General features: G+C 62.3%; 42 protein-coding genes, 1 tRNA gene and 1 pseudogene (1 of these 44 only partly in view). 10 read left to right on the forward strand and 34 right to left on the reverse strand.

The annotated features are described in order from the left end of the window. Both trbL and AC0Z2B_RS12205 read left to right on the forward strand, forming a co-directional pair. On the forward strand, nucleotides 1-900 hold the 3' portion of the coding sequence (gene trbL, locus AC0Z2B_RS12200) for a P-type conjugative transfer protein TrbL (RefSeq protein ID WP_476296912.1). Its footprint begins 645 nt before the window's first position; the window shows 900 of its 1,545 coding nt (coding positions 646-1,545); its start codon lies beyond the left edge, outside the window; its stop codon occupies nucleotides 898-900. 2 nt (nucleotides 901-902) lie between these two features. Then, the gene (locus tag AC0Z2B_RS12205) at nucleotides 903-1,223 is read left to right on the forward strand and encodes a hypothetical protein (RefSeq protein ID WP_476296914.1); all 321 of its coding nucleotides are present in this window, start codon (nucleotides 903-905) and stop codon (nucleotides 1,221-1,223) included. Nucleotides 1,224-1,446: 223 nt separating this feature from the next. Here the strand turns inward: AC0Z2B_RS12205 and AC0Z2B_RS12210 are convergent, their stop codons facing one another. Together AC0Z2B_RS12210 and AC0Z2B_RS12215 are read right to left on the reverse strand one after the other, a co-directional pair. Beyond that, entirely contained in the window at nucleotides 1,447-2,802 is a 1,356-nt protein-coding gene (locus tag AC0Z2B_RS12210; RefSeq protein WP_476296916.1) for a replication protein, read from the reverse strand. A 126-nt stretch (nucleotides 2,803-2,928) separates the two neighbouring features. Further along, nucleotides 2,929-3,147, reverse strand: a complete 219-nt coding sequence (locus AC0Z2B_RS12215; RefSeq protein WP_476296918.1) for a helix-turn-helix transcriptional regulator — start codon at nucleotides 3,145-3,147, stop codon at nucleotides 2,929-2,931. 91 nt (nucleotides 3,148-3,238) lie between these two features. Here AC0Z2B_RS12215 and AC0Z2B_RS12220 point away from each other — a divergent pair, with 91 nt between their 5' ends. Beyond that, nucleotides 3,239-4,180 (forward strand): LuxR family transcriptional regulator, encoded by a 942-nt coding sequence (locus AC0Z2B_RS12220; protein WP_476296920.1) that lies wholly within the window; start codon nucleotides 3,239-3,241, stop codon nucleotides 4,178-4,180. A gap of 266 nt (nucleotides 4,181-4,446) precedes the next feature. Further along, a complete protein-coding gene (locus tag AC0Z2B_RS12225; RefSeq protein WP_476296922.1) occupies nucleotides 4,447-4,935 on the forward strand; it encodes a hypothetical protein in 489 nt (162 codons plus the stop codon). Between the two features lie 289 nt (nucleotides 4,936-5,224). Here the strand turns inward: AC0Z2B_RS12225 and AC0Z2B_RS12230 are convergent. The 5 genes and pseudogenes from AC0Z2B_RS12230 to AC0Z2B_RS12250 form a co-directional block, all read right to left on the reverse strand. Continuing rightward, nucleotides 5,225-6,322, reverse strand: a pseudogene (locus AC0Z2B_RS12230) (tyrosine-type recombinase/integrase); the annotation flags it as partial. A gap of 160 nt (nucleotides 6,323-6,482) precedes the next feature. Next, nucleotides 6,483-8,060: a glutamine-hydrolyzing GMP synthase gene (gene guaA, locus AC0Z2B_RS12235; RefSeq protein WP_416422743.1), complete on the reverse strand. Its 1,578-nt coding sequence runs from the start codon at nucleotides 8,058-8,060 to the stop codon at nucleotides 6,483-6,485. A 105-nt stretch (nucleotides 8,061-8,165) separates the two neighbouring features. Continuing rightward, the gene (gene guaB, locus AC0Z2B_RS12240) at nucleotides 8,166-9,635 is read right to left on the reverse strand and encodes an IMP dehydrogenase (RefSeq protein WP_027978918.1); all 1,470 of its coding nucleotides are present in this window, start codon (nucleotides 9,633-9,635) and stop codon (nucleotides 8,166-8,168) included. 95 nt (nucleotides 9,636-9,730) lie between these two features. After that, entirely contained in the window at nucleotides 9,731-10,279 is a 549-nt protein-coding gene (locus AC0Z2B_RS12245) for a sugar ABC transporter ATPase (RefSeq protein WP_476296924.1), read from the reverse strand. A 57-nt stretch (nucleotides 10,280-10,336) separates the two neighbouring features. Next, nucleotides 10,337-11,095: a TSUP family transporter gene (locus tag AC0Z2B_RS12250; protein ID WP_476296926.1), complete on the reverse strand. Its 759-nt coding sequence runs from the start codon at nucleotides 11,093-11,095 to the stop codon at nucleotides 10,337-10,339. 200 nt (nucleotides 11,096-11,295) lie between these two features. On the opposite strand from AC0Z2B_RS12250, the gene xseA reads away from it, so the two are divergent. The 3 genes from xseA (at nucleotide 11,296) to leuA (ending at nucleotide 15,501) form a co-directional block, all read left to right on the forward strand. Then, on the forward strand, nucleotides 11,296-12,675 hold the full coding sequence (xseA, locus tag AC0Z2B_RS12255; protein WP_473005534.1) for an exodeoxyribonuclease VII large subunit: 1,380 nt from the start codon (nucleotides 11,296-11,298) through the stop codon (nucleotides 12,673-12,675). 3 nt (nucleotides 12,676-12,678) lie between these two features. Further along, the gene (locus tag AC0Z2B_RS12260) at nucleotides 12,679-13,503 is read left to right on the forward strand and encodes a peptidoglycan DD-metalloendopeptidase family protein (RefSeq protein ID WP_476296928.1); all 825 of its coding nucleotides are present in this window, start codon (nucleotides 12,679-12,681) and stop codon (nucleotides 13,501-13,503) included. A 327-nt stretch (nucleotides 13,504-13,830) separates the two neighbouring features. Then, on the forward strand, nucleotides 13,831-15,501 hold the full coding sequence (leuA, locus tag AC0Z2B_RS12265) for a 2-isopropylmalate synthase (protein ID WP_473005532.1): 1,671 nt from the start codon (nucleotides 13,831-13,833) through the stop codon (nucleotides 15,499-15,501). Between the two features lie 53 nt (nucleotides 15,502-15,554). Here leuA and AC0Z2B_RS12270 read toward each other — a convergent pair whose 3' ends face one another. From AC0Z2B_RS12270 to trmJ, 21 genes are all read right to left on the reverse strand, one after another. After that, nucleotides 15,555-16,346: an amidohydrolase gene (locus tag AC0Z2B_RS12270; protein WP_476296930.1), complete on the reverse strand. Its 792-nt coding sequence runs from the start codon at nucleotides 16,344-16,346 to the stop codon at nucleotides 15,555-15,557. After that, the gene (locus tag AC0Z2B_RS12275; RefSeq protein WP_476296932.1) at nucleotides 16,334-17,482 is read right to left on the reverse strand and encodes a pyridoxal phosphate-dependent aminotransferase; all 1,149 of its coding nucleotides are present in this window, start codon (nucleotides 17,480-17,482) and stop codon (nucleotides 16,334-16,336) included. The genes AC0Z2B_RS12270 and AC0Z2B_RS12275 overlap by 13 nt, the downstream gene beginning before the upstream one ends. 175 nt (nucleotides 17,483-17,657) lie before the next feature. After that, nucleotides 17,658-19,121 carry a ribosome biogenesis GTPase Der gene (gene der, locus AC0Z2B_RS12280; RefSeq protein ID WP_476296934.1) on the reverse strand — a complete coding sequence of 488 codons (1,464 nt, stop codon included), beginning with the start codon at nucleotides 19,119-19,121 and terminating at the stop codon, nucleotides 17,658-17,660. A 145-nt stretch (nucleotides 19,122-19,266) separates the two neighbouring features. Then, complete coding sequence (gene bamB / locus AC0Z2B_RS12285; protein ID WP_473005529.1) at nucleotides 19,267-20,418, reverse strand: outer membrane protein assembly factor BamB; 1,152 nt, start codon at nucleotides 20,416-20,418, stop codon at nucleotides 19,267-19,269. Then, on the reverse strand, nucleotides 20,411-21,052 hold the full coding sequence (locus AC0Z2B_RS12290; RefSeq protein ID WP_473005528.1) for a tetratricopeptide repeat protein: 642 nt from the start codon (nucleotides 21,050-21,052) through the stop codon (nucleotides 20,411-20,413). Before AC0Z2B_RS12290 ends, bamB begins: the two co-directional genes overlap by 8 nt. Before the next feature lie 40 nt (nucleotides 21,053-21,092). Beyond that, nucleotides 21,093-22,382 (reverse strand): histidine--tRNA ligase, encoded by a 1,290-nt coding sequence (hisS, locus tag AC0Z2B_RS12295; protein ID WP_416422731.1) that lies wholly within the window; start codon nucleotides 22,380-22,382, stop codon nucleotides 21,093-21,095. Between the two features lie 20 nt (nucleotides 22,383-22,402). Beyond that, the gene (ispG, locus tag AC0Z2B_RS12300; RefSeq protein ID WP_473005527.1) at nucleotides 22,403-23,512 is read right to left on the reverse strand and encodes a flavodoxin-dependent (E)-4-hydroxy-3-methylbut-2-enyl-diphosphate synthase; all 1,110 of its coding nucleotides are present in this window, start codon (nucleotides 23,510-23,512) and stop codon (nucleotides 22,403-22,405) included. A gap of 3 nt (nucleotides 23,513-23,515) precedes the next feature. Further along, the gene (locus AC0Z2B_RS12305; protein ID WP_416422729.1) at nucleotides 23,516-24,523 is read right to left on the reverse strand and encodes a helix-turn-helix domain-containing protein; all 1,008 of its coding nucleotides are present in this window, start codon (nucleotides 24,521-24,523) and stop codon (nucleotides 23,516-23,518) included. After that, nucleotides 24,523-25,281, reverse strand: coding sequence for a type IV pilus biogenesis/stability protein PilW (gene pilW, locus AC0Z2B_RS12310; RefSeq protein ID WP_416422728.1), 759 nt, complete (start codon nucleotides 25,279-25,281; stop codon nucleotides 24,523-24,525). The genes AC0Z2B_RS12305 and pilW overlap by 1 nt, the downstream gene beginning before the upstream one ends. A 12-nt stretch (nucleotides 25,282-25,293) precedes the next feature. Continuing rightward, complete coding sequence (gene rlmN / locus AC0Z2B_RS12315) at nucleotides 25,294-26,442, reverse strand: dual-specificity RNA methyltransferase RlmN (RefSeq protein ID WP_476296936.1); 1,149 nt, start codon at nucleotides 26,440-26,442, stop codon at nucleotides 25,294-25,296. 28 nt (nucleotides 26,443-26,470) lie between these two features. Beyond that, the gene (gene ndk, locus AC0Z2B_RS12320) at nucleotides 26,471-26,896 is read right to left on the reverse strand and encodes a nucleoside-diphosphate kinase (protein ID WP_043186559.1); all 426 of its coding nucleotides are present in this window, start codon (nucleotides 26,894-26,896) and stop codon (nucleotides 26,471-26,473) included. A gap of 90 nt (nucleotides 26,897-26,986) precedes the next feature. After that, entirely contained in the window at nucleotides 26,987-27,187 is a 201-nt protein-coding gene (gene iscX / locus AC0Z2B_RS12325; RefSeq protein ID WP_416422726.1) for a Fe-S cluster assembly protein IscX, read from the reverse strand. Between the two features lie 13 nt (nucleotides 27,188-27,200). Further along, nucleotides 27,201-27,542: an ISC system 2Fe-2S type ferredoxin gene (fdx, locus tag AC0Z2B_RS12330; RefSeq protein ID WP_416422725.1), complete on the reverse strand. Its 342-nt coding sequence runs from the start codon at nucleotides 27,540-27,542 to the stop codon at nucleotides 27,201-27,203. Between the two features lie 2 nt (nucleotides 27,543-27,544). After that, nucleotides 27,545-29,407: a Fe-S protein assembly chaperone HscA gene (gene hscA / locus AC0Z2B_RS12335; RefSeq protein WP_476296938.1), complete on the reverse strand. Its 1,863-nt coding sequence runs from the start codon at nucleotides 29,405-29,407 to the stop codon at nucleotides 27,545-27,547. Between the two features lie 41 nt (nucleotides 29,408-29,448). Then, a complete protein-coding gene (gene hscB, locus AC0Z2B_RS12340; RefSeq protein WP_476296940.1) occupies nucleotides 29,449-29,970 on the reverse strand; it encodes a co-chaperone HscB in 522 nt (173 codons plus the stop codon). Nucleotides 29,971-29,978: 8 nt separating this feature from the next. Further along, entirely contained in the window at nucleotides 29,979-30,302 is a 324-nt protein-coding gene (iscA, locus tag AC0Z2B_RS12345) for an iron-sulfur cluster assembly protein IscA (RefSeq protein ID WP_416422722.1), read from the reverse strand. 31 nt (nucleotides 30,303-30,333) lie between these two features. Then, nucleotides 30,334-30,720, reverse strand: a complete 387-nt coding sequence (gene iscU / locus AC0Z2B_RS12350) for a Fe-S cluster assembly scaffold IscU (RefSeq protein WP_093463004.1) — start codon at nucleotides 30,718-30,720, stop codon at nucleotides 30,334-30,336. Between the two features lie 103 nt (nucleotides 30,721-30,823). Further along, a complete protein-coding gene (locus AC0Z2B_RS12355) occupies nucleotides 30,824-32,038 on the reverse strand; it encodes an IscS subfamily cysteine desulfurase (RefSeq protein ID WP_476296942.1) in 1,215 nt (404 codons plus the stop codon). Nucleotides 32,039-32,078: 40 nt separating this feature from the next. Further along, complete coding sequence (gene iscR / locus AC0Z2B_RS12360; RefSeq protein ID WP_416422720.1) at nucleotides 32,079-32,573, reverse strand: Fe-S cluster assembly transcriptional regulator IscR; 495 nt, start codon at nucleotides 32,571-32,573, stop codon at nucleotides 32,079-32,081. Nucleotides 32,574-32,848: 275 nt separating this feature from the next. Continuing rightward, nucleotides 32,849-33,634 (reverse strand): serine O-acetyltransferase, encoded by a 786-nt coding sequence (cysE, locus tag AC0Z2B_RS12365; protein WP_416422719.1) that lies wholly within the window; start codon nucleotides 33,632-33,634, stop codon nucleotides 32,849-32,851. A gap of 2 nt (nucleotides 33,635-33,636) precedes the next feature. Continuing rightward, a complete protein-coding gene (gene trmJ, locus AC0Z2B_RS12370) occupies nucleotides 33,637-34,410 on the reverse strand; it encodes a tRNA (cytosine(32)/uridine(32)-2'-O)-methyltransferase TrmJ (RefSeq protein WP_476296945.1) in 774 nt (257 codons plus the stop codon). Nucleotides 34,411-34,554: 144 nt separating this feature from the next. On the opposite strand from trmJ, the gene suhB reads away from it, so the two are divergent. After that, nucleotides 34,555-35,370: a type III secretion system regulator SuhB gene (suhB, locus tag AC0Z2B_RS12375; RefSeq protein ID WP_476296947.1), complete on the forward strand. Its 816-nt coding sequence runs from the start codon at nucleotides 34,555-34,557 to the stop codon at nucleotides 35,368-35,370. 179 nt (nucleotides 35,371-35,549) lie between these two features. Here the strand turns inward: suhB and AC0Z2B_RS12380 are convergent, their stop codons facing one another. The 6 genes from AC0Z2B_RS12380 to queA form a co-directional block, all read right to left on the reverse strand. Further along, complete coding sequence (locus AC0Z2B_RS12380) at nucleotides 35,550-36,086, reverse strand: glycine zipper 2TM domain-containing protein (RefSeq protein ID WP_416422716.1); 537 nt, start codon at nucleotides 36,084-36,086, stop codon at nucleotides 35,550-35,552. Nucleotides 36,087-36,206: 120 nt separating this feature from the next. Beyond that, entirely contained in the window at nucleotides 36,207-37,118 is a 912-nt protein-coding gene (gene secF / locus AC0Z2B_RS12385; protein ID WP_416422715.1) for a protein translocase subunit SecF, read from the reverse strand. Nucleotides 37,119-37,127: 9 nt separating this feature from the next. Then, complete coding sequence (gene secD / locus AC0Z2B_RS12390; RefSeq protein ID WP_476296949.1) at nucleotides 37,128-38,996, reverse strand: protein translocase subunit SecD; 1,869 nt, start codon at nucleotides 38,994-38,996, stop codon at nucleotides 37,128-37,130. Between the two features lie 63 nt (nucleotides 38,997-39,059). Next, complete coding sequence (gene yajC, locus AC0Z2B_RS12395) at nucleotides 39,060-39,398, reverse strand: preprotein translocase subunit YajC (RefSeq protein WP_008366112.1); 339 nt, start codon at nucleotides 39,396-39,398, stop codon at nucleotides 39,060-39,062. A gap of 44 nt (nucleotides 39,399-39,442) precedes the next feature. Further along, complete coding sequence (gene tgt / locus AC0Z2B_RS12400; protein ID WP_416427543.1) at nucleotides 39,443-40,558, reverse strand: tRNA guanosine(34) transglycosylase Tgt; 1,116 nt, start codon at nucleotides 40,556-40,558, stop codon at nucleotides 39,443-39,445. Between the two features lie 14 nt (nucleotides 40,559-40,572). Beyond that, nucleotides 40,573-41,637, reverse strand: a complete 1,065-nt coding sequence (gene queA, locus AC0Z2B_RS12405) for a tRNA preQ1(34) S-adenosylmethionine ribosyltransferase-isomerase QueA (protein ID WP_476296951.1) — start codon at nucleotides 41,635-41,637, stop codon at nucleotides 40,573-40,575. A 109-nt stretch (nucleotides 41,638-41,746) separates the two neighbouring features. Here queA and AC0Z2B_RS12410 point away from each other — a divergent pair. Beyond that, a tRNA-Leu gene (locus tag AC0Z2B_RS12410) sits at nucleotides 41,747-41,831 on the forward strand. Nucleotides 41,832-42,542: 711 nt separating this feature from the next. Further along, entirely contained in the window at nucleotides 42,543-42,761 is a 219-nt protein-coding gene (locus AC0Z2B_RS12415; protein ID WP_476296953.1) for a DUF3077 domain-containing protein, read from the forward strand. Nucleotides 42,762-43,185 lie beyond the last annotated feature (424 nt).

Below are 43,185 nucleotides of genomic sequence, written 5' to 3' on the forward strand. Positions count from 1 at the left end.
ACCGTCGCAATCGGAGCCAAGCTGTTCGTCTTAACGCTGATCGTCGGCCTGATCGTTCAGTCGGCCAAGCAGTGGTTGGCCGCCTACACCAATGACGAAGCGTCGTTGATGACGATGGTTGGTCTGGCCTTGGTGTGCTGCTATTTGACAAAGACCATTCCTGACCTCATCGGCGGAATGATAAGTGGCACCTCGATGGGTGGTGGATCAGCCATCGGTGGTATGGCGGCGGCCGGTGCTGCCGGTGCAGCGGCGGCAATCGCAACCATCGCCACAGCCGGGGCTGCCGCTCCTGCTGCTGCCGGTGCCGGTGCAGCGGGTGCCGGGGGCATCACCGGCGGCGGTCTCGCAGGGGCGATCAACTCTAGTTTTGCCGGTGCAAGCTCCGTTGGTGGTGCCGCTCCGTCTGTAGGTGGCGCTACGTCCTCCGGCGTAGGGGCCAGCACTGGCGGAGGCGCACTGACCAAGGGGGCAAGCTCCGCAGGCGCGAAGACTGGCGGTACTGCAGCTACCCCATCGGCGACGCCCAGCAACGGCGTCCAGCAGGCCTGGAAGGCCGCACAGAGCGGCGATGACAATGATCAGAAAGCAACACCGAAAGGGGGAACTGTTAGTTCCGGCAACGCACTGTCCCATGCGGCCAATGGTGGTGCAAAAGCGCTTGGCGTAATCGCCTCGATGACAGTTCCGGGCATGGAGAATGCACACTCAGCGTCGCTTGGCGCTGGTCTTCCACAGACAGCTCACGGTGACTCCAGTTCGCTCAAATCCGCAGCGCCGGCCGCGGAAGCCCCAGGTATGGAATCCAATGTCATTCGACCAGATACGAACACCAGCTCGAATTCCGGTCGCACCGACGTTTCGAGCATAACCTCAAGCAATGACCAGCCGGAGAAATAACCATGAATAGCATTCTGATGTTCGCTGGATTCGTCGTACTCGCCTCCACCTTGGCCATTGCCATGTGGGCGTTCGGCCGCTGGCTACGAAGCAAAGGCTACGGGCCATTGCTCGATAGACTGGATCGACAATTTACCGCATTGCAGCTTCGAGTTAGCCCGCTGGCCCTTTCGGCTTCCTTTCATATGTTTTCCGGAGTGCAACACCTGAATCGCCTCCCGCTGCTAGGTAGCAAGAGCAATGCTGCTCAAGCCCAGCAAATTCTGATGGCGATCCGAGCGGCGCAGGAAGCCCAAAGGCTCGACTCTCCCGGCAACCGCTAACCCTAAAATCCCCCGCCAAAGTGCGGGGGTTTGTTTTCCGGAGACACCAAATCTAAGTAGTACGCACGGACTTGTCTCAGTTCAGCCTTTCAGAAAGCCCCCTACCGGTACTCCATCAGAACGACGCCCCCAGACAGCCATGATCAAAAGCGCGGAAGACTCTGCCATTAGTAATACGCACGGACTTTGAACACCTTGTCCATCAGCTCGGACAGGACACCGTCTAATGCACGGGGGCTTCGCCATTAGTAATACGCACGGACTTGGTACACTGACTCGCCGGTGCGTTTATGTATCTAGAAACCGCCATGACTGATACAGCCATTTGCTTAGCGATGGCCCGCACGCTCAAGCCCTCGCGCCTGAGGGACTGTGCCTTCGCCTGCTTGGAGTTCGCAGCTTCAAGGTAGGCTTCCCGGTCTACCGCACCGGAAGCGCGTCTGCGGCATTCCTCGCGCTTCCTGTGCCGTTCCGCGGCCTCGGCCTGGCTGACGATGGTTTTGAGCTGACGCTGTTCGTCGGTGGTGATCCCGAACAGGTTGATAAGCGTGCCGTTTCGCGGCGTGTAGAGCGGCGCGTAGTCCTTACCACCAAAGCTGATCTTTTCCCCGGCCTCATAGGCTTTAGCCTTGCTGAACAACGTCATAAGCTCTTTCGAGCGGCTATTCCATTGCGGGTCAAGCTCGCGGGCCAGCGCGGCCGCCTCGTGGTACATCTGCTTGCTGTTGGTCGCCCCTGACAGTAGCAGGAAATTCAGCCGCCAAAACAAGTGCTGCATCCGGCTGCCTTCGCTGACGCCGCCGCGCAGCTCAGCGAGCTTGCGCAAGTCTTCGAGGCGATCCCATGCTAGCTGTCTGCCGGAGAACCCGAGCAGATTGTCGGCCTTGCCGCCGGGCACCAGAAGGAAAGGCTTTTTCGTGGCTCGCCGCTCGCGCTGTTCAGCCTGTTCCTGCCGCTGCTGCTCGATTGTCCAGCGTGCCGCCGGTAGCAGCGCCTCGGCCAGATACTCGAAGTTATAGCGGATCGGTTCGCCGTCTGCGCCGCTCTGGACATGAACCACGCGACAGACTTCCCCGCTCTTGCTATTGACCGTCTCCACGGTGCGCAGCACGCGGCTGGCGTCTTTGGCCATCGGGTCAGCGCCGACGTGCGCGAGGCGATCCACAAGATAGCGCTGGCAGGCGTTCCAACGCGGCAGGGCCTGACGCGGAATCGTGCCATCCAGCAGCCACTTGGCCTGTATTCCACGGCCGCTGTAAATCAGCACAGACGGCGACGGCAAACCTTCCTCGCCGCAAAAATACAGTACAGATGCCGCCAGTGCCTCAGGCGTGCGCCCGGCCAGCGCAGGCACCCGGTAAGTGTCGAGGTCGGCAAACAGCAGGCCAAGCCGCAGGAGGTTGACGACTCGCCTATTGGGCCGAACGAACTCAGCTTGGGACATCCACGTGTCACGCTTTTTGTCCAACAAATCGAGTACTTTTGGCATATCAGCCAAGCGATGAGAAGACTGGCGCTTTTCACCTCGGGAGTCGACGAGTAGCGAAAAAAAACCGGCTCTAGTCCTATCGTGGTACATCTGCGCTTCGTCCTGAGAACTGAAAAGCGCAAGCTGTGGACTTGCGCCGGTCAGCTCTATCAGAGCGTTTACAGTGTCTGAGCAAGAACGCGATATCGACCTATGCTCAGGCCCGCCCCGCACCGCTTAGACTGCCATTCCTGGCCTAGGAGCGGGGCCAGACTCCCTGCATGCATCAATCCATTCTTCTACCTCGGCCAAATCCCACACGACCTTGCGGCTACTCACCGCAATGCGACGCGGGAATTTACCCTTCATTTCAAAGTTATAGATCGTGCGCTCACACAGCGGGATCATCGCCAAGAGTGTCTTTTTGTCGATGAGTTTTTTGCTTGATGGATGCATAGCTAGGCCCTACCAGTCACAGCGAATGTGTGCCTGATCGTGCCTTTAGGTGCCTATTGCTTCGACAGAATGATTGGCTAGAATGGTTGACATGAAAAAACAAACGACCATAGCTATTTGGGAGGGGTGTGACGCCTCCGTCACAGAGGCCCTTCGCCGATTCCTAGATCGCTGGGAGCCCTACTCCACAGCATCTAAACGCTATCCGATCGGTCGTCTGGTCGAAGAGCTTATCGACCCTGCCGTGGCGGCATATGCCGAAACGCTTCCATCGCGTTATCAGGGCCATATACCCGGAGCAGGAACAAATGTAGCGTTCAGCGCAATTATGCAACTGATTGGCGTTGCCGCTATGGTCCGCCTACAGCGTCAACTGCTACGAGCCTTTGTTCTGACCCACGACAAGCAATCGGGAGATGATCGCTGCTTCATTGCGACGCTTGAGACGTTGATAGAACTGGTGCTGGCATGTAAGCGCAAGCAACCGTCTAACAAGGATATGGGCGGATTGAACGGTCAACGCTTGAAAGGGTTTTGTAGATTCTGCGGCGCGCGGGCAGAGCTAGCATTGTTCGCAGAAGGTGAAGGCCAGCGTGACCTTGATGAACACCTACGCCTGAGTAACCTGTACTGCTCCACCCACCGCCCAAAGACACCGGATGGATGCTGGAACCCGGCATACAGGCAAGCAATGAGATCTGTAGCGCAGTTCGACCTAGAGCTGGCCAGATTGAGCAGACAATGCGCGATACGAGCAGAGCCTAAGGCAAAGTCAGGTGACGAGCTCGTCGACGCGTATATCTTTCGATACATGCTTAGCCAAACCCTACACCTAGCGGACGAAGCGGAGCTAAGAAATCTCGCTCGACTAATGGTGGACGTCAAGCTGACAGATCGGAGAAAGCAAATCCTCGTACTGCAAAAACTCGGCTTCAACCAGTCAGAAATTGCTCGCAGACTGGATATCGAGCGCCAAGCAGTATCCAAAGCTCTTCGCTCTATCCCTGATTATTTTCGACTTTCGAGAGCATGATTGAATCAAACTGCGCAATTGAACACATAGGACCATACGTCTGCAGTCGACGCGCCCAGTAACTTTCGCTTGATCTTACCAGGCTTTGCATATGAAAGGAAAAAGCAGTCGCCTACGCCGTCCTTTTCCAGCCCGTGTTTCTGAAGAAACTTGGTCGCTTGATTATCTTCATGCCGATATTTAACGTGCCATGGCGGTCTGCTCGTTGCGCTATGGACGATTAAAAAACAATCCAGATCACCCTAACCATCTAGAGCCTTTAATGCATGAAAAATACTACAGAACCCAATGAAAGCTTAGACAACACAGCGGCAGTAGAAGACTTAAAAAGGAGAGCCAAGCAATCTAGGAGAGCAAGACTTTATATAGCTTTAGGCTTATTAGTTTTAATGAGCCTTGCAGTGGCGGCCGTGTTTAGTTCAAGTCAGGCTAAGACATATTCACTCAGCACACTTGCCGAAAAAATCTCCTTTAACAAAATGCGTGACCCTGGGTTATTCTTACGCAAATCCAACGACCTTCTAGAGAAAATTTATCCTGACAACATCATTAATATGGGAAGACGGATGGATGGCGAAGACGTCAAGGAAGAAAAATTCACAACGGATGAGCGCGCCGCCTACATGCGCGAGCTTGAACAGCTAGTGAAATTTTATGAGCGCACTCAGACAGCATATTCGAAGCAACCATTCGTACAAGAAACGCCGGACTGGACAGTTCCGTATCGTCTATGGCCTTTACATTTGGTGCCATAGCTATTTCAATTCTACTATTCCAGACAGCAGTTTCGTTTATAAGGTACTACTCACAACTAGCGGAGCTTTATGACTCACAAGCTAGCGCGCTACTGGCCGCCAACAACGACCCCGAAAAGTTCGTAAAATACTCCGAGATACTTTCCCCATCAGCCGTTAACTTCGGAAAGTCTCCTGTGAGTGTTTACGAACGAGCTTTTGAAGCAATAGCATCAATTAGAGGTAAAGAGACGAAGTAAAGATCGAATATGGCACTCTGAAGAACCCGCCTCCGGCGGGTTCCTTTTCACTACCCGTTCGTTCTCCGAGGCTTCTTCAGCGTCCACTCATCAATCATATCGGCCCAATCCTGCAACATCGCACGACGCTGATCACGGTACTCGGCCTTGTTGTATACGGCGCGCACGCCTTTCTGCTCGTGCGCAACGCATTTCTCGATCCAGTCGGAACTATAGCCCGCCTCGTGTAGCAGCGTGCTGGCCGTGCGGCGTAGGTCGTGGGGACCGAATTTACCTAGAGGCACGCGCTCCTTTTCAGCAAGACGACAGGTCAGCGTCAGCACCTGGTTGACCGTGGCAGCACTCATTGGCAAATCAGAGTCGTAGCGTGACGGCAAAACGTAGTCCGAACCTCCTGCCAAGGTTTTCAACGCAATGAAGAAATCCAATGCCTGCTGGAACAGAAATACCAAATGAGGGTTACGACGCTTCATCCGCTCTTTTGGGATGGTCCATAACGCTTCGCTGAATTTGATCTCACTCCGCGTCGCACTGGTCAGCTCGCTCTTGCGCACCATCGTCAGCAGAAGGAGCTTTGCCGCAGCACGAACCGAAGTCGCGGTACCGATTCTGTCCATGTACTGGTACATCAGCGCAATTTCATCGGGGGTCAACGCACGGCCGCGTGGCTCAAATTTCGCGATACTGGCAGGCCGTACCAGATCTGCCGGGTTCTCAACCTTCTGGCCACGCTCAATGGCCCAACGGAAGACTTGCAGCACGATCTCCCGTGAATGGACGGCGGTTGCAGGCGCACCCCGCTCCACTATGGCGTCCGTCAGCGCTCGCAGATCCTCGTAAGTGATTTCAACCAGCTTCTGATTACCAAACTTCGGCTTCAGCTCACGCTCGTAGACTGATCGACGCATGTCTCGCGTCGAGTCCGCCATCTGGTAACCGCGCAGCCATTTTTCAGCCCAAGCGTCAAAAGTCTCAGCACCCTTCGTGCGTGCCTTTGCACGCGCTTTTTCCTTAGCTGGAGAATTGCCAGCGGCGACCATCTTCTTCGCCTCCCCTAGCCGCTCGCGAGCCTCTGCCAGAGTGATCCCCCCTAAGCCATAACGACCCTACCTGCCGTTGATGAAGTAGTTGTAGCGAAAGGAAATTGACTGGATGCAGTCGGTACCCCGTACCATGCCACACAAACACCGTGCTTGGCGATGCAGAACGCTACCCGAATTGGCCAGACCAAAAAAGCCAAAAGCCCGCAATTACGCGGGCTTCAGGGCATTTTTTGCTAGATCGTGCCGGGCAGTGCCGGACGCGGGATCATTCCCACTCGATCGTCGCAGGCGGCTTGCTCGACACGTCGTAAGTCACGCGCGAAATGCCTTCGATTTCGTTGATGATGCGGCCGCTGACGGTTTCCAGCAGCTCGTAAGGCAGGTGCGCCCAACGTGCGGTCATGAAGTCGATGGTTTCCACGGCGCGCAGCGCCACGACCCAGGCGTAACGACGGCCGTCGCCGACCACGCCTACCGATTTCACCGGCTGGAACACCACGAAGGCCTGGCTGACCTTGTGGTACCAGTCGGCCTTGCGCAGTTCTTCGATGAAGATGTGGTCGGCGCGACGCAGCAGGTCGGCGTATTCCTTCTTCACTTCACCCAGGATGCGCACGCCCAGGCCCGGGCCCGGGAACGGGTGACGGTAAACCATGTCGTACGGCAGGCCCAGTTCCAGGCCCAGGCGGCGGACTTCGTCCTTGAACAGCTCACGCAGCGGCTCGACCAGCTTGAGGTTCATCTCCTCCGGCAGGCCACCCACGTTGTGGTGCGACTTGATCACGTGGGCCTTGCCGCTCTTGGCGCCAGCCGACTCGATCACGTCGGGGTAGATGGTGCCCTGGGCCAGGTACTTGATGTTTTCCAGCTTGCAGGATTCGGCATCGAACACGTCGATGAAGGTGCGGCCGATGATCTTGCGCTTCTTCTCCGGGTCGGCTTCGCCGGCCAGGTTGTTCAGGAACTGGTCTTCGGCGTTGGCGCGGATCACCTTGACACCCATGTTCTCGGCGAACATGGCCATCACTTGCTCGCCTTCGTGCAGGCGCAGCAGGCCGTTGTCGACGAACACGCAGGTCAGCTGGTCGCCGATGGCCTTGTGCAGCAGGGCCGCAACCACGGACGAGTCAACACCGCCGGACAGGCCCAGCAGGACGTTGTCGGTGCCGACCTGGGCGCGGATGTTGGCGATGGCGTCTTCGGCGATCTTCGACGGGGTCCACAGGGCTTCACATTCGCAGATGTCGAGGATGAAGCGCGACAGGATGCGACCGCCTTGCTTGGTGTGGGTCACTTCCGGGTGGAACTGCACGCCGTAGTAGCCGCGGGCGTCGTCGACCATGCCGGCGATCGGGCAGCTAGGGGTGCTGGCCAGCACGTGGAAGCCTTCCGGGATCTTGGTGACCTTGTCACCGTGGCTCATCCACACGTCCAGGCCGAACACGCCGTCGGCGTCGACGTGGTCTTCGATGCCGTCGAGGATGCGGCTCTTGCCGACCACGTCGACACGGGCGTAGCCGAATTCACGCAGGTCGGAACCTTCGACCTTGCCGCCCAGCTGCTCGGCCATGGTCTGCATGCCGTAGCAGATGCCGAACACCGGCACGCCCAGGTCCCACACCGCTTGCGGTGCACGCGGGCTGTTGGCTTCGTGCACGGATTCCGGGCCGCCGGCCAGGATGATGCCGCGCGGGGCGAATTCGCGAATCGCTTCGTCGTCCATGTCGAAGGGGTGCAGCTCGCAGTACACGCCGATTTCGCGCACGCGACGGGCGATCAGCTGGGTGTACTGGGAACCGAAGTCCAGAATCAGGATTCGGTGGGCGTGAATGTCGAGGGCCATGACTAGTTCTCGTCAGTGGTAATCGGAAACAACACGGGGCTGCAATGAACAGCCCCGCCTAAAAATTCAGCAAGCGCCCGGGGCGGTGGCCGCGGGCGCCTGGGGTCAACCTACGCGATAGTTCGGCGCTTCCTTGGTGATCTGCACGTCGTGGACGTGAGATTCGGCCATGCCGGCACCGGTGATGCGCACGAATTCAGGCTTGGTGCGCATTTCTTCGATGTTGGCGCTGCCGGTGTAACCCATGGAGGAACGCAGGCCACCCATCAGCTGGTGGATGATGGCGGTCAGGGTGCCTTTGTACGGCACGCGGCCTTCGATGCCTTCCGGTACCAGCTTCTCGGCGCCAGCGGCCGAATCCTGGAAGTAACGGTCGCTCGAGCCCTGGGCCTGGGACATGGCGCCCAGCGAACCCATGCCGCGGTAGGCCTTGTACGAACGGCCCTGGAACAGCTCGATCTCGCCCGGGGCTTCTTCGGTACCGGCGAACATCGAACCCATCATCACGCACGAGGCGCCCGCGACGATGGCCTTGGACAGGTCACCGGAGAAGCGGATGCCGCCGTCGGCGATCAGCGGCACGCCCGAACCTTCCAGGGCGGCGGCGACGTTGGCGATGGCGCTGATCTGCGGCACGCCTACACCGGCGACGATACGGGTGGTGCAGATGGAGCCAGGGCCGATACCGACCTTGACGGCGTCCGCGCCGGCTTCAACCAGGGCCTTGGCGGCAGCGCCAGTGGCGATGTTGCCACCGATGACCTGCACCTGCGGGTAGTTGTCCTTGACCCAGCGCACGCGGTCGATCACACCCTTGGAGTGACCGTGGGCGGTGTCGACCACCACCACGTCAACGCCGGCGGCTACCAGGGCAGCAACGCGCTCGCCGGTGTCCTTGCCGGTGCCGACGGCCGCGCCGACGCGCAGGCGGGCCTGGTCGTCCTTGCTGGCCAGCGGGTAGGCCTTGGCCTTCTCGATGTCCTTGACGGTCATCATGCCCTTGAGCTGGAACTTGTCGTCCACGATCAGGACTTTTTCCAGGCGATGCTTGTGCAGCAGCTCGCGCACTTCGTTCTTGTCGGCGCCTTCGCGCACGGTGACCAGGCGCTCTTTAGGCGTCATCACTTCGCGAACGGTGGCTTCCAGGCGAGTTTCGAAACGCACGTCACGGGAAGTGACGATGCCGACCAGGTCGCCGTCGTGCAGCACCGGCACGCCGGAGATGTTGTGCTGACGGGTCAGCTCGAACAGGTCACGGACGGTGGCGTCAGCCTCGATGGTGATCGGGTCCTTGACCACGCCGGCCTCGAACTTCTTGACCTTGCGCACTTCGGCAGCTTGCTGCTCGATGGTCATGTTCTTGTGGATGATGCCGATACCGCCTTCCTGGGCCATGGCAATGGCCAGACGGGCTTCGGTAACGGTGTCCATGGCGGCGGAGACCAGGGGAATATTCAGCTCGATGCCACGGGTCAAACGGGTCTTCAGGCTGACTTCATTGGGCAGTACTTCGGAATAACCGGGTACGAGGAGAATGTCGTCGAAGGTCAGTGCTTCTTGGCTGATACGCAGCATCGCGGGGGCTCCCGAGCGGGAAAAATGGAAGCGCGCCATTATACTCATACATGCCCCGATGCTCAATGTAAACATCAGGGCAATTGCGTCGCACCCTAAAGGTCGACGCGTACCACGCGCACCTTGCGTTCCAGGCGCTCGCCGAACTCGAAGAGAAATTCGGGCTTGAACCGCGCGTCGGCCCAGCCGTTGAAGATGAAGCCCAGGTTGGAAAATGCGCAGGGGTCGAGGAACAGGAAGCCGTTGATGTCGTCTTCATGGCGGCATTCGGGGCACATGAAGTTGTCGGTGTGGCCGGGCATCCACTCCTCCAGGCTGTCGAACAGCGCCTCGCCGATTTCCTGGCGGCATTCGGGGCAGCCGGCCTCTTCCTTGAAATCTTTGGTGGGGGTGAAGATGCAGCGCTTGGTCACCAGCTCCAGGCCGTTGACCGGCTGGCCATAAGGCAGCAGCTCGGGGCGCTCGACCACGTTGCGCGCGCCCGGGCCGATGGCGTAGCCCATGCCGTTGCCGGTGCGGCCGCAGGTGGTCAGCTGTTCTTCGATGATGTTTTTCTGCCACAGCCAGCGCAGCACCCGCCGGGCCTTGCCTTCGCGCCCGGGAAAACTGGAAATCAACGGGACGATAATACTTTGCGAACTCATGGAGGCAGACCTGCGTGTGGCGTGAATCCGCGCAGCATAAAGCCATGGGGGCACAGGTCAAGCGCCCAGGTAGCGACCGATCAGCGCGACGCCGCTGGCCAGCACCAGCCAGTTCACCAGGCGCACGAAGGCTTCGCGGGACAGGCCCATGGTCACGCGCCGGCCGACCCACAGCCCCAGGGCCATGGCCGGCAACAAGGCTGCGCCCAGCACCAGCAGGGCGCCGTCGGTGTAGACGCCGGCGATCACGAACAGGCTCAGGCGCACCACCGTGCTGCAACTGATCAGCGCGCTCTGGGTGGCGCGGGCCGGTTCCTTTTCAAGGCGCGCGTTCAGATAAATGGCGTATAGAAAGCCGCCGCTGCCGAACAGTGCACCGAACAGCCCGCCCACCAGCCCCATGGGCAGCGCCCAAACGGCCCGCAAGCTGGCGGGCCGCCGCTTCACCAGCAACCCGTACAGGGCGTACGCCGTGATGAACACGCCCATCAACAGCAGCAACAGGCGCGACTGCAGGTTGAGCAGGAACACCACGCCAACGGTACAGCCCACCGCCATGCACGGCAGCAGCCGCTTCAACTCAGTGCCAGCCACCGCCTTGCGCGACGGCAGCAGGTTGCCGAACGCGGCGATGAAATCCAGCAGCACCAGCAACGGGATGATCCGCGCCAGGGGCATGAAGCAGATCAGCACCGGCCCGGCCACAAGTGCTGTGCCGAAACCGGCGATGCCGAACACGACATAGGCAACCGCGACGCCCAGCAACATGCACCCCCAGTCCAGCCCGGTAAACGGCAACGCGCTCAGCAACTCCATCGGCTATCCCCTCTCCTTGGTGGAACATCATCGTAGCAGCGGCCCCCAGGCCGCGTCACAGGCGCCGCCGTATGCCTGGGGTATCGCGTGGGCCAGGGGTATCGCGTGGGCCAGGGGTATCGCGTGGGCCGGGGACGCAGCCTGCGGCAGCTGCTACGGGGGCATGGCTCCGGGGGCGTATTGGCCTTATGATGCCCGCCATGAACAAAGACCCCTTTGCCGTACTCGGCCTGGACCGCGAGGTCCTCACTGTCAGCCAGCTCAACGGCCGCGCACGCGTGCTGCTTGAAGACGTGTTCAGCAGCATCTGGGTGGAAGGCGAAATCTCCAACCTTGCCCGCCCGGCGTCTGGCCACGTGTACTTCACCCTCAAGGACAGCGGCGCCCAGGTGCGCTGTGCGCTGTTCCGCCAGAACGCCCAGCGCGTGCGCCAGGCGCTGAAGGACGGGCTGGCGGTGAAGGTGCGCGGCAAGGTCTCGCTGTTCGAGGGCCGTGGTGACTACCAGCTGATCCTCGACACCGTGGAGCCGGCCGGCGACGGCGCCCTGCGCCTGGCGTTCGACGCGCTGAAGGAAAAACTCAGCGGCGAAGGCCTGTTCAGCAGCGAGCGCAAGGTCGCCCTGCCCGCCCACCCGCAGCGCATCGGCATCGTCAGCTCGCCCACCGGCGCGGTGATCCGCGACATCATCAGCGTGTTCCGCCGCCGCGCGCCGCAGGTCGAACTGACACTGATCCCCACCGCCGTGCAAGGCCGCGAAGCCATCAACCAGATCGTGCGCGGCATCCGCCTGGCCGATGCCGGCGGCTTCGACGCCATCATCCTGGCCCGGGGCGGTGGCTCGCTGGAAGACCTTTGGTGCTTCAACGAAGAGGCGGTGGCCCGTGCCATCGCCGCCTGCGTCACGCCGATCGTCAGCGCCGTAGGCCATGAAACCGACGTCTCCATCAGTGACTTCGTCGCCGACGTGCGCGCACCCACGCCGTCCGCTGCGGCCGAGCTGCTGGCGCCCGACAGCAGCGACCTGCAACGGCGCCTGGAAAGCCTGCAACGGCGCCTGCTGATGCGCATCCAGAACCGCCTGGCCCACGACCGCCTGCGCCTGGACGGCCTGACCAAGCGCCTGCGCCACCCCGGCGAGCGGCTGCGCCAGCAGGCCCAGCGCCTGGACGACCTCGACATGCGCCTGCGCCGCGCCTTCGAGCAGCGCCTGAACCTGCGCCGGCACCGCCTGGCGCAGCTGGAAACGCGCCTGGCCGGGCAACACCCGGGGCGTACCCTGGCCATGCTGCGCCAGCGCATCGAAGGCCTGGCCGAACGCCTGCCGCGAGCCATGCGCGACGGCCTCAAGGCCCGCCGCGTGCAGCTGAACAATCAGATGCAGACCCTGCACATCGTCAGCCCGCTGGCCACCCTCAGCCGCGGCTACAGCATTCTGCTGGACGAACGCGGCCAGGCCGTGCGCCGCGCCGACCAGACCCGCACCGGCCAGCGCCTGACCGCCAAGCTGGGCGAAGGCGAGCTGCAAGTGCGCGTCGAAGACAACCACCTGACCCCGGTCACCCTCTCGCTACTGGACTGAACCATGCCGCGCCTGCTGACCGCCCTGCTGTTGCTGTGCCTGACCTTCACCGCCCAGGCCGACAGCTACCTGACCCGCCTGCTGAACAAGCCGGTGCCCGGCGGCGTGGCCGTGATCGACCTGGGCAGCGGCGCCCAGGCGCCCAAGGCGTTCTTCGACGGCAAGCCGGTGCTGGTGGTGCGCGAACAACAGAACTGGCGCGCCATCGTCGGCCTGCCGCTGACCCAGAAACCGGGGCAGGCGCGCATCACCACCGCCGACCAGCGCAGCCTGGGCTTCGTGGTCGGCAGCAAGCACTACCCCGAGCAGCACATCACTTTGAAGAACAACCGCCAGGTCAACCCCAACCCGGCCGACCTGAAACGCTTCGAGGTGGAGCTGGCCGAGCAGCTCAAGGCCTACCGCAGCTTCAGCCCCGGCACGCCCAGCAACCTGTTGCTGGACAAGCCGGTGAACGGGCCACTGTCGAGCCGCTTTGGCGTGCGCCGGTTCTTCAATGGCGAAGAGCGCAACCCCCATGCCGGGTTGGACTTCGCGGTGCCTGCCGGCACGCCGATCAAGACCCCGGCCGCGGGCAAGGTCATCCTGGTGGGCAACTACTTCTTCAACGGCAACACCGTGTTCGTTGACCATGGCCAGGGCTTTATCAGCATGTTCTGCCACATGTCGAAGATCGACGTGAAGGTGGGCCAGGATCTGGCGCGCGGCGCCGTGGTCGGTCGCGTGGGCATGACCGGGCGGGCGACGGGGCCGCACATGCACTGGAACGTCAGCCTCAACGATGCCCGCGTGGACCCCGCCATCTTCATCGGCGCGTTCCAACCCTGACGCGCCCGGCGCGCGCCGCCACGATTGCGCGCGCCGTCCACACGGAACAATAAATAATCAAAATACTTTGATTATTGGAAATAAAAAGCCACAAAATCCACCCCAGAGATAAGTTATCTCAAAGTTTTACAGATGCTTGCCATCCCCTGCCGCAATGGTTAGGGTTGAAGGCATGAAAACTCTTCACACCCTCATTCTCCTTCGTCAACACCGCTGCCTAAGCCTGGTCAGTGCACGACTGCCACGCTGAATCGCGTCGCCTCGCCCTTCTCTTTCAGTTTTAGCCGGCAGGCCCTTTTCAAGGCCGCACAACAAGGATTGCCCATCATGACCATGCTCAAAGACCCGTCTTCGAAATACCGCGCCTTCGCCCAGGTCAACCTGCCTGACCGCACCTGGCCGAACCAGACCATCACCACCGCGCCTATCTGGTGCAGCTCGGACCTGCGCGACGGCAACCAGTCGCTGATCGAGCCGATGGACTCGGCGAAGAAGCTGCGCTTCTGGAAGACCCTGGTCAGCGTGGGCGTGAAAGAGATCGAGGCGTCGTTCCCCTCGGCCTCGCAGACCGATTTCGACTTCGTTCGCACCCTGATCGAAGACAATCACATCCCGGAAGACACCACCATCCAGGTGCTGACCCAGGCCCGCGAAGACCTGATCGCACGTACTTTCGAGTCGCTGAAAGGCGCCAAGAAGGCCATCGTCCACCTGTACAACGCCACCTCGCCGTCCTTCCGCAAGATCGTCTTCAACCAGGACAAGCAGGGCGTGAAGGACATCGCGGTGAACGCCGCCAAGCTGTTCGTCAAGTACGCGGCCCAGCAGCCGGAAACCCAGTGGACCTTCCAGTACTCGCCGGAAACCTTCAGCGCCACCGAACTGGAATTCGCCAAGGAAGTCTGTGACGCGGTGATCGAGGTGTGGAACCCGACGCCCGAGCACAAGATCATCCTCAACCTGCCAGCCACCGTTGAAGTCAGCACCCCGAACATCTACGCCGACCAGATCGAATGGTTCGGCCGCAACGTGTCGCGCCGTGACAGCGTGATCATCAGCCTGCACACCCACAACGACCGTGGCACCGGCGTGGCCGCCACCGAGCTGGGCCTGATGGCCGGCGCCGACCGCGTGGAAGGCTGCCTGTTCGGCAACGGCGAGCGCACCGGCAACGTCGACCTGGTGACCCTGGCCCTGAACCTCTACACCCAGGGCGTGGACCCGGAGCTGGACTTCTCCGACATCGACGGCGTGCGCAAGGTGGTCGAAGAGTGCAACCAGATCCCGGTGCACCCACGTCACCCGTACGTCGGCGACCTGGTTCACACCGCGTTCTCCGGCTCGCACCAGGACGCCATCCGCAAGGGCTTCGCCCAGCAGAAGGACGACGCGGTGTGGGAAGTGCCTTACCTGCCGATCGACCCGGCCGACATCGGCCGCAGCTACGAGGCGGTCATCCGCGTCAACAGCCAGTCGGGCAAGGGCGGCATCACCTACCTGCTGGAACAGGAATACGGCATCAGCCTGCCGCGCCGCATGCAGATCGAGTTCAGCCAGGTGGTACAGGGTGAAACCGACCGCCTGGGCCTGGAAATGACGGCCCAGCAGATCTACGCGCTGCTGCACAAGGAATACCTGCAAGCCAACGCCCCGTACGCGCTGGTCAGCCACCGCCTGCAGGAAGAGAACGGCAACAGCAAGGTCGACGTCGAGGTGCACAGCGACGGCGAGACCGTGCACTGGCGCGGCAAGGGCAACGGCGCCCTGGAAGCCCTGGCCTCGGCCATGCCGGTACCGGTCGAGATCATGGACTACAACGAACACGCCATCGGCGCCGGCACCAACGCCAAGGCAGCCGCCTACATCGAGCTGCGCGTGGCCGGCGGCCGTGCGGTGCACGGCGTGGGCGTGGACGAGAACATCACCACCGCCAGCTTCAAGGCGCTGTTCAGCGCCCTGAACCGCTCGTTGAGCCAGCAGGAAGCGAAGGCAGCGTAAGCCTTCCACCCAAAAAAAACCGGCCCAGGTGGCCGGTTTTTTTATGGGCGAAATCAGGACAACGTGAAGGTGTCGGCATCCAGGTGCGCCGGGAAGCGCGTGCGGTAGGCGGCCAGCTCGGCGGCGCTCAGCGACACGTGGAACACGCCATCGGCCTCCCCCGCGCTCAGCAGGCTCTCGCCCTGGAAGTCCAGCACCTGGCTGTCGCCGGTGTAGGCGAAGCCCTTGCCATCGGTGCCCACGCGGTTCACCGCCGCCACGTAGCATAGGTTCTCGATGGCGCGCGCCGGCAGCAGCCGGTTCCAGTGCAGGCGGCGCGCGCCTGGCCAGTTCGCGGTATACAGCAGCAGGTCGGTGTCCTGGCCGTCGCGGCTCCACACCGGGAAGCGCAGGTCGTAGCAGATCAGCGGGCGAATGCGCCAGCCGTTCAGCTCGAACTGCACCTGGCGTTCGCCGGGGGTGTAGTGCTTGTGCTCGCCGGCCATGCGGAACAGGTGGCGCTTGTCATAGTGCAGCAGTTCACCATCGGGCCGCGCCCACAGCAGGCGGTTGCGATGGCTGCCGTCAGCCGCCTGGATGATCACGCTGCCCGTCACCACCGCGTTCAGGCGCACGGCCTGGGCGCGCAGCCACTTGCTGGTGGGGCCCTGCTCGGGCTCGCACAAGCTGGCTGAGTCCATGGAAAAACCGGTGGTGAACATCTCCGGCAGAATGATCAGGTGCGCACCGCGGGCCTGCTCCAGCAGGGCCTCGAAGTGCTCGAAATTGGCTGTGCGGTCGTGCCAGGCCAGGGTGGTTTGCACCAGGGCCAGGTTCAGGTTCGCCAGCGTACTCAAATCACGCATAGTTTCTTCGCCGCTTCCCGCAGCGTCTCCTCGCGTTTGGCGAAACACAGGCGTACCAGGCGCTGTTCCGGGATGGGTGCCTGGTAGAACACCGACACCGGAATAGTCGCCACGCCGTGCTCGCGGGTCATCCACAGAGCCATGTCGACATCGTTCAAGTCGGGGCGGATCTGCGAGTAATCCACCAGCTGGAAATACGTGCCTGCCACCCGGGTGAAGCTGAACCGCGACGCTGCCAGCAGGTCGCAGAACAGGTCACGCTTGGCCTGGTAGAACCCGGGCAGTTCTTCAACGTGCTCGGGGCAGGCCGCCATGTAGTCCGCCAGCGCCCATTGCAGCGGGGTGACCCCGCAGAAGTTGACGTACTGGTGGACCTTGCGCAGTTCCGCGCTCAAGGCCGGCGGGGCAATCACGTAACCGGTCTTCCAGCCGGTGACGTGGTAGGTCTTGCCGAACGAGCTGACCACGAAAGCCCTGGAATAGAGCGCTTCGTTGGCCAACACGCTGGCATGTCTGACCCCATCGTAGACCAGGTGTTCATACACTTCATCACTGATCAGGTAGATATCGCGACCTTCGATCAGTTGCGCCAGCTGGTCCAGCTCGGCGGCGCTGATCAGCGCGCCGCTGGGGTTGTGCGGGCTGTTGAGGATGATCATCCGCGTGCGCGGGCTCAGGGCATCGCTGAGCTGCTGCCAGTCGATGGAAAAATCCCTGGGGTCGAGCTGCACATGCACGCAGCGGCCGCCGGCCAGCTCCACCGAGGGCTCGTAGCTGTCATAGCAGGGGTCGAAGACAATCACCTCGTCACCGGCACGCACCACCGCCTGCACCGCGCAGAAGATCGCCTCGGTGGCACCTGGGGTGATGGTGACTTCAGTGTCGGCGTTCACGCGCGCGCCGTACTGGCGCAGCACCTTGGCGGCGACCTGTTCGCGCAGGGCCGGCAGGCCGGTCATGGGCGCATACTGGTTGTGGCCAGCGTTGATATGGCGCACCACGGCATCACGCAGGCCCTGGGGGCCGTCGTAGTCGGGGAAGCCTTGGGACAGGTTGAGCGCGCCGGTTTCGGCGGCGAGCTGGGACATGGTGGTGAAGATGGTCGTGCCGACATTCGGCAGCTTGCTGGTGATCATCGGGCCTATCCCTGACAGCTGGGGAGCCCAGCAGGATAGCCCAACGAACAGCGGGAAAACCAGTACAGATCAAAACGCCGTAGCCGCTGCCGCCAGGCTGCGCTGGCCCTGTTCCACACCGGAGATCTCCAGGGAACTCAAGGCAGCGGCTACGGGTGTTGCGAAATACCGGGAATCAGCGCTTGTCGCGGCGTTTCTTGTCGGCTTTCTTGTGGTGCGACATCAAGCGACGCTTCTTGTTGACCTGGCGGTCGGTCAGCGTGTTCTTGTTGCCTTCATACGGGTTGTCGCTACCCTTGAACTCGATGCGGATCGGCGTGCCGACCAGCTTCAGGACGCGGCGGTAGGTGTTTTCCAGGTAGCGAACGTAGCTGTTCGGCACCTTCTCCACCTGGTTGCCGTGGATGACGATCAGCGGCGGGTTGGCACCACCCAGGTGGGCATAGCGCAGCTTGATGCGGCGGCTGTTGACCATCGGCGGCTGGTGCTCCTGCACCGCGTCCTCGAGGATCTGGGTCAGGCGGCTGGTCGGCCAGCGAGTGATCGCCGACTTGAACGAGGCCTGCACCGAACCGTACAGGTTGCCCACGCCAGTGCCGTGCAACGCCGAGATGAAGTGGATGTCGGCGAAGTCGACGAAGAACAACCGGCGTTCCAGCTCGGTCTTCACGTAGTCGCGCTCGCTCGGCTGCATGCCGTCCCACTTGTTCAGTGCGATGACGATGGCGCGGCCCGATTCCAGGGCGAAGCCCAGCAGGTTCAGGTCATGGTCCACCACGCCTTCGCGGGCGTCCATGACGAAGATCACGACGTTGGCATCCTTGATGGCCTGCAGCGTCTTGACCACCGAGAACTTCTCGACTTCTTCATGGATCTTGCCGCGCTTGCGCACACCGGCGGTGTCGATGAAGGTGTACTTCTCGTCGTTGCGCTCGAACGGGATGTAGATGCTGTCACGGGTGGTGCCGGGCTGATCGTAGACGATCACCCGCTCTTCACCGAGCATGCGGTTGACCAGGGTCGACTTGCCCACGTTCGGACGGCCGATGATGGCGATCTTGATGCCATCTTTCTCGCTCGGGCCAGGAATGCGCACCTGCTCTTCGCCTTCGGCGACGCCTTCGGCCAGGTCTTCCTCTTCCACGTCACGCGGGAAATCGCCCAGGGCGGCCTCCAGCAGGGTGTTCACGCCGCGGCCCTGGGCACCGGCGACGCCGATGGCGTGGCCCATGCCCAGCGGGGCGAATTCGGCGCGGGCCATTTCCGGATCGATGTTGTCGATCTTGTTGGCCACCAGGATGGAGCGCTTGTTGCGCTTGCGCAGGTGCTCGGCAATCATCTGGTCGGCGGCGGTGAAACCGGCACGGGCATCGACCAGGAACAGCACCACATCGGCTTCTTCGATGGCCAGCAGCGACTGCTCGGCCATCTTTTCGTCCATGCCGTGCTCGTCACCGGAAATACCGCCGGTGTCGATCAGGATATAGGAACGCCCTTGCCAGTGCGCCTCTCCGTATTGGCGATCACGGGTAAGACCAGACAGGTCGCCGACGATGGCGTCGCGGCTTTTGGTCAGGCGGTTGAACATGGTGGACTTGCCGACGTTCGGTCGGCCCACCAGGGCGATTACGGGAACCATTAGGCTCTCCACTGCGTTATTTCAGAAAATACAAAGGCCGCTGCAGGCAGCGGCCGGAGTTCGTGGCGGCATGCGAACATGCCGTGGCCCCTGCCTGGGGCGGGGCCGCTGGAGGCCATGACTGACCTCCAGCATAGTCAAAGCCTTACTTGATGGTGAGGGCTTCGAGCTTGCCGCTGTTGCCGAACACGTAAATCATGTTCCCGGCCACCAGCGGACGGGCGCGCAGGCCGTCACTGTCAATTTTCTCACGACCAACGAAGCGACCGTCGACCTGGCTCAGCAGGTGCAGGTAGCCTTCGAAGTCGCCTACCGCCACGTAGCTGGAGAACACCTCGGGTGCCGACAGCTGGCGGCGGGCCAGTTTGTCGTTGCTCCACAGGGCGGTGGTGGTGCGCTCGTCGACGCCTTCCACGGTGCCGGAAGCCAGCGCCACGTAGACGCTGCCGAAGCCCTGGGCCACGCCGGCGTAGCTGGAAGCGTCACGCTGCCACAGCACACGGCCGCTTTCCAGGTCCAGGCCCGCCATGCGGCCCTGGTAGCTGGCGACGTACAGGGTACCACCGGACAGCAGCAGGCCGCCGTCGATATCGACGACACGCTCAAGTTCCGAGCGGCCCTGCGGCACGGCGATGCGTTGTTCCCACACCGGCACACCGTTGCTGATGTCCAGGGCAACGACCTTGCCGGTGGACAGGCCAGCCACCGCCAGGTGGTTGGTGACCAGCGGGGCACTGGTGCCACGCAGGGTCAGTACCGCAGGCGTGCTGTCGTAGATCCAGCGCTGGGTGCCGGTGCTGGCGTCCAGGCCGACCAGGCGGTCGTCCTGGGTCTGCACCACTACCACGTCGCCGTTGTTGGCAGGCGGTGCGAGCACTTCGCTGCCGACCTTGGCGCGCCATTTGACTTCACCGTTGGTGGCGTCCAGGGCGATGACTTCACCGCTGATGGTGCCCAGCATGACCAGGCCGTAGCCGACGCCGACCGCGCCCGACACCGAAGTGTTGAGGTCTTTCTTCCAGATCACGTCGCCGTTCAGGCGGTTCAGGTCCATGACCACGCCGGTCACGTCAGCGGCGTAGATGCTGTCGTTCTCGATCGCTGGAACCAGCATGTTGTAGGTTTCGCCCTGACCGTCACCGATCGAACGACTCCACTCCTTGTGCAGGACCACTTCTTCCTTGAACTTGGTCAGCTCGGCAGGAGGCAGTTCCTTCTTGCTGTTGCTGCTGCAACCCGCGGCCAGAATGGCCAGAGCCAGCAATGCTGCATGTTTCCAACGGATCACGTCACGCATCTTTTTTCGCCAGGTCGTCGAGTTTGATTTGCAAGCCACCCACTGCTGCCTCATCGGACAGGGCTGCCTTGGCCTTCTGGTACGCCGCATACGCGTCGTCAGTACGGCCCAGCTGCACCAGCAGGTCACCCTTGAGTTCCTCGCGGCTGGCCAGGAACGCCTTGTCGGCGTCGCCGTCCAGCAGCTTCAGGGCGTCTTCGGCCTTGTTCTGCGCAGCCAGTACCTGAGCCAGGCGCTGACGGGCGATCTCGCCCAGCATGGCGTCCTTGGGCTTGTCGACCACGGCCTTGAGCTCGGTGGCGGCATCGTCCAGCTTGCCGGCGTCCACGGCCACCTTGGCCACGAACAGGCTGCCGTACTGCGCGTACTCGCTGTTGCCGTACTCGGTCTTGAGCTTGTTGGCCAGGTCCGCCACCTGCGCGGTATCAGGCTTGCCGGTAGGGTTCAGCGCGGTTTCCAGCAGTTGCTGGTACAGGCTGGACGCACCTTGCGACTGGTTGGCCTGGTACTTGTGCCAGGCCTGCCAGCCAAATACCACCACCAGGGCCAGCAGCACGCCGGTGACCAGAGGCTTGCCGTTACGCTGCCAAAAGTCCTTCAACTCGGCGAGTTGTTCATCTTCGGTACTCGACACCCCAATACTCCTATTTCGCAAATTCGGCCTGAAGCCTGCCTCAACCCTGCACGACGCAAGTCGCCAGATGCTCACCCAGAGCATCCCAGGCAATGTTTTGTTGTTCGCCCTGGCCACGCAGGGGTTTGAAACCTACCACTTGTTGCGCCAGTTCGTCGTCCCCCAGGATCAAGGCGTAGAGCGCACCGCTCTTGTCCGCCTTCTTGAACTGGCTCTTGAAGCTGCCGGCGCCGGCGTTGACCTGGATACGCAGCTGCGGCAGTGCATCGCGCAGGCGCTCGGTCAGGGCCAGGCCGGCCAGTTCGGCCTGCTCGCCAAAGGCGCACAGGTAAACGTCAACGGTACGGGCGATGGATTCAGGCACCTGCTCCAGGGTTTCCAGCAGCAGGATCAGGCGTTCGATGCCCATGGCGAAGCCAACGCCGGTGGTGGGCTTGCCGCCCATCTGCTCGACCAGGCCGTCGTAGCGGCCGCCAGCGCATACGGTGCCCTGGGCGCCGAGCTTGTCGGTGACCCACTCGAACACGGTCTTGCTGTAGTAGTCCAGGCCACGCACCAGCTTGGGGTTGATCACGTAGGGAATGCCGGCGGCGTCCAGGCGGGCCTTCAGGCCCTCGAAGTGCACGCGCGACTCTTCGTCCAGGTAATCGGCCAGCTTCGGCGCGTTCACCAGCACGGCCTGGGTCTCAGGGTGCTTGGTGTCCAGCACGCGCAGCGGGTTGGTCTTCAACCGGCGCTGGCTGTCTTCGTCGATCTGGTCCAGGTGCTCGGTGAGGAACGCCACCAGCGCCTCGCGGTAGCGGCCGCGGGCCTCGGAGGTGCCCAGGCTGTTGAGCTCGAGCTTCACCGCGTCGCGGATGCCCAGGGCACCCCACAGGCGCCAGGTGAGCACGATCAGCTCGGCGTCGATGTCCGGGCCGTCGAGGTTGAACACCTCGCAGCCGATCTGGTGGAACTGGCGGTAGCGACCTTTCTGCGGGCGCTCGTGACGGAACATGGGGCCCACGTACCAGAGCTTCTGCACCTGGCCACCGCCGGTGATGCCGTGCTCCAGCACCGCGCGCACGCACGCTGCCGTGCCTTCGGGGCGCAGGGTCAGCGAATCGCCGTTGCGGTCCTCGAAGGTGTACATCTCTTTCTCGACGATGTCGGTGACTTCGCCGATGGAGCGCTTGAACAGGTCGGTGAACTCGACGATCGGCATGCGGATCTGCCGGTAGCCGTAGGTGTCCAGCAGCCCTGCCACGGTGCCTTCGAAGTAGCGCCACAGGGGCGTCTGGTCGGGCAGGATGTCGTTCATGCCACGGATGGCTTGCAGCGTCTTACTCACGAGAAATCCTTAGTGTTCTGTCAGCCGCGGGCGATCAGCGCCGCGTCGGCCTCGACCTTTTCGGCCGCCTTCTGGCGGATCAGCTTCTCGAGCTCTTCCACCAGGTTGTCGTTGGTCAGCTTCTGCGCAGGCTTGCCGTCGATGTAGATCAGGTTCGGCGTGCCGCCGGTGAGGCCCACGTGGGCTTCCTTGGCTTCGCCAGGGCCGTTGACCACGCAACCGATCACCGCCACGTCCAGCGGCACCAGCAGGTCTTCCAGGCGCCCTTCCAGCTCGTTCATGGTCTTCACCACATCGAAGTTCTGCCGCGAGCAGCTCGGGCAGGCGATGAAGTTGATGCCACGCGAGCGCAGGCGCAGGGACTTGAGGATGTCGTAGCCGACCTTGATCTCTTCCACCGGGTCGGCGGCCAGGGAGATGCGGATGGTGTCGCCGATGCCGTCGGCCAGCAGCATACCTAGGCCGACCGAGGATTTCACCGTGCCGGAGCGCAAACCGCCGGCCTCGGTGATGCCCAGGTGCAGCGGCTGGGAGATCTGGGTGGCCAGCAGGCGGTAGGCGGCGACGGCCATGAACACGTCGGAGGCCTTCACGCTGACCTTGAAGTCCTGGAAGTTCAGGCGTTCCAGGTGCTCCACGTGGCGCAGGGCGGACTCCACCAGCGCCTCAGGGGTAGGCTCGCCGTACTTCTTCTGCAGGTCCTTTTCCAGGGAACCGGCGTTCACGCCGATGCGGATCGGGATGCCGCGGTCGCGGGCGGCATCGACCACGGCGCGCACACGGTCTTCACGACCGATGTTGCCCGGGTTGATGCGCAGGCAGTCCACGCCCAGTTCGGCCACGCGCAAGGCGATCTTGTAGTCGAAGTGGATGTCGGCCACCAGGGGCACGCGCACCTGTTGCTTGATCTTGCCGAACGCCTCGGCGGCGTCCATGTCCGGCACCGAGACGCGCACGATGTCGGCGCCGGCGTCTTCCAGGCGGCGGATCTGCGCCACGGTGGCCGCCACGTCGTTGGTGTCGGTGTTGGTCATGCTCTGTACGGCGATGGGGGCATCGCCACCCACCGGCACATTGCCGACCCAGATTTTACGGGATACGCGACGCTTGATCGGGGATTCGCCATGCATGGTTTATTGCCCTACTTTCATGCGAGCAGTCTCGCCAGAGGTGAAAGGTGCAACGTCGACCGGCTGGCCGTTGAAGCTGACCTGCGCGCCACGGGCATAGCCCAGGCGCACGGCGAACGGCGGCTTGCCGTTCAGGTCGACGGTCTCGCCCTTGCGCTTGAGGGCGCTGAGCAGCACTTTGCCGTTGCCATCGGTGACCTGGGTCCAGCAGTCGGCGGTGAATTGCAGGTGCAGCTGGCCAGCGCCGGCCACCGGGGCCTGGGCTGCAGGCGCTACCGGGGCAGCGGCCACCGGGGCCACCGGGGCGGCCGGCTGGTGCACCAGGGCCGGGGTGTTCGTTGCAGCAGGTGCCGGCGCCGGCGCGGTGACGGCAGGCGCAGGTGCCACGGTAGGCGCGGCAGGCTGAACGCCGGCTGTCGCCGGGGCAGGCGCTTCGGCCGCAGCGGTTTCAGTTGCCTGGGCCTCGGTAGCAGGCTTCTGGGCCTCGGCCACGGCCTGGTCTTCAGGCTCGTCGATCGGGTGGATCTGGGTGGTGCCGTCGGCGCTTTCGACTTCGACATGCTCCATGGCCAGCCCGGCCTGGTCCTTGCCACGCTGGGCGGTCTGGTCCTGCCACCAGAAGAAGCCGCCGCCCACCACCAGCACCAACAGCAGCAGGCTCACGCCGCGCAGGATGTTGTGGGACAGGCGCACCGGTTCCTCGATGCGGCCCAGCGCATGCACTTCGCTGCCCTGGGCGTGGCTGCCGGTGGCCTGGTCGAAGGCCTGCACCAGCGGCGCCTGGTCCATGCCCAGCAGCTTGGCGTATGCACGGATATAACCGCGGGCAAAGGTATGCCCCGGCAGCTTGTCGAAGGCGCCGGCCTCCAGGTTGCCCAGCGAAGTGGCCGTGAGGTTGAGTTTCACGGCCACGTCGGCCAGCGACCAGCCTTTGCTCTCGCGGGCCTGGCGCAAGGTGTCACCAGGGTTCACGCGAGTCGCTGCTACAACTTCGGGATGCGCCGCTTTCATCATTGCTCCGACAGGTATTGCTGATATTCCGGCGTACCGGGATAGAGTCTTCTAAGTTGCAGGCCGAAACTGGCGGCCTTGTTCTTGTCCTGGAAAATCCGTGCCAGGCGCGTGCCCAGCAACAGGCTGCGGGCGTTCTGCTCGCTCAGCTGGCTGAAACGGTCGTAATAACCGCGCGCCGGCACATAATGCCTGTCTTCGTAAGACAACTCAGCCATTTCCAGCAATGCCTGGGGCTGATCGGCCTTCAACCGCAATGCCTTGTCAAACAATTGCACCGCCAGCGGCTTGTTGCCCATGGCCCGGGCGGTCAGACCCAGGTTCTCGAACACCCGCGAGCGCTCAGGATACAGGGGATCGTCGGCGGCTTTCTCAAAGGTTTCGTAAGCTTCCTGATACCGCTTCTGCTCGTACAGGAAACCGCCGTAATTGTTGAGGGTGCGGGCATCTTTCGGGCGGCTGGACAGCGCTTTCTTGAAATACTGCTCGGCCAGCTTGGGCTCGAGCTCGGCCTGGAACACCAGCCCCAGGGCGCCGTTGGCCTCGGGGTCGGAGCTGTCGATTTCCAGCGCCTGCTTGAGCGGCACCTTGGCCTGTTCGGCCTGGCCGGTCTGCAGGTAGCCGATACCCAGTTGGACCAGAGCCTTGCGCGCCTCTTCGCGTCCCTTGCTGGTTTCCATCGGGTTGACTTTACCCGTGGAAACGCAACCAACCAACAGGTTGAAGAACAATAGCAACAGCGCGGCGCGCACGGTCATGGAGATCCTCTCTCAGGGCCGGTTGTCGGCGTTCAGCGGCATATCGGCGTCGGCAGCCAGCTGGCGTACGGCGATATAGCGTTCGCTACGGCGGGTGCGGTCCATCACCTGCCCTACCAATTGACCACAGGCGGCGTCGATGTCTTCGCCGCGGGTAGTGCGCACCGTGACATTGAAACCGGCCTGGTGCAAATGATCCTGGAAACGCCGGATGGCGTTGTTGCTCGGACGCTCGTAACCGGAGTGCGGGAACGGGTTGAACGGGATCAGGTTGATCTTGCACGGTACGTTCTTGAGCAGCTCGACCATTTCCACCGCGTGCTCGAGCTTGTCGTTGACGTCCTTGAGCAGGGTGTACTCGATGGTCAGCACGCGCTTCTCGCCCAGTTGGGACATGTAGCGCTGGCACGACTCGAGCAGCATCTTGAGCGGGTATTTCTTGTTGATCGGCACCAGTTCGTTGCGCAGCGCGTCGTTCGGCGCGTGCAGCGACAGGGCCAGCGAGACGTCGATGTGATCGGCGAGCACGTCGATCATCGGCACCACGCCCGAGGTGGACAGGGTGACCCGGCGTTTGGAGATGCCATAGCCCAGGTCATCCATCATCAGCCGCATGGCGGCGATGACGTTGTCGAAGTTCAGCAGCGGCTCGCCCATGCCCATCATCACCACGTTGGTGATGGCGCGGTCGATGGTAGCCGGGACGCTGCCGAAGGATTTGTTGGCAATCCACACCTGGCCGATGACTTCGGCGGCAGTGAGGTTGCTGTTGAAGCCTTGCTTGCCGGTGGAGCAGAAACTGCAGTCCAAGGCGCAGCCCGCCTGGGACGAGACACACAAGGTGCCACGCTTGCCCTGCGGGATGTACACGGTCTCGACGCAGCTGCCGGACGCCACGCGCACCACCCACTTACGGGTGCCGTCGGTGGAGATGTCCTCGCTGACCACTTCGGGACCACGAATTTCGGCACAGGCCTTGAGCTTTTCGCGCAAGGCCTTGCCGACGTTCGTCATGGCGTCGAAATCATCGACGCCAAAATGGTGAATCCACTTCATGACCTGACCGGCACGAAAGCGCTTCTCCCCGATCGAGTCGAAGAACTGTTCCATCTCTGGTTGGGTCAAGCCCAAGAGGTTTGTCTTGCCAGTCATTGCAGTCATGGTTTCACCTTCACTCGTAGGCCGTGGCTTAGCGAGTGGTTACTTCGGTAGTTGCGAAGAAGTATGCGATTTCGCGGGCAGCGGCGGCTTCGGAGTCCGAACCGTGGACGGCGTTGGCGTCGATGGATTCGGCGAAGTCAGCACGGATGGTGCCGGCAGCAGCTTCTTTAGGGTTGGTAGCGCCCATCAGCTCACGGTTCAGAGCGATGGCGTTTTCGCCTTCCAGCACCTGGACAACAACTGGGCCGGAAGTCATGAAGGCAACCAGCTCGCCGAAGAAGCCACGAGCGCTGTGCTCAGCGTAGAAACCTTCAGCTTCGGCCTTGGACAGTTGCTTCAGTTTCGAGGCAACGACGCGCAGACCGGCTTTTTCGAAACGAGTGGTGATCTCGCCGATGACGTTCTTGGCAACAGCGTCAGGCTTGATGATGGAGAAAGTACGTTGAACAGCCATGGTGAAACTCCAGAAACAGTGATTGTTGCGAAAAATTAAACCCGCGAATTATACGCGGGTTCTGGGGTAATGCCTAACCTGCAAAGATGATCAGTCTATTTCGTCGGCCCAAAGGGTCTGGACCGCTTCCAGCACCTTCTCGCCTACCCGGCCAGAAGTGCTGTCGAAACCAGGCAAATCCTTGATCCATTGCTGCAGATCGACGAAATTCACCGAATACGGGTCAACGCCCGGCTTGGCTTCGGCCAATTCCTCTGCAATACGTTGTACATCATTCCAACCGTAGCTCATGACAGCTTCCCGATCAGTGCGGCGCTTCGGCCGCATGGTTAAGCGAATATTTCGGGATTTCGACCGTCAGGTCCTCGGTGCCCACCACGGCCTGGCACGCCAGGCGCGATTGCGCTTCCAGGCCCCAGGCCTTGTCCAGGTAATCTTCTTCCAGCTCGTCGGCCTCTTCCAGCGAATTGAAGCCCTCGCGGATGATGCAGTGACAGGTGGTGCAGGCGCACACGCCGCCGCAGGCGCTTTCGATCTCGATGTGATGATCGTGGGCCAGCTCAAGGATAGACGTGCCGGTGGCGGCCTCGACTACCAGGCCTTCCGGGCAAAACTTTTCGTGGGGCAGAAAAATGACCTGCGGCATCGTTATTCCTCAATCTCATTCAGGTTGCGCCCGGCCAACGCGGCTTTCACCGTCGAGTCGAGGCGGCGGGCCGCGAAGGCGTCGGTGACCTGCGACAGACGCTTGGTCTGTTGCTCGATGGCCGCGCCGTCGGTACCGCTCATCAATTCACGCAGTTCAGTCATCTGGTGCTCGATCGCCAGGCGCTCTTCGGCATCCAGCAGGCGGTCGCCGTCGGCTTCCAGGGCGCCCTGCACCGCTTCCAGCAGGCGCTCGGCGTCTACCTGGTGCTCGCGCAGCTGGCGCGCGACCTTGTCGTCGCCGGCGTACTGGAACGAATCCTTGAGCATGCGGGCGATTTCGCCGTCGGTCAGGCCGTAGGACGGCTTGACCTGGATGCTGGCCTCAACGCCCGAGCCCAGCTCACGCGCGGAGACGCTCAGCAGGCCGTCGGCGTCGACCTGGAAGGTGACGCGGATTTTCGCCGCGCCCGCTACCATGGCCGGGATGCCACGCAATTCGAAGCGCGCCAGGGAGCGGCAGTCACTGATCAATTCACGCTCGCCTTGCAGCACGTGAATCATCATGGCCGACTGGCCGTCCTTATAGGTAGTGAAGTCCTGGCCACGGGCGACGGGAATGGTGGTATTGCGCGGAATCACCTTCTCCATCAGCCCGCCCATGGTTTCCAGGCCCAGGGACAGCGGAATCACGTCCAGCAGCAACAGCTCGGCGCCGTCACGCTTGTTGCCGGCCAGGGTGTCGGCCTGGATGGCGGCGCCAATGGCGACCACCTGGTCCGGGTCGATCTCGGTCAGCGGCTGGCGGCCGAACAGCTCGGCCACGGCCTCGCGCACGCGCGGCACACGGGTGGAACCGCCAACCATGACCACGGCGGCCACTTCGTCGATTTCCACGCCCGAGTCACGCACGGCGCGGCGGCAGGCCTTGAGGCTGCGGGCAACCATGGGCTCGATCAGGGCGTTGAACGCCTCGCGGCTCAGCTCGGCTTTCCACGCGCCATGCACCACTTCAACCGACGCGGCGTCAGTCAGGGCTTCCTTGGCGGCGCAGGCCACTTGCAGCAGCTGGCGCTGGGCGCCCGGGTCGAGGTCGGCGGACAGGCCCGCCTGCTGCACGATCCAGCTGGCGATGGCATGGTCGAAGTCGTCGCCGCCCAGGGCGCTGTCGCCACCGGTGGCCAGCACTTCGAAGACACCGCCGGTCAGGCGCAGGATGGAAATGTCGAAGGTACCGCCACCCAGGTCATAGATGGCCACCAGGCCTTCGGCATGCTGGTCCAGGCCATAGGCCACGGCGGCCGCGGTCGGCTCGTTGAGCAGGCGCAGCACGTTGAGGCCGGCCAGTTTGGCGGCATCCTTGGTGGCTTGGCGCTGGGCGTCGTCGAAGTAGGCCGGCACGGTGATCACCGCGCCTACCAGCTCGCCACCCAGGGTGGCTTCGGCGCGCAGGCGCAGCACCTTGAGGATGTCGGCGGAGACTTCGACCGGGCTCTTGGCGCCCTGCACGGTGTCGATGAACGGCATGTGCGACTCGCCACCAACGAAGCGGTACGGCAGCTGGTCGCCCAGCTGCTTGACGTCCGCCAGGCCGCGCCCCATCAGGCGCTTGACCGAAACGATGGTGTTGAGCGGGTCACTGGCGGCGGCAGCCTTGGCGCTGGCGCCCACTTCGACGCGGTCGGCGTGGTAGCGAACGGCGGACGGCAGAATGACCTGCCCCTGCGCGTCGGCCAGTGGCTCGGACAGGCCGCTGCGCAAGGCAGCGACCAGCGAATTGGTAGTGCCAAGGTCGATACCCACAGCCAGCTTGCGCTGGTGCGGTTGAGGACTCTGGCCGGGTTCGGCGATCTGCAGTAGGGCCATGCTTATCTGAATATCAGGCGTGCAGCCGTAGCAACACTGGGTTAATCGTCGAGGCGCTCTTCCAGCTGGCGCACTTCGTAGGACAGCTTGTCGAGGAACTGCATGCGCCGCATCAGGCGTTCGGCCTGTTCGCGTTGCGCTGCATCATCCCAACAGCCGGCGAAGCTTTCGTTCAACTGCTCGCTGGCAGCCTTCAGGCGCCGCTTGAACTGCGCCACACCGTCGAGGTCGGCACTGTCCTGCAGGTCTTCGAGCTCTTCGCGCCACTGCATCTGCTGCATCAGGAACTCAGGGTCGTGGACCGTGACCTCCTGGGGCACTTCGTGGCCACTGATGGCCAGCAGGTAGCGGGCACGCTTGGGCGAGCTCTTGAGCGTCTGGTAGGCCTCGTTCAGGCCCGCCGACTGCTCCAGCGCCAGGCGCTGCTCGCGCTCGCTGCCATCGGCAAAGCGATCGGGGTGCACGGCGCGCGCCAACTCACGGTAGCGCGCGGCCAACTGGTCGAGGTCCAGGCGGAAGCTCGGTTGCAGGTCAAACAAGGCGAAATGACAAGGAGTACCCACGACCGGCCTCAAACGTTGAAGCTTTCGCCGCAGCCACATTCACCGCGCACGTTGGGGTTGTTGAACTTGAAGCCTTCGTTCAAGCCTTCCTTGACGAAGTCCAGTTCGGTGCCGTCCAGGTACGCCAGGCTCTTGGGATCGATGATCACCTTTTCGCCGTGGCTTTCGAACACCTGGTCGTCTTCACCCAGCGCATCAACGAATTCCAGCACATAGGCCAGGCCCGAGCAGCCGGTGGTACGGACGCCCAGGCGGATGCCCTCGCCCTTGCCGCGGCCGTCCAGGGAACGGCGGATATGCTTGGCAGCGGCTTCTGTCATGCTGATAGCCATCGAGACTCCTTACATCGTGCGATGTGTACGGTTAAAGCAGGCCTTTCTTCTGCTTGTAATCGTGAACGGCGGCCTTGATGGCGTCTTCAGCGAGTACGGAGCAGTGGATTTTCACCGGCGGCAGCGCCAGTTCTTCGGCCAGCTGGGTGTTCTTGATGGTTTCAGCCTCGTCCAGCGTCTTGCCCTTCATCCACTCGGTGGCCAGGGAGCTGGAGGCGATGGCGGAGCCACAGCCGTAGGTCTTGAACTTGGCGTCTTCGATGATGCCCTGCTCGTTGACCTTGATCTGCAGGCGCATGACGTCGCCGCAGGCTGGAGCGCCAACCATGCCGGTACCCACGTCCGGGTCCTCGGCGTTCATCTTGCCGACGTTACGTGGGTTTTCGTAGTGGTCGATGACCTTTTCGCTGTAAGCCATGATTCTCAATCCTCACTCATCAGGGCCGCTCTGAAGGCCCTGTAGGTACGCCTGCGTTAACGCCACGTCTCTACAGGATCTGGATGGTGGCGGCTTCTTTTGTTTAGTGTGCCGCCCACTCGATCTTCGAGATGTCGACGCCGTCTTTGAACATATCCCACAGCGGCGACAGTTCGCGCAGCTTGGTCACGGCCTCGCAGACTTTCTGCGCGGCGTAGTCGATTTCTTCTTCGGTGCTGAAGCGGCCGAAGGTGAAGCGGATCGAGCTGTGTGCCAGTTCGTCGTTACGGCCCAGGGCGCGCAGCACGTAGGACGGCTCCAGGGAAGCCGAGGTGCAGGCCGAACCGGACGAGACGGCCAGGTCCTTGAGCGCCATGATCAGCGACTCGCCTTCGACGTAGTTGAAGCTCAGGTTCAGGTTGTGCGGCACGCGGGCAGTCAGGCTGCCGTTCACGTACAGCTCTTCCAGGTGCTCGACCTGCTTGAAGAAACGGTCGCTCAGGGCTTGCAGGCGGGCGTTCTCGCTGGCCATTTCCTGCTTGGCGATGGCGAAGGCCTCGCCCATGCCGACGATCTGGTGGGTGGCCAGGGTGCCCGAACGCATGCCGCGCTCGTGACCGCCGCCGTGCATGGTGGCTTCCAGGCGCACGCGTGGCTTGCGGCTGACGTACAGCGCGCCAATGCCTTTCGGGCCGTAGGTCTTGTGGGCCGAGAACGACATCAGGTCGACTTTCAGCTTGGTCAGGTCGATGTCGACCTTGCCGGTGGACTGGGCAGCATCAACGTGGAACATCACGCCGCGCGAGCGGGTCAGCTCGCCAATGGCGGCGATGTCGTTGACGGTGCCGATTTCGTTGTTCACGTGCATCACCGACACCAGGATGGTGTCGTCGCGCAGCGCGGCTTCGATCATGGCCGGGGTGATCAGGCCGTCTTCCTGGGGGTCCAGGTAGGTGACTTCGAAGCCTTCACGCTCCAGTTGGCGCATGGTGTCCAGGACCGCCTTGTGCTCGATCTTGGAGGTGATCAGGTGCTTGCCCTTGGTGTGATAGAAGTGCGCGACACCCTTGATGGCCAGGTTGTCGGACTCGGTTGCACCGCTGGTCCAGACGATTTCACGCGGGTCGGCGCCGACCAGGTCAGCCACCTGGCGACGGGCGTTCTCGACCGCTTCCTCGGCTTTCCAGCCGAACACGTGGGAACGCGATGCCGGGTTGCCGAAGTTCCCCTCGTTGGTCAGGCATTCAATCATCTTTTGCGCTACACGCGGGTCGACCGGCGTGGTGGCGGAGTAATCGAGGTAAATCGGCAACTTCATTGAAATTCTCCTATCAGGCGGGCTAGCCACAGTCGCATCGTCATTCGACGAAGGACGTTTCGATCTTGTCCAGGCGCTGGCTCTTGGTGGTGTTGCAACGGCGCAGGTCCTGGCGCTGGGCGACCTCTTGCACTTCACGGCGAGTGACAAGGTCAGCCAGACTGATACCGCTCAAAAATTCATGAATCTGCTGGCTCAGGTCGCACCACAAGTGGTGCGTGAGGCACGTGTCGCCAGCATGACAATCACCCAATCCCTGGCAACGTGTTGCGTCGACCGATTCGTTGACGGCGTCGATGACCTGGGCCACCTGGATACCCTGCATGTCACGGGACAGCTGGTAGCCACCCCCTGGCCCGCGCACGCTGGACACCAGGTTGCTGCGACGCAGCTTGGCGAACAGTTGCTCCAGGTACGACAGGGAGATGCCTTGGCGCTCGGAGATATCGGCCAATGAAACCGGCCCATGCTGCGCGTGCAATGCCAGGTCGAGCATGGCAGTGACGGCGTATCGGCCTTTAGTTGTCAGTCGCATGGCGAGTACCACGGTTACACGAAAAAGGGAGGAGCGGATGAGCTGTGAGTATGCAATTCCCGAGTATTTAAGTCAACTTTAAGACCTACCACTTTAGTCGGGAATAGCGGTAAAACGGGCGGCGTACTATAGCACGGGAATTTGCATTTGCCTGCAGGCGCGGGCTGATACACCTGCAGCCGCTGCCGCAGGCTGCACTGGCCATCGCGAACGCTGAAGATATCCAGCGAGGCATGAGGCCAGCGCAGCCTGGCGGCAGCGGCTACAGGTGTGGGTTAGCGGGCTTCGGCGGCAGGCACGTCGACTTCACCCTTCACGCACTTGAAGTCTTCGTCGCGCAGCTCGGGCAGGTCCTTGGCGCAGTAGTCACTGCCCATGCGGGTCATCGCCCCGCACATGTCCTCCAGGCGCCCGTCGACGGCGTGCAGGTGGTCCAGCAGCTGGCCGATGGCGCGCGCCACCGGGTCGGGCATGTCCGCAGTCACGCCATAGGCCTCGAAGCCGATCTTCTCGGCCATGGCCTTGCGCTTGGCGTCCACGGCGTCATCGCCCTTGACGATGATGCGCCCCGGGATGCCCACGGCCGTGGCGCCGGCAGGCACCGGCTTGGTGACCACGGCGTTGGAGCCGATCTTGGCACCGGCACCCACGGTGAACGGGCCCAGCACCTTGGCGCCCGCCCCTACCACCACGCCATCTTCCAGCGTGGGGTGGCGCTTGCCTTTGTTCCAGCTGGTGCCACCCAGGGTCACGCCCTGGTACAGGGTGACGTCGTCGCCGATCTCGACGGTCTCGCCAATGACGATGCCCATGCCGTGGTCGATGAAGAAACGCCGGCCAATGCGGGCGCCCGGGTGAATCTCGATGCCGGTCATCCAGCGCCCGAAGTTGGAGACCATGCGCGCCAGCCACTTGAAGTCGGCCTTCCACAGCTTGTGCGCGCCACGGTGCAGCCAGATGGCGTGCATGCCGGGGTAGCTGGTCAGCACCTCGAAGGCATTGCGCGCCGCCGGGTCACGATGGAATACGCTTTGAATGTCTTCACGCAAACGCTCGAACATGACTAATCCTTCCGCTTATGCGGCTCGCCACGGGCCACTTTCTGGGTCTCCGTGAGAATGCCGCGCAATATGTTCATTTCCGCCTTGGCAACCGAGCTGCGGCCGTACAGGCGGCGCAAACGCGCCATCAGGTGCCGGGGGCTCTGCGGGTCGAGGAAGCCGATCTCCACCAGGGTGTTCTCCAGGTGTTCGTAGAAACGCTCCATCTCGTCGCTGGTCGAGAGCTCTGCGCTCTTGACCGACGCCACTTCGACCTTTTCGGTCTTGGACGCCTGCCCTTCGGCTACCAGCCAGGCCATACGCACTTCGTAGGCCAGGACCTGCACCGCCGCACCCAGGTTCAGCGAGCTGAAATCAGGGTTCGACGGGATATGCACGTGGAAATGACATCGCTGCAGCTCGTCATTGGTGAGCCCGGCGTGTTCGCGACCGAACACCAGGGCCACCTCGCCGCCCACCTGGGCGGCCTCTTCGACGCTTTTGCTGCCGCATTCGCGGGGGTCCAGCAACGGCCAGGGAATACGCCGCTCGCGGGCGCTGGTGCCCAGCACCATGGTGGTGCCCACCAGGGCCTCTTCCAGGGTGGCGACCACCTGGACGTTGTCCAGCACGTCGTCGGCGCCCGAGGCGCGTGCGCTGGCTTCGTGGGAGGGGAAATCCAGCGGGTCTACCAGCACCAGGCGCGACAGACCCATGTTCTTCATGGCGCGCGCAGCCCCGCCGATGTTGCCGGGGTGGCTGGTGTTGACCAGGACGACACGAATATTTTGCAGCAAGGCGAGCGCTCACAGACCGGGGGAAAGAAATGAAATCTTACCGAACAGATACCGCTTACGCTACGAATGCTGACTACCCTCTTCTGCAAACGTACTTTTCTGCTAGAATGTTCGGCTTTCTTTAACGACCTAGGTGAAACGTCCATGCAGCCCATGCTGAATATCGCGCTGCGCGCCGCCCGCAGCGCCAGTGAATTGATTTTCCGCTCCATCGAGCGCCTGGATACCATCAAGGTTGATGAAAAAGACGCGAAGGATTACGTCTCTGAAGTCGATCGTGCGGCCGAGCAAAAAATCATCGAAGCCCTGCGCAAGGCTTACCCGACCCACACCATCCGTGGTGAGGAAACCGGCCTGCACGCTGGCAGCGGCGAAGGCGCCGAATACGAGTGGATCATCGACCCACTGGATGGCACCACCAACTTCCTGCGCGGTATCCCGCACTTTGCCGTCAGCATTGCCTGCAAATACCGCGGCCGCCTGGAACACGCCGTCGTGCTGGACCCGGTCCGCCAGGAAGAATTCACCGCCAGCCGTGGCCGTGGCGCCCAACTGAACGGCCGTCGCCTGCGCGTCAGCGGCCGCACCAGCCTGGACGGCGCCCTGCTGGGCACCGGTTTCCCGTTCCGTGACAACCAGATGGCTGACCTGGACAACTACCTGGGCATGTTCCGCGCCCTGGTAGGCCAGACCGCCGGCATCCGCCGCGCCGGTGCCGCCAGCCTGGACCTGGCCTACGTGGCTGCCGGCCGTTTCGACGCCTTCTGGGAGTCGGGCCTGAGCGAGTGGGACATGGCCGCAGGCGCCCTGCTGATCCAGGAAGCTGGCGGCCTGGTGAGCGACTTCACCGGTGGTCACGACTTCCTCGAGAAGGGTCACATCGTTGCCGGCAACATCAAGTGCTTCAAGGCAGTACTGACGGCCATCCAGCCGCACCTGCCGCCTTCGATCAAGCGCTAAGCTTTTTCGCCAGGCAATAAAAAAGCACCCTTCGGGGTGCTTTTTTATTGCCTGAATAATCACCGACACCTTGTAGCCGCTGCCGCCAGGCTGCGCTGGCCCTTGTGAACACTGGAGATCTCCAGCGAGGCCCAGGGCCAGCGCAGCCTTCGGCAGCGGCTACGCATGCGGAGGCGCCTTTACTGCTGGGTCAGCACCAGCTGGCCGTCCTTGCTCACCGGGATCTTGGAGCCCGGGTCACGGTCCATCTTCACCTGGCCGACCTGGCCATTGAGCTGGTACTTCACGTTGTAGCCAACCACCTTGTTGCTGATGTCGTTGACCGTGTTGCAGCGGCTTTCGGTGGTGGTGTAGGTGTCACCGTTCTGCATGTGCTCCTGCACCTTGTTGCCCGCGTAGCCACCGCCCACGGCGCCCGCCACGGTAGCCAGGGTCTTGCCCTTGCCGCCACCCACCAGGTGGCCCAGCAGGCCACCACCCACGGCACCGATCACGGTACCAGCCACCTGGTGCTGGTCCTGCACGGCCCGGCGATGGGTTACCGCCACGTCATGACACTCCTTGCGGGGCGTCTTGATCTCTTGATTGATAGGGTCTACAGCCAGAACTTCTGCGTACTCTGGGCCACTTTTCACGAGGCTGTAGGTCGCGACAGCACCACCGGCAGTCACACCGACAGCACCCAACACTGCACCAACCAGCAACGATTTGTTCACTTGAACCTCCTGACCTTCTTATACGGATCAAAGTCCGCGCTTCTCCCAGCCTTGGAGCACAAAAAAAGGCGCGAGTTCAAAACTCGCGCCTTTTCAGGGGATTAAGTGACGGCGATCACATTACGGGCGATCGTCGACCTTGTCCTTGGTGACCGGGGCAATCAGGTCGTCGCTGTTCAGGTTCAGCCAGATCAGCACCACGTTGGCGATGTAGATCGAGGAGTAGGTACCCGCCAGCACGCCGATGAACAGCGCGATGGAGAAGCCGAACAGGTTGTCGCCGCCAAAGAACAGCAGCGCGGCGATGGCCAGCAGCGTCGAGATCGAGGTGGCCAGGGTACGCAGCAGGGTCTGGGTGGTCGAGACGTTGATGTTCTCGATCAGCGAAGCCTTGCGCAGCACGCGGAAGTTCTCGCGCACCCGGTCGAATACCACGATGGTGTCGTTCAGCGAGTAGCCGATGATGGCCAGCACCGCCGCCAGCACCGTCAGGTCGAAGGTGATCTGGAAGAACGACAGGATACCCATGGTCACGACCACGTCGTGCACCAGGGAAGCGATGGCGCCTACGGCGAATTTCCACTGGAAGCGGAAGGCCAGGTAGATCAACACGCCGCCCAGTGCCATGAGCATGCCCAGGCCACCCTGGTCACGCAGCTCTTCACCCACCTGCGGGCCGACGAACTCGGTGCGGGTGACCTTGGCCGGGTTGTCGCCGCCCACCTTGGCCAGCGCTTCAGCTACCTGGGCGCCCAGCTTGGGGTCGTCGCCCGGCATGCGCACCAGCAGGTCGGTGGTGTCACCGAAGTTCTGCACGATGGCTTCGTGGTAGCCAGCGGCTACCAGTTCGCTACGCACCTGGGTCAGGTCGGCCGGCTTCTGGTAGTTCAGCTCGATCAGCGTACCGCCAGTGAAGTCCAGGCCGAAGTTGAGGCCTTTGTGGAACCAGCTGAACAGCGCCAATGCCGTGAGGAACAGTGTCAAGGCGAACGCAATATTGCGAACGCCCATGAAGTTGATGGTACGTTTCATGGCAGCCCCTTAAATCCACAACTTCTTGAAGTCACGACCGCCGTAGATCAGGTTGACCATTGCGCGGGTCACCATGATGGCTGTGAACATCGAGGTAAAGATACCCAGGGACATGGTCACGGCGAAGCCTTTCACCGGGCCGGTGCCCATGGCGAAAAGAATGCCGCCTACCAGCAACGTGGTCAGGTTGGCGTCGACGATCGCGGTGAACGCGCGGCCGAAACCTTCGTTGATCGCGCGCTGCACGGTCATCCCGGCGGCGATTTCCTCGCGAATACGCGAGAAGATCAGCACGTTGGCGTCCACCGCCATACCCATGGTCAACACGATACCGGCAATACCCGGCAGCGTCAGGGTGGCACCCAGCACCGACATCAGCGCCAGCAGCACGACCATGTTCAAGGCCAGCGCCACGGTGGCGATCAGGCCGAAGAAGCGGTAGATGGCCATGATGAACAGCGACACGAACAGCATGCCCCACAGGGACGCATGGATACCCTTGGTGATGTTGTCGGCACCCAGGCTTGGGCCAATGGTGCGCTCTTCGGCGAAGTACATCGGTGCAGCCAGGCCACCGGCACGCAGCAGCAGGGCCAGTTCCGACGACTCACCCTGGCCGTTCAGGCCGGTGATGCGGAATTGGCTGCCCAGCGGCGACTGGATGGTTGCCAGGCTGATGATTTTCTTCTCTTCGGCGAAGTCCTGCACGGCCACGTCTTTCTCGACGCCGTCGACAGTCTGCTTCTCGTAGCGGGTGAACGGCTTCTGCTCGATGAAGATCACCGCCATGCTGCGGCCCACGTTGCTGCGCGTAGCGCGGCTCATCAGGTCGCCACCGTGGCCATCCAGCTTGATGTTCACCTGCGGCTGGCCGTGCTCGTCGAAGCTGGCCGAAGCGTCGGTCACCTGGTCACCGGTGATGATCAGGCTGCGCTCGACCGCGGCTGGCGGACGGCTGCCATCACGGAACTCGAAGGTCTCGGTGGTGGCGCGGGAATCATCCGGGCCAGCGCCCAGGCGGAATTCCAGGCTGGCAGTCTTGCCCAGGATGCGCTTGGCTTCGGCAGTGTCCTGCACGCCTGGCAGCTCGACCACGATGCGGTTGGCACCCTGGCGCTGTACCAGCGGCTCTGCCACGCCCAGCTCGTTGACACGGTTACGCACGGTGGTCAGGTTCTGCTTGATCGAGTATTCGCGAATCTCGGCCAGCTTCGCTGGTGTCAGCGTCAGCGACAGCACCTGCAGTTCGCCACGGGTAGTGGCGGCCACGTCGAAATCGGTGTAGTTCTTGCGGATCAGGGCCTGCGCCTGGGCCAGGGAATCGGCATCGCTGAAGCCCAGCTGAATCGCACTGTTCTGCTGTGGCATGCTGCGGTAGCGGATCTTTTCCTTGCGCAGCTCGGTCTTGACGTCGCCTTCGTAGATCTTCAGGCGGGCATCAATGGCCTTGTCCATGTCCACGGCCAGCAGGAAGTGCACGCCACCGGACAAGTCCAGGCCCAGTTTCATGGGGTGCGCGCCAATGCTGCGCAGCCACTGCGGCGTGGTCGCCGCCAGGTTCAGCGCAACCACGTAGTCATCGCCCAGGGCCTTGCGGACCACGTCCTTGGCAGGCAACTGGTCATCACGCTTGGCCAGACGCAACAAACCGCCCTTGCCATTCTCGGCCAGCGTTGCCGCCTTGACCTCGATACCGGCATCGGTCAGCGCCTTGGCGCTGCGGTCCAGATCAGCCTGGGTGACTTGCAGGGCGGAACTTGCGCCGGAGACCTGGATGGCCGCGTCATCAGGATAGAGATTGGGTGCGGAATAAATAAAACCGACCGCCAGCACCGCCAGGATCAGTAGGTATTTCCACAGAGGGTATTTGTTCAGCATCACGCCGCCCGTTCAAGACGCGGGGCGCCTTGCGCGCCCCGTCGATTGGTAAAAGTCTGAAGCTTAGATCGCTTTGAGCGTGCCTTTCGGCAGGGTCGCGGCAATGGCGCCCTTCTGGATTTTCAGCTCTACGGTGTCCGAAACCTCGATTACCACGAAGTCGTCGGTCACTTTGTTGATCTTGCCGGCGATACCACCGGTGGTCACAACTTCGTCACCTTTCTGCAGGTTGCCCAGCAGGTTTTTCTGCTCTTTGGCACGCTTGGCCTGTGGGCGCCAGATCATCAGGTAGAAGATGACCAGGAAACCGACCAGGAAAATCCACTCGAAGCCGCCGCCCATAGGGCCTGCCGCTGCCGGCGCACCAGCGTCGGCCAAAGCATCAGAGATAAAAAAGCTCATTTAGCACTCCAGTTGCAAAATTGTTGACTCAAAGGGTCACGAACTCAGTCCAAAGGCGGCGTGGCAAGCCCGCGTTTGGCATAGAAGGCATCGACAAAGGCGGCCAATGTACCTTGTTGAATAGCCTCGCGCAAACCAGCCATCAGCACCTGGTAATGACGCAAATTGTGGATCGTATTCAACATGCTCCCCAGCATTTCGCCGCACTTGTCCAAATGGTGCAGGTAAGCACGGGAGAAGTTCTGGCAGGTGTAGCAGTCGCAGGTCGGGTCCAGCGGCGAATCATCATGGCGATGGAACGCGTTGCGGATCTTCAGCACGCCGGTGTCGATGAACAGATGCCCGTTGCGGGCATTGCGGGTTGGCATCACGCAATCGAACATGTCCACACCGCGGCGCACACCCTCCACCAGATCTTCCGGCTTGCCAACACCCATAAGGTAACGAGGTTTGTCCGCGGGCATCTGGCCTGGCAGGTAGTCCAGCACCTTGATCATTTCGTGCTTGGGCTCGCCCACCGACAGGCCGCCGATGGCCAGGCCGTCGAAGCCGATCTTGTCCAGGCCTTCCAGCGAGCGCATGCGCAGGTTCTGGTGCATGCCGCCCTGGACGATGCCGAACAGCGCCGCAGTGTTGTCGCCATGGGCGTTCTTCGAGCGCTGGGCCCAGCGCAGCGACAGCTCCATGGACACGCGCGCCACGTCTTCGTCAGCCGGGTACGGGGTGCATTCGTCGAAGATCATCACCACGTCGGAGCCCAGGTCGCGCTGCACCTGCATCGACTCTTCAGGGCCCATGAACACTTTGGAGCCGTCCACCGGCGAGGCGAAGGTCACGCCCTCTTCCTTGATCTTGCGCATGGCGCCCAGGCTGAACACCTGGAAACCACCCGAGTCGGTGAGGATAGGGCCCTGCCACTTCATGAAATCGTGCAGGTCGCCGTGGGCCTTGATCACTTCCATGCCCGGGCGCAGCCACAGATGGAAGGTGTTGCCCAGGATCATGTGCGCGCCGATGGCCTCGATGTCACGCGGCAGCATGCCCTTCACCGTGCCATAGGTGCCCACCGGCATGAACGCCGGGGTTTCCACCACGCCACGGGGGAAGGTCAGGCGGCCACGACGGGCCTTGCCGTCGGTGGCCAGCAGTTCGAACGACATACGACAGGTGCGACTCATGCGTGATCCCCTGGCGCCGCTTCGCTTGGACCGCGGGGCGCCGGATTGCGGGTGATGAACATGGCATCACCGTAACTGAAGAAGCGGTAACCGTTGGCCACGGCAGCCTGGTAGGCGGCCATGGTCTCGGGATAACCGGCGAAGGCCGACACCAGCATCAACAGCGTGGATTCCGGCAAATGGAAATTGGTCACCAGGCAATCGACCACATGGAACGGCCGGCCCGGGAAAATGAAGATATCGGTGTCACCGCTGAACGGCTTCAACACACCGTCGCGCGCCGCGCTTTCCAGCGAGCGCACGCTGGTGGTGCCCACGGCGACCACACGGCCACCACGGGCCTTGCAGGCGTTCACCGCGTCCACCACCTCCTGGCTCACTTCCAGCCACTCTTTATGCATGTGGTGATCTTCGATCTTCTCCACACGCACCGGCTGGAAGGTGCCGGCGCCCACGTGCAAGGTCACGAAGGCGCTTTCCACGCCCTTGGCCTTGATCTGCGCCAGCAGCCCTTCATCGAAGTGCAGGCCAGCAGTAGGCGCCGCCACCGCACCGGCACGCTCGGCGTACACGGTCTGGTAGCGCTCGCGGTCGGCGCCTTCGTCGGGGCGGTCTATATAAGGTGGCAGCGGCATGTGGCCGACGCGGTCCAGCAGCGGCAGCACTTCTTCGTTGAAGCGCAGCTCGAACAGCGCATCGTGGCGCGCGACCATCTCGGCCTCGCCGCCGCCGTCGATGAGAATCATCGAGCCCGGCTTGGGCGACTTGCTGGAACGCACGTGCGCCAGCACCGAGTGGCTGTCCAGCACGCGCTCCACCAGAATCTCCAGCTTGCCGCCGGAGGCCTTCTGGCCGAACACACGGGCAGGAATGACCCGGGTGTTATTGAACACCATCAGGTCGCCGGGGCGCAGGTGCTCCAGCAAATCAGTGAACTGACGGTGGGCCAGCGCACCGCTGGGCCCGTCCAGGGTCAACAAACGACTGCCATGACGCTCGGCCAGCGGGTGGCGTGCAATCAGGGAATCAGGAAGCTCGAAGGAAAAATCGGCGACGCGCATGATGGAGTTCGGTTCGACAGGGCCGCAAAGTTTAGCCCAAAACGCACAAATTGACCACGCAGGAGAGTTGACCAACGGTCGAGGCCTCTCTATACTCCGCGGCCATTGAGCCCTGATGGCGGAATTGGTAGACGCGGCGGATTCAAAATCCGTTTTCGAAAGGAGTGGGAGTTCGAGTCTCCCTCGGGGCACCAAACATAGATCCCTTCTACCGGGGATTGCAGCAGAGAAACCGACCTTGAGTCGGTTTTTTTGTGCCTGGGATTTGGCTGGCCCCCACCAATTCCCGTAGCCGCTGCCGCCAGGCTGCGCTGGGCCTTACATACCCCACAAAATCTCGATCTCTTGGTGAATTCTTCGCAACCTCGCGCCGAACACACAAGGCCGGCAACGCCGATCCCACAGGCCATGGCACGTTGCAACAAATGTAGATGCTGCCGCCAGGCTGCGCTGGGCCTTACATACCTCACAAAATCTCGATCTCTTGGTGAACTCTTCGCAACCTCGCGCCGAACACAAGGCCGGCAACGCCGACCCCACAGGCCATGGCACGTTGCAACAAATGTAGATGCTGCCGCCAGGCTGCGTCGCGCCGCGCGGGCGGCGCTCGATCTCAAGAGCGCCAGAAAAACCACGGCATGCGCCTTTACGCCCTGATGCGGTTGCACGTCAGGCACATCGGGTGTTCTTCGCAGGTTCCGGCCTTGGATTGCGTCAAGGCCACCAAGCGCTAGCCGATGTTGTTTTGCCGCTGTTGAGATCGAGCGCCGCCCGCGCGGCGCGACGCAGCCTGGCGGCAGCATCTACATTTGTTGCACCGTGCCATGGCCTGATGGATGGCGTCGCCAGCCTTGTTTGCCCACAATCCTCCCCTCGACGGCTAACCGACACCGGGATGCAACGTTATGGCGGGTTGCCCAGGGACTTGTTCGCAAGTGCCGGTTCGTTCTGTCCGGTCCGCCAACCCTGTGCAATCCGCCACCCCACTGCTCCCCGTCAACCCCGACGTCCCGCTCGTGGATGCCCTGGCCCACAGCGCCAACCTGCAACTCATCGCCAACCAATTGATGACAGACGCCGCCATGGGCGACGACGCTCCTCATCTGGCGTGGGCAGCGGCTTAATTCCCACAACCTTGTGTCGAACATACAAGACTGGCAACGCCGATCCCACAGGCCATGGCACGTTGCAACAAATGTAGCACCGGCCATTAGGCCGGGTCGCGCCGCGCGGGCGGCGCTCGTTCTTGAGAGCGACATAAAAACCTGGGCATACGCTTTTGAGCCCTGATGCGTGTTCATGCCGGGCAAATTGAGGGTAGGTTCCAGCCACAGATTGCGTCACGGCGACCCGGCGGAACCCGAAGTTGTTTTACTGTGCTTGAAATCGAGCGCCACCTGCGCGGCGCGACGCAGCCTTCAGCAGCTTGTGTCTAGAGAAGGGAATAGAATCTGGGGTGAGAGCGGTGAATGGCAGGTTGTTCGGCAGCAGTGTTGATAAGCACGTGTAGCAGCAGAACCGCCATTCACCTCTCCGCTCTGGCTACAA

The sequence above is a fragment of the Pseudomonas sp. GYB4201 genome, from assembly GCF_056312595.1.

Bases quoted from the DNA above. Each gene is read 5' to 3' on its own strand.
- AC0Z2B_RS12205 (WP_476296914.1), top strand. From the start codon at position 903: ATGAATAGCATTCTGATGTTCGCTGGATTCGTCGTACTCGCCTCCACC.
- AC0Z2B_RS12210 (WP_476296916.1), bottom strand. From the start codon at position 2,802: ATGTACCACGATAGGACTAGAGCCGGTTTTTTTTCGCTACTCGTCGAC.
- AC0Z2B_RS12215 (WP_476296918.1), bottom strand. From the start codon at position 3,147: ATGCATCCATCAAGCAAAAAACTCATCGACAAAAAGACACTCTTGGCG.
- AC0Z2B_RS12220 (WP_476296920.1), top strand. From the start codon at position 3,239: ATGAAAAAACAAACGACCATAGCTATTTGGGAGGGGTGTGACGCCTCC.
- AC0Z2B_RS12225 (WP_476296922.1), top strand. From the start codon at position 4,447: ATGAAAAATACTACAGAACCCAATGAAAGCTTAGACAACACAGCGGCA.
- guaA (WP_416422743.1), bottom strand. From the start codon at position 8,060: ATGGCCCTCGACATTCACGCCCACCGAATCCTGATTCTGGACTTCGGT.
- guaB (WP_027978918.1), bottom strand. From the start codon at position 9,635: ATGCTGCGTATCAGCCAAGAAGCACTGACCTTCGACGACATTCTCCTC.
- AC0Z2B_RS12245 (WP_476296924.1), bottom strand. From the start codon at position 10,279: ATGAGTTCGCAAAGTATTATCGTCCCGTTGATTTCCAGTTTTCCCGGG.
- AC0Z2B_RS12250 (WP_476296926.1), bottom strand. From the start codon at position 11,095: ATGGAGTTGCTGAGCGCGTTGCCGTTTACCGGGCTGGACTGGGGGTGC.
- xseA (WP_473005534.1), top strand. From the start codon at position 11,296: ATGAACAAAGACCCCTTTGCCGTACTCGGCCTGGACCGCGAGGTCCTC.
- AC0Z2B_RS12260 (WP_476296928.1), top strand. From the start codon at position 12,679: ATGCCGCGCCTGCTGACCGCCCTGCTGTTGCTGTGCCTGACCTTCACC.
- leuA (WP_473005532.1), top strand. From the start codon at position 13,831: ATGACCATGCTCAAAGACCCGTCTTCGAAATACCGCGCCTTCGCCCAG.
- AC0Z2B_RS12270 (WP_476296930.1), bottom strand. From the start codon at position 16,346: ATGCGTGATTTGAGTACGCTGGCGAACCTGAACCTGGCCCTGGTGCAA.
- AC0Z2B_RS12275 (WP_476296932.1), bottom strand. From the start codon at position 17,482: ATGATCACCAGCAAGCTGCCGAATGTCGGCACGACCATCTTCACCACC.
- der (WP_476296934.1), bottom strand. From the start codon at position 19,121: ATGGTTCCCGTAATCGCCCTGGTGGGCCGACCGAACGTCGGCAAGTCC.
- bamB (WP_473005529.1), bottom strand. From the start codon at position 20,418: ATGCGTGACGTGATCCGTTGGAAACATGCAGCATTGCTGGCTCTGGCC.
- ispG (WP_473005527.1), bottom strand. From the start codon at position 23,512: ATGCATGGCGAATCCCCGATCAAGCGTCGCGTATCCCGTAAAATCTGG.
- AC0Z2B_RS12305 (WP_416422729.1), bottom strand. From the start codon at position 24,523: ATGAAAGCGGCGCATCCCGAAGTTGTAGCAGCGACTCGCGTGAACCCT.
- pilW (WP_416422728.1), bottom strand. From the start codon at position 25,281: ATGACCGTGCGCGCCGCGCTGTTGCTATTGTTCTTCAACCTGTTGGTT.
- rlmN (WP_476296936.1), bottom strand. From the start codon at position 26,442: ATGACTGCAATGACTGGCAAGACAAACCTCTTGGGCTTGACCCAACCA.
- ndk (WP_043186559.1), bottom strand. From the start codon at position 26,896: ATGGCTGTTCAACGTACTTTCTCCATCATCAAGCCTGACGCTGTTGCC.
- iscX (WP_416422726.1), bottom strand. From the start codon at position 27,187: ATGAGCTACGGTTGGAATGATGTACAACGTATTGCAGAGGAATTGGCC.
- fdx (WP_416422725.1), bottom strand. From the start codon at position 27,542: ATGCCGCAGGTCATTTTTCTGCCCCACGAAAAGTTTTGCCCGGAAGGC.
- hscA (WP_476296938.1), bottom strand. From the start codon at position 29,407: ATGGCCCTACTGCAGATCGCCGAACCCGGCCAGAGTCCTCAACCGCAC.
- iscA (WP_416422722.1), bottom strand. From the start codon at position 30,302: ATGGCTATCAGCATGACAGAAGCCGCTGCCAAGCATATCCGCCGTTCC.
- iscU (WP_093463004.1), bottom strand. From the start codon at position 30,720: ATGGCTTACAGCGAAAAGGTCATCGACCACTACGAAAACCCACGTAAC.
- AC0Z2B_RS12355 (WP_476296942.1), bottom strand. From the start codon at position 32,038: ATGAAGTTGCCGATTTACCTCGATTACTCCGCCACCACGCCGGTCGAC.
- iscR (WP_416422720.1), bottom strand. From the start codon at position 32,573: ATGCGACTGACAACTAAAGGCCGATACGCCGTCACTGCCATGCTCGAC.
- cysE (WP_416422719.1), bottom strand. From the start codon at position 33,634: ATGTTCGAGCGTTTGCGTGAAGACATTCAAAGCGTATTCCATCGTGAC.
- suhB (WP_476296947.1), top strand. From the start codon at position 34,555: ATGCAGCCCATGCTGAATATCGCGCTGCGCGCCGCCCGCAGCGCCAGT.
- secF (WP_416422715.1), bottom strand. From the start codon at position 37,118: ATGAAACGTACCATCAACTTCATGGGCGTTCGCAATATTGCGTTCGCC.
- secD (WP_476296949.1), bottom strand. From the start codon at position 38,996: ATGCTGAACAAATACCCTCTGTGGAAATACCTACTGATCCTGGCGGTG.
- yajC (WP_008366112.1), bottom strand. From the start codon at position 39,398: ATGAGCTTTTTTATCTCTGATGCTTTGGCCGACGCTGGTGCGCCGGCA.
- tgt (WP_416427543.1), bottom strand. From the start codon at position 40,558: ATGTCGTTCGAACTGCTGGCCACCGACGGCAAGGCCCGTCGTGGCCGC.
- queA (WP_476296951.1), bottom strand. From the start codon at position 41,637: ATGCGCGTCGCCGATTTTTCCTTCGAGCTTCCTGATTCCCTGATTGCA.
- AC0Z2B_RS12415 (WP_476296953.1), top strand. From the start codon at position 42,543: ATGGCGGGTTGCCCAGGGACTTGTTCGCAAGTGCCGGTTCGTTCTGTC.